50 protein-coding genes and 5 pseudogenes (1 of these 55 running past the window's edge) are annotated in these 55,270 nt (G+C 72.0%); 23 read left to right on the top strand and 32 right to left on the bottom strand.

Going from position 1 to position 55,270, the window contains the following annotated elements; genetic code table 11:
- Positions 1-1,474, bottom strand: partial view of an SdrD B-like domain-containing protein gene (locus ACIRFL_RS00980; RefSeq protein WP_404022848.1) — the 5' portion only. It extends 1,214 nt beyond the left edge of the window; 1,474 of the gene's 2,688 nt are visible here — the first part of the coding sequence; the start codon lies at positions 1,472-1,474; the stop codon falls past the left edge of the window.
- 320 nt (positions 1,475-1,794) lie between these two features.
- On the opposite strand from ACIRFL_RS00980, the gene ACIRFL_RS00975 reads away from it, so the two are divergent.
- Positions 1,795-2,694, top strand: coding sequence for an RNA polymerase sigma-70 factor (locus tag ACIRFL_RS00975; protein ID WP_404022847.1), 900 nt, complete (start codon positions 1,795-1,797; stop codon positions 2,692-2,694).
- 219 nt (positions 2,695-2,913) lie between these two features.
- On the opposite strand, the gene ACIRFL_RS00970 is transcribed toward ACIRFL_RS00975, so the two are convergent.
- Together ACIRFL_RS00970 and ACIRFL_RS00965 are read right to left on the bottom strand one after the other, a co-directional pair.
- Positions 2,914-3,768, bottom strand: a complete 855-nt coding sequence (locus tag ACIRFL_RS00970; RefSeq protein ID WP_404022846.1) for an RNA polymerase subunit sigma — start codon at positions 3,766-3,768, stop codon at positions 2,914-2,916.
- 188 nt (positions 3,769-3,956) lie between these two features.
- On the bottom strand, positions 3,957-5,852 hold the full coding sequence (locus ACIRFL_RS00965; protein WP_404022844.1) for an N-acetylmuramoyl-L-alanine amidase: 1,896 nt from the start codon (positions 5,850-5,852) through the stop codon (positions 3,957-3,959).
- 367 nt (positions 5,853-6,219) lie between these two features.
- On the opposite strand from ACIRFL_RS00965, the gene ACIRFL_RS00960 reads away from it, so the two are divergent.
- Positions 6,220-6,756, top strand: coding sequence for a hypothetical protein (locus ACIRFL_RS00960; protein WP_404022843.1), 537 nt, complete (start codon positions 6,220-6,222; stop codon positions 6,754-6,756).
- A gap of 91 nt (positions 6,757-6,847) precedes the next feature.
- On the opposite strand, the gene ACIRFL_RS00955 is transcribed toward ACIRFL_RS00960, so the two are convergent.
- Together ACIRFL_RS00955 and ACIRFL_RS00950 are read right to left on the bottom strand one after the other, a co-directional pair.
- Positions 6,848-7,903 carry a tartrate dehydrogenase gene (locus tag ACIRFL_RS00955; protein WP_404022842.1) on the bottom strand — a complete coding sequence of 352 codons (1,056 nt, stop codon included), beginning with the start codon at positions 7,901-7,903 and terminating at the stop codon, positions 6,848-6,850.
- Positions 7,904-7,972: 69 nt separating this feature from the next.
- A complete protein-coding gene (locus tag ACIRFL_RS00950) occupies positions 7,973-8,866 on the bottom strand; it encodes a LysR family transcriptional regulator (RefSeq protein ID WP_404022840.1) in 894 nt (297 codons plus the stop codon).
- 99 nt (positions 8,867-8,965) lie between these two features.
- Between ACIRFL_RS00950 and ACIRFL_RS00945 the strand changes: the two genes are divergently transcribed.
- A complete protein-coding gene (locus ACIRFL_RS00945) occupies positions 8,966-9,862 on the top strand; it encodes an alpha/beta fold hydrolase (protein WP_404022838.1) in 897 nt (298 codons plus the stop codon).
- Between the two features lie 41 nt (positions 9,863-9,903).
- Here ACIRFL_RS00945 and ACIRFL_RS00940 read toward each other — a convergent pair whose 3' ends face one another.
- The 3 genes from ACIRFL_RS00940 to ACIRFL_RS00930 form a co-directional block, all read right to left on the bottom strand.
- Positions 9,904-10,134 (bottom strand): hypothetical protein, encoded by a 231-nt coding sequence (locus ACIRFL_RS00940; RefSeq protein ID WP_404022836.1) that lies wholly within the window; start codon positions 10,132-10,134, stop codon positions 9,904-9,906.
- Positions 10,135-10,459: 325 nt separating this feature from the next.
- A complete protein-coding gene (locus tag ACIRFL_RS00935) occupies positions 10,460-11,866 on the bottom strand; it encodes an APC family permease (RefSeq protein WP_404022835.1) in 1,407 nt (468 codons plus the stop codon).
- Positions 11,867-11,956: 90 nt separating this feature from the next.
- On the bottom strand, positions 11,957-13,585 hold the full coding sequence (locus ACIRFL_RS00930) for an amidohydrolase (RefSeq protein ID WP_404022833.1): 1,629 nt from the start codon (positions 13,583-13,585) through the stop codon (positions 11,957-11,959).
- An 87-nt stretch (positions 13,586-13,672) separates the two neighbouring features.
- On the opposite strand from ACIRFL_RS00930, the gene ACIRFL_RS00925 reads away from it, so the two are divergent.
- Entirely contained in the window at positions 13,673-14,374 is a 702-nt protein-coding gene (locus ACIRFL_RS00925) for a TetR/AcrR family transcriptional regulator (RefSeq protein WP_404022832.1), read from the top strand.
- Between the two features lie 123 nt (positions 14,375-14,497).
- Here the strand turns inward: ACIRFL_RS00925 and ACIRFL_RS00920 are convergent, their stop codons facing one another.
- Together ACIRFL_RS00920 and ACIRFL_RS00915 are read right to left on the bottom strand one after the other, a co-directional pair.
- Entirely contained in the window at positions 14,498-15,532 is a 1,035-nt protein-coding gene (locus ACIRFL_RS00920) for a DUF6745 domain-containing protein (protein ID WP_404022830.1), read from the bottom strand.
- 26 nt (positions 15,533-15,558) lie between these two features.
- Complete coding sequence (locus ACIRFL_RS00915) at positions 15,559-15,885, bottom strand: hypothetical protein (protein WP_404022828.1); 327 nt, start codon at positions 15,883-15,885, stop codon at positions 15,559-15,561.
- Positions 15,886-16,061: 176 nt separating this feature from the next.
- Here ACIRFL_RS00915 and ACIRFL_RS00910 point away from each other — a divergent pair, with 176 nt between their 5' ends.
- The 7 genes from ACIRFL_RS00910 (at position 16,062) to ACIRFL_RS00880 (ending at position 22,504) form a co-directional block, all read left to right on the top strand.
- Entirely contained in the window at positions 16,062-17,018 is a 957-nt protein-coding gene (locus ACIRFL_RS00910; RefSeq protein WP_404022827.1) for an STM4015 family protein, read from the top strand.
- 7 nt (positions 17,019-17,025) lie between these two features.
- The gene (locus tag ACIRFL_RS00905; protein ID WP_404022825.1) at positions 17,026-17,985 is read left to right on the top strand and encodes an STM4015 family protein; all 960 of its coding nucleotides are present in this window, start codon (positions 17,026-17,028) and stop codon (positions 17,983-17,985) included.
- Positions 17,966-19,123, top strand: a complete 1,158-nt coding sequence (locus tag ACIRFL_RS00900) for an STM4014 family protein (protein WP_404022824.1) — start codon at positions 17,966-17,968, stop codon at positions 19,121-19,123. The genes ACIRFL_RS00905 and ACIRFL_RS00900 overlap by 20 nt, the downstream gene beginning before the upstream one ends.
- A 1-nt stretch (position 19,124) precedes the next feature.
- Positions 19,125-19,931 carry an STM4013/SEN3800 family hydrolase gene (locus tag ACIRFL_RS00895; RefSeq protein WP_404023161.1) on the top strand — a complete coding sequence of 269 codons (807 nt, stop codon included), beginning with the start codon at positions 19,125-19,127 and terminating at the stop codon, positions 19,929-19,931.
- Complete coding sequence (locus ACIRFL_RS00890; protein ID WP_404022823.1) at positions 19,928-21,283, top strand: STM4012 family radical SAM protein; 1,356 nt, start codon at positions 19,928-19,930, stop codon at positions 21,281-21,283. The genes ACIRFL_RS00895 and ACIRFL_RS00890 overlap by 4 nt, the downstream gene beginning before the upstream one ends.
- Positions 21,284-21,293: 10 nt before the next feature.
- Entirely contained in the window at positions 21,294-22,157 is an 864-nt protein-coding gene (locus ACIRFL_RS00885; protein ID WP_404022821.1) for an STM4011 family radical SAM protein, read from the top strand.
- 134 nt (positions 22,158-22,291) lie between these two features.
- A complete protein-coding gene (locus tag ACIRFL_RS00880; protein ID WP_404022820.1) occupies positions 22,292-22,504 on the top strand; it encodes a hypothetical protein in 213 nt (70 codons plus the stop codon).
- Positions 22,505-22,573: 69 nt separating this feature from the next.
- Here the strand turns inward: ACIRFL_RS00880 and ACIRFL_RS00875 are convergent.
- From ACIRFL_RS00875 to ACIRFL_RS00840, 8 genes and pseudogenes are all read right to left on the bottom strand, one after another.
- A pseudogene (locus ACIRFL_RS00875) lies at positions 22,574-22,916 on the bottom strand (DUF5713 family protein).
- A gap of 65 nt (positions 22,917-22,981) precedes the next feature.
- Positions 22,982-23,593, bottom strand: a complete 612-nt coding sequence (locus ACIRFL_RS00870; RefSeq protein WP_404022819.1) for a hypothetical protein — start codon at positions 23,591-23,593, stop codon at positions 22,982-22,984.
- Positions 23,594-23,599: 6 nt separating this feature from the next.
- Positions 23,600-24,436, bottom strand: a complete 837-nt coding sequence (locus ACIRFL_RS00865) for a carbohydrate ABC transporter permease (RefSeq protein ID WP_404022817.1) — start codon at positions 24,434-24,436, stop codon at positions 23,600-23,602.
- Positions 24,433-25,401 carry a carbohydrate ABC transporter permease gene (locus tag ACIRFL_RS00860; protein ID WP_404022815.1) on the bottom strand — a complete coding sequence of 323 codons (969 nt, stop codon included), beginning with the start codon at positions 25,399-25,401 and terminating at the stop codon, positions 24,433-24,435. Before ACIRFL_RS00860 ends, ACIRFL_RS00865 begins: the two co-directional genes overlap by 4 nt.
- The gene (locus ACIRFL_RS00855) at positions 25,398-26,738 is read right to left on the bottom strand and encodes an ABC transporter substrate-binding protein (RefSeq protein WP_404022814.1); all 1,341 of its coding nucleotides are present in this window, start codon (positions 26,736-26,738) and stop codon (positions 25,398-25,400) included. The genes ACIRFL_RS00860 and ACIRFL_RS00855 overlap by 4 nt, the downstream gene beginning before the upstream one ends.
- A 125-nt stretch (positions 26,739-26,863) precedes the next feature.
- A complete protein-coding gene (locus ACIRFL_RS00850; RefSeq protein ID WP_404022813.1) occupies positions 26,864-27,637 on the bottom strand; it encodes a cupin domain-containing protein in 774 nt (257 codons plus the stop codon).
- Positions 27,631-28,554, bottom strand: a complete 924-nt coding sequence (locus ACIRFL_RS00845) for a PmoA family protein (protein WP_404022812.1) — start codon at positions 28,552-28,554, stop codon at positions 27,631-27,633. Before ACIRFL_RS00845 ends, ACIRFL_RS00850 begins: the two co-directional genes overlap by 7 nt.
- Complete coding sequence (locus ACIRFL_RS00840) at positions 28,551-29,699, bottom strand: Gfo/Idh/MocA family protein (RefSeq protein ID WP_404022811.1); 1,149 nt, start codon at positions 29,697-29,699, stop codon at positions 28,551-28,553. Before ACIRFL_RS00840 ends, ACIRFL_RS00845 begins: the two co-directional genes overlap by 4 nt.
- A gap of 299 nt (positions 29,700-29,998) precedes the next feature.
- Between ACIRFL_RS00840 and ACIRFL_RS00835 the strand changes: the two genes are divergently transcribed.
- A complete protein-coding gene (locus ACIRFL_RS00835) occupies positions 29,999-31,117 on the top strand; it encodes a LacI family DNA-binding transcriptional regulator (protein WP_404022810.1) in 1,119 nt (372 codons plus the stop codon).
- 153 nt (positions 31,118-31,270) lie between these two features.
- Here ACIRFL_RS00835 and ACIRFL_RS00830 read toward each other — a convergent pair whose 3' ends face one another.
- Positions 31,271-32,479, bottom strand: coding sequence for a PP2C family protein-serine/threonine phosphatase (locus ACIRFL_RS00830; protein WP_404022809.1), 1,209 nt, complete (start codon positions 32,477-32,479; stop codon positions 31,271-31,273).
- Between the two features lie 97 nt (positions 32,480-32,576).
- Positions 32,577-32,900, bottom strand: coding sequence for a hypothetical protein (locus tag ACIRFL_RS00825; RefSeq protein ID WP_404022807.1), 324 nt, complete (start codon positions 32,898-32,900; stop codon positions 32,577-32,579).
- A gap of 466 nt (positions 32,901-33,366) precedes the next feature.
- Between ACIRFL_RS00825 and ACIRFL_RS00820 the strand changes: the two genes are divergently transcribed.
- Complete coding sequence (locus ACIRFL_RS00820; RefSeq protein ID WP_404022805.1) at positions 33,367-34,245, top strand: aldo/keto reductase; 879 nt, start codon at positions 33,367-33,369, stop codon at positions 34,243-34,245.
- A gap of 87 nt (positions 34,246-34,332) precedes the next feature.
- Here ACIRFL_RS00820 and ACIRFL_RS00815 read toward each other — a convergent pair.
- Positions 34,333-35,055 (bottom strand): annotated as a pseudogene (locus ACIRFL_RS00815) (polysaccharide pyruvyl transferase family protein); the annotation flags it as partial.
- On the opposite strand from ACIRFL_RS00815, the pseudogene ACIRFL_RS00810 reads away from it, so the two are divergent.
- Positions 35,050-35,205 (top strand): annotated as a pseudogene (locus ACIRFL_RS00810) (SDR family oxidoreductase); the annotation flags it as partial. The pseudogenes ACIRFL_RS00815 and ACIRFL_RS00810 sit on opposite strands and share 6 nt — an antisense overlap.
- Positions 35,206-35,386: 181 nt before the next feature.
- On the opposite strand, the gene ACIRFL_RS00805 reads toward ACIRFL_RS00810, so the two are convergent.
- The gene (locus ACIRFL_RS00805; protein WP_404022804.1) at positions 35,387-36,070 is read right to left on the bottom strand and encodes a dienelactone hydrolase family protein; all 684 of its coding nucleotides are present in this window, start codon (positions 36,068-36,070) and stop codon (positions 35,387-35,389) included.
- 308 nt (positions 36,071-36,378) lie between these two features.
- On the opposite strand from ACIRFL_RS00805, the gene ACIRFL_RS00800 reads away from it, so the two are divergent.
- Entirely contained in the window at positions 36,379-37,098 is a 720-nt protein-coding gene (locus ACIRFL_RS00800; protein ID WP_404022802.1) for an SDR family oxidoreductase, read from the top strand.
- Positions 37,099-37,203: 105 nt separating this feature from the next.
- Here the strand turns inward: ACIRFL_RS00800 and ACIRFL_RS00795 are convergent, their stop codons facing one another.
- Together ACIRFL_RS00795 and ACIRFL_RS00790 are read right to left on the bottom strand one after the other, a co-directional pair.
- Positions 37,204-38,448 (bottom strand): MFS transporter, encoded by a 1,245-nt coding sequence (locus ACIRFL_RS00795; protein ID WP_404022801.1) that lies wholly within the window; start codon positions 38,446-38,448, stop codon positions 37,204-37,206.
- A 193-nt stretch (positions 38,449-38,641) separates the two neighbouring features.
- The gene (locus tag ACIRFL_RS00790; RefSeq protein WP_404022799.1) at positions 38,642-39,799 is read right to left on the bottom strand and encodes a permease; all 1,158 of its coding nucleotides are present in this window, start codon (positions 39,797-39,799) and stop codon (positions 38,642-38,644) included.
- A 114-nt stretch (positions 39,800-39,913) separates the two neighbouring features.
- Here ACIRFL_RS00790 and ACIRFL_RS00785 point away from each other — a divergent pair, with 114 nt between their 5' ends.
- A complete protein-coding gene (locus tag ACIRFL_RS00785; protein WP_404022798.1) occupies positions 39,914-40,252 on the top strand; it encodes a hypothetical protein in 339 nt (112 codons plus the stop codon).
- 628 nt (positions 40,253-40,880) lie between these two features.
- Here ACIRFL_RS00785 and ACIRFL_RS00780 read toward each other — a convergent pair.
- The 3 genes and pseudogenes from ACIRFL_RS00780 to ACIRFL_RS00770 all read right to left on the bottom strand — a co-directional run.
- Entirely contained in the window at positions 40,881-41,345 is a 465-nt protein-coding gene (locus ACIRFL_RS00780) for a CAP domain-containing protein (protein WP_404022797.1), read from the bottom strand.
- Positions 41,346-41,564: 219 nt separating this feature from the next.
- Entirely contained in the window at positions 41,565-42,152 is a 588-nt protein-coding gene (locus ACIRFL_RS00775; protein ID WP_404022796.1) for a hypothetical protein, read from the bottom strand.
- Between the two features lie 253 nt (positions 42,153-42,405).
- Positions 42,406-42,801, bottom strand: a pseudogene (locus tag ACIRFL_RS00770) (helix-turn-helix transcriptional regulator); the annotation flags it as partial.
- Between the two features lie 51 nt (positions 42,802-42,852).
- Between ACIRFL_RS00770 and ACIRFL_RS00765 the strand changes: the two are divergent.
- From ACIRFL_RS00765 to ACIRFL_RS00755, 3 genes and pseudogenes are all read left to right on the top strand, one after another.
- A pseudogene (locus tag ACIRFL_RS00765) lies at positions 42,853-43,430 on the top strand (aldo/keto reductase).
- 113 nt (positions 43,431-43,543) lie between these two features.
- Positions 43,544-45,241 carry a stealth family protein gene (locus ACIRFL_RS00760; RefSeq protein ID WP_404022795.1) on the top strand — a complete coding sequence of 566 codons (1,698 nt, stop codon included), beginning with the start codon at positions 43,544-43,546 and terminating at the stop codon, positions 45,239-45,241.
- A gap of 12 nt (positions 45,242-45,253) precedes the next feature.
- On the top strand, positions 45,254-47,065 hold the full coding sequence (locus ACIRFL_RS00755) for a stealth conserved region 3 domain-containing protein (RefSeq protein WP_404022793.1): 1,812 nt from the start codon (positions 45,254-45,256) through the stop codon (positions 47,063-47,065).
- A 64-nt stretch (positions 47,066-47,129) separates the two neighbouring features.
- Here ACIRFL_RS00755 and ACIRFL_RS00750 read toward each other — a convergent pair whose 3' ends face one another.
- The 3 genes from ACIRFL_RS00750 to nsrR all read right to left on the bottom strand — a co-directional run bounded on the left by ACIRFL_RS00750 (position 47,130) and on the right by nsrR (position 49,373).
- A complete protein-coding gene (locus tag ACIRFL_RS00750) occupies positions 47,130-47,558 on the bottom strand; it encodes a hypothetical protein (protein WP_404022791.1) in 429 nt (142 codons plus the stop codon).
- An 82-nt stretch (positions 47,559-47,640) separates the two neighbouring features.
- Complete coding sequence (locus ACIRFL_RS00745) at positions 47,641-48,837, bottom strand: globin domain-containing protein (RefSeq protein ID WP_404023160.1); 1,197 nt, start codon at positions 48,835-48,837, stop codon at positions 47,641-47,643.
- Between the two features lie 92 nt (positions 48,838-48,929).
- Positions 48,930-49,373, bottom strand: coding sequence for a nitric oxide-sensing transcriptional repressor NsrR (nsrR, locus tag ACIRFL_RS00740; protein ID WP_404022789.1), 444 nt, complete (start codon positions 49,371-49,373; stop codon positions 48,930-48,932).
- Positions 49,374-49,515: 142 nt separating this feature from the next.
- Here nsrR and ACIRFL_RS00735 point away from each other — a divergent pair, with 142 nt between their 5' ends.
- From ACIRFL_RS00735 to ACIRFL_RS00725, 3 genes are all read left to right on the top strand, one after another.
- Positions 49,516-49,941 (top strand): cupin domain-containing protein, encoded by a 426-nt coding sequence (locus tag ACIRFL_RS00735; RefSeq protein ID WP_404022787.1) that lies wholly within the window; start codon positions 49,516-49,518, stop codon positions 49,939-49,941.
- 182 nt (positions 49,942-50,123) lie between these two features.
- A complete protein-coding gene (locus ACIRFL_RS00730; protein WP_404022785.1) occupies positions 50,124-51,149 on the top strand; it encodes a 6-phosphofructokinase in 1,026 nt (341 codons plus the stop codon).
- A gap of 248 nt (positions 51,150-51,397) precedes the next feature.
- Positions 51,398-52,048 carry a CBS domain-containing protein gene (locus tag ACIRFL_RS00725; protein ID WP_404022783.1) on the top strand — a complete coding sequence of 217 codons (651 nt, stop codon included), beginning with the start codon at positions 51,398-51,400 and terminating at the stop codon, positions 52,046-52,048.
- Between the two features lie 99 nt (positions 52,049-52,147).
- Here ACIRFL_RS00725 and ACIRFL_RS00720 read toward each other — a convergent pair whose 3' ends face one another.
- Together ACIRFL_RS00720 and ACIRFL_RS00715 are read right to left on the bottom strand one after the other, a co-directional pair.
- A complete protein-coding gene (locus tag ACIRFL_RS00720) occupies positions 52,148-52,828 on the bottom strand; it encodes a helix-turn-helix domain-containing protein (RefSeq protein ID WP_404022782.1) in 681 nt (226 codons plus the stop codon).
- Positions 52,825-53,916 (bottom strand): zinc-dependent alcohol dehydrogenase family protein, encoded by a 1,092-nt coding sequence (locus ACIRFL_RS00715; protein WP_404022780.1) that lies wholly within the window; start codon positions 53,914-53,916, stop codon positions 52,825-52,827. Before ACIRFL_RS00715 ends, ACIRFL_RS00720 begins: the two co-directional genes overlap by 4 nt.
- A 351-nt stretch (positions 53,917-54,267) precedes the next feature.
- Between ACIRFL_RS00715 and ACIRFL_RS00710 the strand changes: the two genes are divergently transcribed.
- Positions 54,268-54,831 (top strand): hypothetical protein, encoded by a 564-nt coding sequence (locus ACIRFL_RS00710; protein WP_404022778.1) that lies wholly within the window; start codon positions 54,268-54,270, stop codon positions 54,829-54,831.
- The last annotated feature ends 439 nt before the right edge of the window (positions 54,832-55,270 follow it).

Below are 55,270 nucleotides of genomic sequence, written 5' to 3'. Positions count from 1 at the left end.
GGACGAACATGTGGTTCCCGCCACGGCAGGCCCGGTTGATGTCACCGCCGTTGACCGCGGTGGTCGCCGGCCAGGTGCCGGAGGTCTCCGGCAGGTTCCAGCCGGCGCGGTCGGCGAAACGGTCGGCGAAGCCGACGACCATGTCACCGTTGATCTCGAAGCTGATGTCGGTGAGCTCGGGCTCCGGGTTCTGGATCACGTCACCCGTGCATGCCTTGCCGTCCTGGGTCAGGGGCCGGGTGTCGGTCCACGGGTACCAGCTCGGGCCGCCGCACGCGTTGGCGCCCGTCCACCCGCCGCGCGGGAAGTTCAGCGGCTGGTCCATGACCGTGCCGGTGAACTGGCCCGTGACCGGGTCGAAGACCTGCACGACGGCCCGCATGTCGGCCTTGTTGCCGGTGGACTGCGCCGAACACACGCCGCCGACGTACACCTTGCCCTCGTGGAGGCCCAGGCCGAAGGGGCGCCAGTCCCCGGGCGCAGCACAGCCCGGGTCCTTGATCGGGTAGGACGCCTTCTGCGTGGCGGCGGTGGGCTGTGTGGCGTCGTAGCGGTAGAGCCTGCGGTCGTGCAGGTTGACGACGTACAGGTCCTTGCCGTCCGCGCTGACGTCCAGGTCGCCCAGCGACTCCTTGCCGACCACAGGACCGAACGCCTGGTCCATCCCGGCATTCATGTTGTGCTGGGTGCCGCCGGGGTTGGGGACCTTGGTGAACACCACGGTCTGCTTGGTGGCCGGGTCGGTCCGGTAGATCGCACCCGCTTCGCCGGGGCCGTACTTGGCCCCTCGTTTGGCATAGGCCGCGGAGAAGACCTGCTTGGTCACCCGGTTGACGCCGACACCCCAGACCGTGCCCGTCTGCCCGTTGTTCGCCAGGTCAGAGACAAGGCCGGGGTCCGCGACGGCATCGCCGCGCGTGCCGAACGGGAACGACGTCAACGTGCGCTTGCTGTCCGGGGACGCGCTACCGGGCGGAATGGAGGCGTTCTGGCAGGCCGTCACCAAGGTGGCGTTCTTCTGGCAGTAGTCCTCCGGGGACCAGAACGAGGTGGTGATCTCCACGTTCTTGCCACCCGACAGATCCACGAACTCCACGTTCGACGACAGCACCGTCGGATCGATCAGGTTGGGCCGCGCCGAGGCGAACCCGGGGAACAGCACACCCTCGTCGGGGTTCTTCACCTCGACCCGGTACTTGCCGCCACCCAGGCTGTTGCCCGGCGTGAGCTTCACCGTGCCGTCCGCCTGCGTGATCCCGGTGACCGACCGCCCGGCGTCGTCGGTCAGTACGACCGTGACCCCGGCCATGCCCGGTTCCAGCGCCTGGTCCCACTTGCCGTTCGCGTTCACCTCGCGCACGACCCGGATGGTCGCGTCACCGTCCCCGGAGTCGGCCGCCGCCGGGGACACCGCCGAGACCACCCCCGTCGCCGCGAGCGAAGCCGATAACGCGGCCGACAGGGCCAAGGACATACCGCCGGACCATCGCCGGCGCTGCCACTGATCCACTACCGATTCCTTCCTCCGTCTACGAATGTGCATCGGAAGCGAGCGTGCTCGCTCACATAAAGATCTTCACGGCCGCCTTGTGTGACGACCGGATAAGCCGAACGAGCGAGTCGGGGCGTGGAGGACCGCACCCGGGTGGTGGGGCCGGGCATGTGCCGATCCACGCGGCACACATGAGTGCAACCGTGTGATCACAGCGTTGACTCGGGTGCGCCCGTCCACCGCCGCGAGCGCACACTGTGGCAGCTTGTAGCATGGTGGTCTCGGCGCCGGAAGGGACAACGATGCACGCTGGGAACGATCACAATGGGGCCGTTGACCAGGCGACGAAGGACTTCCTTGCGGCGCGCCCCCGGCTCTTCGGCATCGCGTACCGGATCCTCGGCAGCTCGGTGGAGGCCGAGGACATCGTCCAGGAGACATGGCTGCGGTGGCACAACGAGGACCGCACGAACGTCGTGGAGCCGACGGCCTTCCTGACCACGGTCACCGCGCGACTGGCCATCAACCTCGCCCAGTCCGCCAGGGTGCGACGGGAGTCGTACATCGGACCGTGGCTTCCCGAACCCGTCGACACCACGGTGGACCCGCAGGTGGGCGCGGAACGGGCCGAGGCGCTGGAACTGGCGGTTCTCTTCCTCATGGAGAAGCTGAACCCGGTGGAACGCACGGCCTACGTCCTCAGAGAGGCGTTCGACTACCCCTACCACCGGATCGCGGACATCCTGGAGACCAGTGAGGCCAATGCCCGCCAGTTGGTGAGCCGTGCCCGCAAGCACCTCGCCGCCGAACGCAGGAAGCGGGTGAGCCCGGCCGAGCACCGACGGTTGCTTGAGGTGTTCCTCGCCGCGGCCCGGACGGGCGATCTGTCCGTACTGGAGAACCTTCTCGCCGAGGACGTCGTCAGCTACTCCGACGGCGGCGGGACGCGCGGCGCGTCGAAGGTCCCAGTCATCGGGCGTCTGCGCGTGGCCAGGTACCTCGCGGCCTTCGCGCCCCGGTTCTGGCCCGAGGCGGACATCCGGTGGGTCGAGGCCAACGGGCGGCCGTCCGTTCTCGTCTCGGCCGGCGGGAACGCCGTGGCGCTGCTGTGCATCGACGCGTCCGCCGACGGGATCGACCGGATCATGTGGGTCATGAATCCCTCCAAGCTGTTGCCCTATGTGGCCTCCCTGAGCGGCTGATCGTCTCCCCCGGCGGTCGTCTGCGGGTGTTCGTGTGCCGTGAGGGTGTGCGCCCGTTCCCGGCTGAGCGGTTCGTGCGCCTCGACGAACTCGCCGTGAGGCAGAGGTTCGTGAACTGCTGTCCTCCCTATGACCGGCCACGCCATGACGATGTGACACACGGCGTGGCGACCGCACTGCGCACACCCGGCGGCGATGCGGCGCCTCGCGTGGGGTGCGTCAGTGGCCGGAGGGGTCGAGGTTGTTCCAGGTGCGGAGTTTGTCGGGGTTGAGGACGGCCCAGATCTGGACGACATGACGGCCGGCGATGTCGAGGCTGATGACGGCGGCGACCAGCCGGTCGTGGCGCACGACGAGGCCGGTGCGCCCGTTGACGGACTGGGTGTGCAGGGCGGTGCGCGGGTGGCGGGGCAGCAGCGTGAGCAGGCTGCGGGCGACCTGTGTGCTGCCGCGGACCGGTTCGACCAGGGCCCGGATCTTGCCGCCGCCGTCGAAGAAGGCCGTGACATCGGGTGCGAGGACGGATGTCAGGAGGGCTTCGTCCTGCGTCGCACAGGCCGTCCGCACGGTGTGGACGGCCGCGTCGTGCTGCCGTGGCGTGGTGTGCCGCGCGCCTTGTGCCCGGAGACTGCGGCGGGCGTCGTCGGCCGGCTCGGAACGCTCCGGTCCCGGCTGCCGCACGATGTCGACGACCGTGCGCGGCGCCCCGCACACGTCGTTGAGCACGAACGACGCACGTTGTGCCGGGGAGAGGGAATCCAGCGCGTCGAACAGCGTTCCGCTGCTCTCCTCCTCGGGCGTCCCGCGCGGCTCGGCTCCCGAGCAGGAAGGGGCGCTGTCGGGCGGGGTCAGCCGGGCCAGGCAGATGCCGCCGGTGACCTCGACCAGCCATGCACGCGGCGAGGTGATCCGTGCCCGAGCCGGTTGGGGCAGCGCGTACCACCGTCGATACGTTTCGTCCACGACGCTCTCCGCCGCGCTGCCGTCGCCCAGCATCCAGTGGGCGACGTCGAGCAGATGACGCCGCTCGTCGAGCAGCTCCGCGATCGGCACCGCGTCATCGGCACGGCCCATACGACATCCTCCCTCTCGCACGGCCCACGCACCACAGCCACCGCGGCAGTCGTCCCGATGTCCTCGACCGGCCGGTGCGGATCTTGTGACGTGCCTGCGCGCCGGCCCGCACCCTGGTGCACACCTCCTGCCCGGTCGCACCGTGTCCGAACGCCGCCCTGGCGGGCGGTTCCGTCAGGGTTGCGCGGTCATCGGCCTGCCGCCACGTCCGCCTCGTACACGAGGGCCAGACGGTGGTTGTACTGAATGGTGTACATCTTCTTGCCGCCGGTCACGACGGTGCCGCTGGAGGGGAAGTAGTCGTCGGTGGCGGCTGGTTCCCCGGTGGCCACGTACGCCTGGCCGGCGGGAATGTCGTAGAAGCTCAGCGGCGCCTGGGTGGAGGGCGAGAGCCCGGCGGGATATTCGTCCGCGTCCGGGTAGCTGCTGCCGTACACGGCGGCGGGCGCGGCCTGGGCGGCCTTGATCACGGTCGCCCCGTGGGCGGGGGTCGTGTTGCGCCCGCCGGGGTTGTGGCACCACACCTTGCTGCCGCTGTACCAGATGGCCGTCCACGCGCCCTGCTGATCGGCCACGACGAACTGCTGGCCCGCCTGCGCGGTGCTGCCCCAGTCGTTGATCCTGCGGGTGCCGGCGCCCTCGGGGTGGATGGCCTGGTCACCGAAGAGCGGTGCGCTGCCGCTGGGTGCGGTGTGCAGGGGGACGAAGTCGGCCGGCTGGCGCCGTTCGGTGCATTCGGGCGTGGCGCCCGTCGGATCGTCGGAGGGGCAGACCTGCACCGTCTGCCGGTTCTTGGCGAAACCAGGTGTGATGGTGACCGCCGAGCCGACCCGTGCGGTGCCGTGTGCCGCGTCGACGGGGGCGCCGAGGAGGCGCATGTAGCGCTCCCAGTCCCAGGACGGGCCCGGGTCCCAGTGCATGCCGGAGACGAGGGAGGAGTTCGGTCCCGGGACGTTGTCGTGCCCGATGATGTGCTGCCGGTCCAGCGGGATGCCGAACCGGTCGGCCAGGTACCTGACGAGTTCGGCGCTTGCCTCGTACTGGGCCTGGGTGTACCACGTCCCGTTGGCGGCGGCGTAGCCCTCGTGCTCGACGCCGATCGAGTGCATGTTCGTCGAGTAGTTGCCGGCCTGGAAGGACAGGTCCTTGGTGGGCACCATCTGGGTCACCGCACCGTCCGAGGAACGGATCACGTAGTGGGCCGAGCCGCCACCGGGTGTCTGGAAGCTGTTGATGGCCGACTCGTAGGACGACTCGGTGTCATGGATGACGATGGAGTCGATCCGGATGCCATTGGCAGGCCGGTCGGACACCTGCCCGTTCGCGGCGGCGGCGGGGATGAACGTGCAGTCGAGTGTCACCGGGCACTCGGTCTGTGCCGCGTCCGTCGCCTTCAGACGAAGGCCGGCGAGCTGGTCCGTCGCGGGCCGCACGTCGGTGACGGGGGCAAGCCGGACCCGCTGACCGTCCTCCGTCGTCTCGCTGACGCCCTTTTTGACGGAGGCGAAGACCCGGTCGGCGAACGCCTTCGCGCCGCGCTCCTGCGGCGAGCCGCTGTAGCGGGCCACGGCGGCGTACCACTGGCCCACGTCCTGCGGTACGCCTCCGGTGGTGGCCTTGGCGTAGGAGGCCAGCAGGGCGGCGCCGCCGCGGATGTTGGCGGCCTCGTCGTCGCGCAGCTTCCCGGCGGGCAGCCCGGTCAGTTCCGCCGCCGCCCGCAGGGTGTGCAACGAGGGGTCGGCGGCCATCTCCTTCAGATCCGCACGCCCGGCGGCTCCCGCGTCGCCGCCGGCCATCATCGCGGGCGTCACATCCGTCAGATGCATCGGACCGTAGCCGCCGCTGGTGCTGGGTTCGCCCGGATGCGGTTCCCAGGCCGACTCGTGGTAGGCGACGCCGAGCAGCACCGGCAGCGGAACGTGGAACTCGGCCGCGGCCCGCTCGAACGCCTGCTGCCGGCCGGCCGGTTGCGGGTCGGAGCCCGAAGCCTGGGCCAGCAGCGGAACACCGGTGACGCCGGCCGCCGCGAGGGCGCCGGACGTGATCAGAAGTGGCAGCCGCCATCGCGGCTTGCGCTTGTGCACTGCGATACCTTGCCTTCACGTGGTGATTGCGCCCGCCGTGAACAGCGGAGCTGACACTATCTCACACGTTGGTGTGATGAAATCGTGAGCATCGCTGCGCTGTGCACGCCGTCGCCACGGCGGCACGACAAGCACCCCGATCCGGCCGCCGTCGGCGTGTTCCCGGCGACGGAGGCCGCACTGCTTGGGGCAGGACCGTCAGCTCGTCCACCACGGTGTGTTTCGCGCCGCCGCGTCGGACACACACAGTGGCACTGGTCGAGGTACCGCTGCGTATGATGAGGGTGACACTCGTCTGCGTGCCCGGGCCCTGCGACACCGCAGGTGAGCCCGGCGCGGCAGAAAGGGTTGAGGATGAGAGGAACACATGGTCTCCGGAACCCATGCGGCGCATGACATCGAGGTCACCGCTGAGAGCCTTCAGGCCGAACTGGAACGCCTGCAGATCCAGAAACAGTCGCTGGAAAGGGAACTGGCCGCGGTCGTGGCACACCTCGGCTCCGTACAGCGGGCCCTCAGCACCCTTGAGACCCTGATGCTGCCCCCCTCCGGTGAGGCGGCCTCGGCGGATCCGGCCGCCGGAACCGCTGCCGCGGAACGCGACGAGGCCGCGGTGCCCGGCGCGCGGCGCTCCCGTCCCGCCTCCCCCGAACCGGCGGACGCGCCCACGCCGGCCGGTGCCAACGCCGGCGGGCCGAAGCAGTACGGCAAGCTCACCGAGCAGATCATGGAGTACTTCGCCGCCGTCGGCGATGCCGACGTCCGCGCCCGCGATGTCGCGGCGGCCCTGGGGCGCGACTCCGACAGCGGAAGCATCAACGGGGTCCGCAGCACACTCGACCGCCTCGTCGGTGCGTCGCGCATCCGCCGAACCGGCCGGGGCCTGTACCGCGCCAAGGGCTAGGCCCGGGCAGACCCGCGGTGGTGCGCGAGCGGTCCGGTACGGCGCGGTGGCCTGGCTGACACGTCCCGGCCACCACAACCCGCCGTGCGGATCAGAGCAGTTCGAGCAGTTTCTCGGTGAACTCCTCGGTACCGGCGGTGCCACCGAGGTCGGGGGTGCGCACGGAGGTCGTGGCGAGCACGGCGGCGATCGCGTCCGTGATGTCGGTGGCCGCGGCCGGCTGGCCCAGATGGTCGAGCATCATGGCGGCGGACCAGATGGCGCCGAGCGGGTTGGCGATGCCGCGCCCCGCGATGTCCGGTGCGGAGCCGTGCACCGGCTCGAACATGGAGGGGTATGCGCGCTCGGGGTTGAGGTTGGCGGCGGGGGCGATGCCGATGCCGCCCGCGACCGCGGCGGCAAGGTCGCTGAGGATGTCGCCGAACAAGTTCGATGCGACGACGACGTCGTAACGTGCGGGCTGGAGGACGAACTTCGCGGCCAGCGCGTCGATGTGCTCCTGGTCCCAGGCGACATGCGGGTGGTGCCGGGAGCGTTCGTTCACCAGCTCGTCCCAGAAGGGCAGTGTGTGCACGATGCCGTTGGACTTGGTGGCCGACGTCAGCCGGCCGCCCCGCCGTGCGGCCAGCTCGAAGGCGTAGTCGAGCACCCGGCTGACCCCGGCGCGGGTGAACACGGCCTCCTGGACGGCCATCTCCTCGGGGAAGCCGCGGTTCAGACGGCCGCCGATCTCGCTGTACTCGCCCTCCACGTTCTCCCGTACGACCACGAAGTCCACCTCGCCGGGCTCGGCGGTGCGCAGGGGACTCGCCACGCCCTCGAAGACGCGGATCGGCCGCAGGTTGACGTACTGGCGAAAGCCACGGCGGATGGGGATCAGCAGGCCCCACAGGGAGACGTGGTCCGGGACGCCGGGGTGTCCGACAGCGCCCAGGAGGATCGCGTCATGGCCCCGCAGCTGATCCAGGCCGTCGTCGGGCATCATCGCGCCCTCGCGCAGATAGCGCTCGCACGACCAGTCGAACGCGTCGTAGGAGAAGGCGATGCCGTGTCGGGCGGCGACGGCGTCCAGGACGCGCCGGGCGGCGGGCAGCACCTCGGTGCCGATCCCGTCACCGGGGATGAGGGCGATGCGGTAGGTCGTCATGTGTGGATTGCAGCAACCAGCGCACCGGCGCGTCCAAGACGGGCCGTCCATGTGTCTTATAGGACGCGCCTATCCGGCCTGGCGGCCGGCGCCCTCTGTCGCACTGGCCAGGAACGCCCGGGCAGCCGGGGTCAGCCCCGTCTTCCTGCTGAGCAGCGCGACGTGCAGCGTGGTCGCCGGTTCGATGTCCAGCACGAGCGCCCCGGCCCGTTCGGCGAAGTCCCGCCAGGAATCGGTCACCACGGCCAGTCCGACGCCGCCGAGCACGAGCGGCACCAGCGCGATGCGGTGCTCGCTCTGCACGGCGAGGGTCCACTCGACTCCCGCCGCCCGGAGGTCATCGACGTACTGACGCATCCCCGTGCCCTGCTGGCCGACGATCAGACGCTGTCCGGCAAGCTGCTCGCGCCGTACCGGCGCTCCGGGCGGGAAGGGCCCGTCGGGCGGGGTGAGCAGGACGAACTTCTGCTCCATGACCGGATAGGGCCGCACGTCGGTCGCCGGGAACGGCGCGGGGCTCGCCACCAGCCCCAGCTCTGCTTTCCCGGTGCGCACCGTCTCGGTGACATCCTTCGGGGTGAAGGCCGCCTGGACGGCCACGCAGACCTGCGGGTGTCGCTCGGCGAAGCGCCGGATCATGCCGGTGAGCGGCTCGATGGACTGGGAGGGCATCGCCGCGATGTCGACCCGCCCGCTGCGCAGGCCGTGCACGGATTCCACCGTTGCCCGTGCCATCTCCAGACTGCGCACGGCCGCGCGGGCCGGTTCGATCAGGGCGGTTCCGGCCTCGGTCAGCACGGCCTTGCGCCCGATGCGGTGGAACAGCTCGCTGCCCAGGTCGCGCTCCAGTGCCCGGATCGCCTGCGACAGCGAGGGCTGGGCCAGGTAGAGCGCCGAGGCCGCGCGGTTGAAGCCGCCGTGGTCGACGACGGCGAGGAAGTACTCAAGCTGTCTGACGTCCATCGCCGCGCCTCCGCCCCATGGCTCTCATAGGGTGACCCTATAAGGATGGCCGTGAAACGGTCTTGGACCGGCGCTGCCGCGTGCTGCTGTGATCAGGGGATGACCGACCTGCTGCCTGCCGAGTTCGCCCCTCGTCTCGTGGACGCCGAGGGCGTGCGCATCCATACCCGGGTCGGCGGAGACGGCCCTCCGGTGCTGCTGCTGCACGGCTACCCGCAGACGCATCTGATCTGGCACCGTGTGGCTCCGCTGCTGGCCGCCCGGCACACCGTCGTCCTGACCGATCTGCGCGGCTACGGCGACAGCGACAAGCCGCGCTCAGGCCCCGACCACGGCGCCTACGCCAAGCGCCGGATGGCACATGATCAGCTGCTGGTGATGCGGGAACTGGGCTTCGACCGCTTCGCGGTCGTCGGCCACGACCGCGGCGGCCGGGTCGGACACCGCCTCGCCCTGGACCACCCGGACGCCGTGACGGCGCTGGCCGTCCTGGACATCGTGCCCACCCGTCACGCCTTCCGGCACGCCGACGCCGGCTTCGGGCTCGGCTACTACCACTGGTACTTCCTCGCCGCCGGCGACGGCATCCCGGAACACCTCATCGGCGCCGACCCCGGCTTCTGGGTCCGCACCCGCATGGGCGCCCGCCACCACGGCGGAACCCCCTTCGACCCTCGTGCGCAGAACGAGTACGTGCGCTGCTTCTCCGACCCGGCGGCCATCCACGCCTCCTGCGAGGACTACCGCGCCGCCGCGAGCATCGACCTCGTACACGATGACGAGGACGCCGCCGCGGGCCGCCGCGTCACCTGTCCCCTGCTGGCCCTGTGGGGCGCACACAGCTTCGTGGGCCGCACCTACGACGTCCTCGATGTCTGGCGCGCCTACGCCACGGACGTACGGGGCCAGGCGCTGCCCTGCGACCACTACGTGCCCGAAGAGGCCCCCGGCCAGACCGCGCGGCTGCTGGACGTCTTCCTTGAGGGCCGGCCGTGACCGGCCCCGGCACACACGGCTGACGGGCTCTCGGTGCCCGCTCAGCGGTGCCGGTGACGGCGGTGGTAGACGTCGCTCGACGTGGGCGCGGCGTTGTCGACCGAGCGGGCGTTGAACGAGACCCGGTCCATCTCCGCCTGGAGTCGTGCCTCGCGCTCGATCAGCAGACCGTCGGCCGTCTGTGTACGGCTGCTGTTCCTGCGCAGCAGGACGACGACCAGGAGCACGACGAGTGCGCCGAGCACGCCGAACAACACGAGCACCGAGGTCATCTCGTGCTTCCCCCCTCTTCTCAGGACACCGTTGCACCCACTCATCGGGACAGCGGCCCGAGTACGGCCGGCTCCGGGAGCGTGGTCGTGGGGTGCGCCGGCGTCAGGCTTGCCGTCCTGCGGCACCATTGTGGCGCCGCGTCCCGGTCGTGTCATTGCCGGGGACCGGCAGTCTCGATGCGTTCATCGTGCCGGTGAACGGGCGCCCGCCCTGATCCCGCCGTGCCGCCGTCGCCGTCGGGACGCCGTCGGCGGCGGGAGGTACGCCGTCGCCGTCGGGGCGTCGTCGCCGTCGGGCGGAGGACCGGGGCGGACGCCATGCCGTTCAGCGCGGCACCGCGCCCCGCGCTTCCGCCGCGGACCCGTCACGGGGAGCCGCCACGGCCTCCGCCGGGTTCTCGCTGAAGCTCATCACCGGAGGCTTCCGGCTGAACATACGGGTCAGGAACAGCAGATACAGGAACCCGGCCAGCATCCAGCAGAGCCCCACCTCGAAGGTGATGCCCTCCAGGCTGGTCCACAGCCAGAGGGTCAGGGCGAAGCCGACGACCGGCAGCAGTCCGTAGGACAGCAGATCACGGCCGCTGCGGCGGCCCTTGTCGACCAGGTAGTGCTTGACCACGCTCAGATTGACCACCGAGAAGGCGATCAGGGCGCCGAAGTTGACCATCACCACGGCGTTGTCGAGGCTGATGAACAGCGCGACCAGCGAGACGGCGGACACCAGAGCGGTCGCGGTCGCCGGGGTACGCAAGCGCGGGTGGAGCCGGCCGAACACCCGCCTGGGGAGCACCCCGTCGCGTCCCATCGAGTAGAGGATCCGGGACACACTGGCCTGCGTGGCGACCCCGGAGCCGAAGGCGCCCGCGACATAGACGGCGACGAAGAACGAGGTGAACGCGGAGCCGCCGAGCGTGCGCATGATGTCCAGGCCCGCGCTGTCGGGGTCGGTGAAGGTGGAACCCGGGTGCACCAGCGCGCCCATCCAGGACACCACGATGAACAGCACGCCACCGAGGACGGTGGTCAGCACGATGGCGCGGGGAATGGTGCGCCGCGGGTCCTTGGCCTCCTCCGACATGGTGGAGACCGCGTCGAAGCCGAGGAAGCTCAGCGCGAGGATCGCCGCCCCGGAGAACGCCGCCGAGGTCCCCGAACCGCCCGGCAGGAACGAGGCGAACGGCGCGGAGACACCGTGGTCGAGCGTGCGATGGACGGACAGGGCGACGAAGACCACCACGAGCACCCCCGCGAGGCCCACCACCAGGGTGCTGAGCCGGCTGATGAGGTTCACGCCGAGCACATTGACGAGCAGCGAGAGCAGCAGCGCGGCGAGCACGAACACCTGCGCGGGCACCGACGGGAACTCGCTGTGCAGATAGATGCCGATCAGCAGGAAGTTGATCATCGGCAGGAAGAGGTAGTCCAGCATCAGGGTCCAGCCGACCATGAAGCCGACGTGCCCGCCGAAGGACTGCTGGGTGTAGGTGTAGGCGGAGCCTGCGGCCGGGAACGCCCGTACCATCCGCCCGTAGCTGACGGCCGTGAAGAGCATCACCACCAGGGCGATCACATAGGCGGCCGGCAGATGTCCGTCGGTCACGCCGGTGACCGCCCCGTAGGTGGTGAACACGGTCACCGGAGCGAGATAGGTGAGACCGAAGAGGGTGAGTCCGGGCAGTCCGAGGACCCGCTTGAGCCCGGATCCCGCGGGGGTGTCTGTCGCCGTCATGAGCCGTTCCTTCCGCAGAGAGAATGACGGGTTGCCGGGCGATCCGGCAACGGGCGGTGGCGGGGCGTGCGGCGGCGCCCCGCCGTACGGTCACCCGTGGGCGTGGTGGGTGCGCTCGCCGGCCAGCCAGGTGCCGCGCACGGTGATGCGGGGCACGTCGTGCGGGTCGCAGTCGCGGGGGTCCCGGTCGAGCCAGACGAGGTCGGCGCCGCGGCCCGGGGCCAGGACACCACGGTCGTCGGCCATCGCCTGGTGGGCGACGCCGGCCGTGTAACAGGACATCGCGGTCTCGATGTCGATCCGTTCCCCGGGCAGCCAGCCGCCCTCGGGACGGCGCTGCGGGGTCTGCCGGGTCACCGCGACCGGAAGGCCGGCCAGCGGCCGGTGGTCGGTGACCGGCCAGTCGCTGCCGAAGGAGACCCGGGCGCCGCTGCGCAGCAGCGATCCCAGCGGGTACTGCCGGCGGGATCGTGCCTCGCCCAGGCGGGGCATGGTCAGGTCGGTCATCACCGGGTCGGGTCGCAGCCACAGCGGCTCGATGTTGGCGATCACGCCCAGTTCGGCGAAGCGCGGCAGGTCCTCGGGGTCGACCATCTGCACATGGGCGATCACCGGGCGGCGGTCCCGGGGGCCGCGTACCTCGGTGAGGTGGGCGAGGGCGTCCAGGGCGGTACGGATACCGGCGTCCCCGATCGCGTGCAGATGCGGCTGCAGTCCCAGCCGGTCGAACTCCAGCAGTGCCTCGCGCAGTTCGGCGGCGGCCCACAGCGGCATGCCCCGGGTGCAGGGGTCGTCGGCGTACGGTTCGAGCAGCGCCGCGGTGCGGTTCTCGATGATGCCGTCGACGAAGAACTTGACGGTGCGCAGGGTCAGCCGGTCAAGGCCCGCCGCCTCGATCCGGTCGCGGTCGGCCGCGAACTCGGCCAGCTGTTCGCGCCAGCGCGACGGATCGGCGCGCAGGGCGAGGTTCACCCGCGTGGCCAGTACGCCCTGCCGGGCCGCCGCCAGATAGGCGTCGACGGCCTCGTGCTCCACCCAGGCGTCCTGGATCCAGGTGACACCGGCCGCGGCGTAGGTGCGGGTGGCGATGGCCAGGGCCCGTACCCGTTCGTCCCGGCTCCATGCGGGTGCCGCGCCGAGGACCGCGTCGACGGCGTCCCACTCGACCAGGGTGCCCATCAGGCTGCCGTCGGGACGGCGGGGGAACCGCCCCCGCTCGCTGTCCTTCACCGAGTCGTCGAGTCCGGCCCGGCGCATGGCCTCGGTGTTGCACCACAGTGTGTGGTAGTCCCAGGCGCGCAGGGCGACCGGGCGGTCGGGCACGGCGGCGTCCAGCCAGCGGGCGTCGAAGAGGCCGTCGGGGGCGAGCGTGGCGTCATAGCTGCCGCCCAGGATCCAGTCGGCCTCCGGGTGCTCGGCGGCGTACCGGGCGACCTCCGCGACCAGCTCGTCGACGCTGGTACACGGCCTGATCCGGGGGCCGAGCGCCTCGAATCCCGCCTGGTCTGGGTGGCAGTGGCCGTCTGCGAACGCGGGCATGAGCAGGCCACCGTCGAGATCCAGCACCTCGTCGGCGGCGCCGGCCAGCGCCTCGGCCGCGGCGCCGACGGCCGCCACCCGGCCGTCCCGCACGGCCAGCGCGGCCGGTGGCCGCCCGGTGTCGGACGGCGTGGGCAGACCGGTCCACACGGTGGCGTGCCGGAAGACGGTGAGGGGCATGCGCGCTCCTAAAGCGAAAGCCATTCGTTTTAGTGCACGCAGGCTAGACTCACGCGACGACGCTTGGGAAGAGGGGCGGCACATCGGATGAGCGCCGGGACGCGCAGGACGGGACGGCCGAGCACACCCGTACTGGATCGCGAGGTGATCATGCGCGGCGCGCTCGACCTCATCGACGAGGTGGGCGCCAAGGGGTTCTCCGTCGCCCTGCTGGCCCGGCGGCTGCGGGTGCGGCCCTCGTCGCTGTACAACCACGTCAGGGGCAGGGACGACATCCTGGCCGGCGTGCGCGAGCTGGTGGCCGACCCGATCGACGCGGGCGTCTTTGACACCCTTCCCTGGGACGAGGCCCTGGTCAGCTGGGCCAGGCTCTACCGGGCGGCCTTCGCGGCGCATCCGCAGACCATCTCGTTGCTGGCCACCATCCCGGTGTGGGGTGCGCACCGCACCCTGCGGATGTACGAGTCGGTGGTGGCCGGGCTGGAGCGCGGCGGATGGCCGACCGCGTCGGTCATCCCCGTCATGGTCGGCGTGGAGTCGTTCGTGCTGGGTTCGGCGCTGGACCTGGTGGCACCGCCCGCGATGTTCGACCCGGGGCCGGACTCGCCCCAGGTGCCCAGGTTCTCCGCCGCGGTGCACGCCCGCGACGAGGCATCGGCCGCGCAGCGACGGCCGGCCGCCGACCTGGCCTTCGAGATCGCCCTCGGGGCGCTGGTCGACGGCCTGCGCACCCGCCTGGCCACGGAACTCGCCACGCAGACCAGGAGGACTGACGCCGCGTCAGACTGACACTGCGTCAGGCCGGTGTCACACCACCGCGTACGCAGGGGTACGGAAGACCGCAGGGCCTGGGTCTTCTCCGGTCCTCAACGGCGCCCTCGCCGGCCCCCGGTCCTTCGCCGGAGCGGCGGCTCATGTCTGCCGCTGCGGTGCGTACTCGGCCTCCTCGAGTCCGAAGGTCCAGGCGACGCCTTCCCTCGCGGTCCGGGTGCGGGGTGGCACCCGCAGCCAGTAGGTGCGGTGGGTGCCGTCGGGCTCCGGGGTGGAGTTGACCACCTCGATCATCACCAGCGGCTCGTCACCCTCCAGTTCGATCCGCCAGAGCACTCCCGCCTCGTCCCGTTGCACGGGTTCGGCACCGGACTCCTCCAGATACCGGTCGTAGCCGTAGTACTCAAGCATCACGCGGCGCAGTTCGGCGTTCTCCTCCTCGCGTATGCGCCGCGGGGTGAGCCCGGCGAGTTCGCCGAGGAACGCGGCCGGCACCGGCATGCCGCGCCAGGCGTGCAGGGCGAATCCGTCGGGGAAGGCGAGCGCCGGCCCGTCCCCGCGGTCGAGCCTGCCCGCCTCGTCACGGTGCAGTTCCACGGGGCGTTCACAGACGATCACGGTCTTCTCGTAGGGCCACCACCAGCCCGCGGCGCGGGCGACCGCGGCGATCCCGGCAAGCGCCTCACCGCCGTCCTGGCCGTCGAAGGCGGCCAGCCAGGCCGCGTCGTGCTGGCCCAGAACCGCGTCGAGCAGCGCGAGCCGGACCGCCTGCTCGCCGCCTGCCGCACCGGCCGAGTCCTCGACCACGCCGGTGCGTATGCGCTCGGTCAGTATGACCGTGCCGTCCCAGAGCGGGGCGCTCGTCAGGGCCCAGTGCTCGGCCCAGCCGGCCGGCCCGAGCCGGCCGAGGACACGCTCCCGGGCGACGGCCCACGGCCGGGTACGCACCGCGTCGCGGACACAACGGCCGGCCGTCTTCTCCGCCATGAGTCGCGTGGCCAGCACGGCGCCCTCGCGGGGCGATCCCACCCACACGATCCGCTCCGGCCCGGGCAGGCCCGCCAACCGGTAGGCCAGCCGCAGGCCCTCCTCGGCGGCCGCCCGGTCGGCGGGCCCGGTCGCCGCCGCCACCTCGCGCCACGTGTCCGTCGCGTCCGCCCGCGCCTGCATCGCCATCGTCACCGCTTCGTTCTCCCGCCGTCTCAGTCCGCCACGACGCGGACCGCGCCGGGCACGTACTCACGCTGCCGCACCACGCGGTACCAGCCCTTGGGCAGCGGTATCGCCGCGTGCTCCTCGTGCACCACCCTGCCGCCGTCCGGGAGATGGAGGTAGGAGGCCGCGAACGGCCCGGCCTCGCGGACCAGCGTCCCGGGCCCGACCACCGCGTGGGCGTGTCCGGTGACCTCACCGAGAGCCAGCACGAGCCTCCCCCGCGCGTCCCGCGGCTGCCGCGGCAGCCGGTCCGTGCCCGGCGGCACGGCCGCCTCCTCCACGGGCACGATCAGGACGTCCCCCTGCCGGTACATACGTGTCTCCCTTCCCCGTCGGCGCTCGCCGATCGATGTCCACGACGCTACGCCGGGGGTCTGACAACGCCCCTCGGACCGGGCGGTGCACGGCCCGTTGCCGCCGATGTCAGTGCGGCTTGGTACAACTCTTCGCGATCACTGCTTCACGTCCGGGTCCCAGGAGGCCAGCGCTCATGTCCCATGTCGAGCATCTGAAGGAACTGCACGGCCTGCCGGCCTTCGACTTCCCCGCTCCCGGGGAGCGAGGGGAGCTGCCGGCGGCGGGCGCCGTGGCCTGGCGGCTGGCCCTCGACCCGTACGGGGACTCCGTGCAGGAGAACTTCGGTGAACTGTGGGCCCGCTTCCTCGCAACCGTGGATCCCGCCGGTGTCCGCGCGATCGTCGTGGGCCCGTGGGGCGAGGTGTACGACCACGACTCCAGCGTCGTCGTACGGTCCCTGGTGGACGCCCGTGACCGACTGACCGCGCTCCGGGCGGTGTTCATCGGCGACCTTGAGATGGAGGAGGCGGAGATCTCCTGGATCGAGCAGAGCGATGTCACACCGGTCCTCGGCGCCTATCCGCTGCTGGAGGAGTTCGGGATCCGCGGCGGCACCGGACTGCGCTTCCCGGCGGTCCATCACCAGCACCTGCGCACGCTGCGTTTCCAGGCCGGCGGCCTGCCCGGCGAGGTCGTGCGCGGTGTCGCCGCCGCCGAACTGCCCGCGCTGGAACACCTCGACATGTGGCTCGGCGTCGAGGAGTACAGCGGCGACGCGACGGTGGCCGACCTCGCGCCGATCCTCGCCCAGGGACGTTTTCCGGCACTGCGCCATCTCGGCCTGCGCAACAGCGAGATCCAGGACGAGATCGCCGCGGCCGTCGCCGCGGCCCCGGTCGTCGCCCAACTGACCTCGCTCGACCTGTCGCTCGGCGTGCTCACCGACCAGGGCGCGGCGGCGCTGCTCGACGGCCAGCCCCTCACCCACCTCAGCCGGCTCGACCTCCACCACAACTTCGTCACCGAGCCGATGGCCCAGCGGATGCGTGCGGCACTGGAGCCGTCCGGCGTCGACGTCGACCTGTCCGAGCCCGGCGACAGCTGGGAGAACGACGGCGTCGTCCACCGCTTCACCGCCGTCGCGGAATGAGACCGTCATGACCTTCGCCGCTCATTTCGACACCTTCCACGGGCTGCCCGTCCACACCTTCACCGAGCCGTGTGAGCGCGAGTTGGTGGCCGCGGGCGACGTGGCCTGGCGGCTGGACTGCTCCTGGGAGACGCCGTTCGCCGACCTGTGGCAGTCCTTTGTGGACCGGGTGCCGAGCACGCAAGTACGGGCCCTGGTCATCGGGCCCTGGTGGCACGACGAGTACAGCGAACTGCGTCCGGCGCTGGAGCCGATCCTGGCCGACGCGGAACGCTTCCCCGCGCTGCGCGCCCTGTTCCTCGCCGACGTCACCGGCGAGGAGTGCGAGATCTCCTGGCTGCGGCTGACCGATGTGACCCCCGTCCTGGAGCGCTTCCCGCTGTTGGAGGAGCTGGGCGTGCGCGGCGGCGGCTCGCACGGACTCGGCGAGGAACCCCTGTCGCTGCGCCCGGTGCGGCACGGCGCGCTGCGCGTGCTGCGGTTCGAGTCGGGCGGCCTGCCCGGCGAAGTGGTGCGGGCCGTCGGCGCATGCGAACTGCCCGCCCTGGAGCGTCTGGAGCTGTGGCTCGGCGTGTCCCGTTACGGCGGCGACGCGACCGTGGCCGACCTCGCGCCGATCCTCGACCAGGGACGCTTCGGGGCACTGCGCCATCTCGGCCTGCAGGACAGCGAGTTGCAGGACGAGATCGCGGCGGCCCTCGCCTCGGCGCCGGTCGTGGCGCAGCTGGAGTCGCTGAGCCTGTCCATGGGCACGCTCACCGACACCGGAGCCGAAGCCCTGCTGCGGGGCCAGCCGTTGACCCATCTCAGCCGGCTCGACCTGCACCATCACTTCCTGAGCGAGTCCATGGCCGAACGGATCCGTACGGCGTTCGGGTCCGCCGGGACCGAGGTGGATCTGTCGGACCGTCAGGAGCCGCACCGGTGGCGGGACGAGGAGTGGCGTTATGTCGCCGTCTCCGAATAGCCCGGCGCCCGGCGCGGGTCTGCGGTTCGCCGTGATCGGCAATCCCGAGAACCGGCGCACGACGATGTTCGCCGCTGCCGTCGGCGCGGCCGGCCACCCGGCGCCTCGGGTGCTCGCGTGGCGGGACGTGCTGCGCGGGCGGTACGCCTTCGCTCCGGGCGAGTTCGTGCGGATCGACTCCCCCGGTGAGAACGCCGAGGTGGACCGGCTGCTGCGGGGCACCGACGATCCCGCCCGGGTCGAGGGAACGGCCCTGTGGTACCGCCGTTTCACCGCCGCGGTCCGGGAACTGGCCGGCGCGGCGCACCGCGCGGGCGCCGTGACGTCCGCCGAGGCGGAGGATGTCGCGGTCCTGTTCGACAAGCGCCGCTGCCATGCCCGGCTCGCCGCCGCAGGCGTCCCCGTACCCCCGGCCCTGGCGGGCCCGATCGGCGGCTGGGACGGGCTCAGGGAGCAGCTGAAGGCCGCCCGGATCTCAAGGGCGTTCGTGAAACCGGCGCACGGCTCGTCGGCCTCCGGTGTCGTGGCCCTGTCGATGGCGGGCCCCGGCCGGATCAAGGCGACGACGTCCGTGGAGACCACTTCCGACGGCCGCCTGTACAACTCCCTGCGGATACGCCACTACACCTCGGAGACCGAGGTCGCCGCCCTCGTCGACGCCCTGGCCCCGGACGGGCTCCACGTCGAACGGTGGCTGCCCAAGGCGGCGCAGGGCGGCCGGGCCGCCGATCTGCGGGTGGTCGTGGTCGCGGGGCGCGCCACGCATGCCGTGGTGCGGACCAGCCGGCACCCCATGACGAACCTGCACCTCGGTGGCGCCCGCGGCGATCTGGAGGCGGCACGCGCGGCGATCGGCGCCGCGGGCGGCCGGTTCACGGACGTGCTGGAGGTGGCCGAGCGGGCGGCAGCGTGTTTCCCGGGCACGTTGTGCGTCGGAGTCGACGTCCTGCCGTCGAACGGGTGGCGCCGCTTCACGGTCGGTGAGGTGAACGCCTTCGGGGATCTGCTGCCCCGGCTGACCGGCCTGCCCGGCAGCGGCGCCGAGGGCCTGGACACCTACGCCGCGCAGGTCGCCGCGGCATCGGCCGCCGTACGGCGGGCGGAACACGAGGAGCAGCGCCATGACACCACCGCTTGACATGAACGAGATCGTGGGCAGCCACGATCTCCTGATGGTCACGCTCGACACCCTCCGCCTCGACGTGGCACAGGAGTTGGCGGCGGCCGGCCGCATCCCGAACCTGGCGAGGCAGCTGCCCGGCGGTGCCTGGGAGCGCCGGCACGCACCCGGCAGCTTCACCTACGCCTCCCACCAGGCGATGTTCGCGGGTTTCCTGCCGACGCCGGCCGCGCCGGGTCCGCATCCGCGGCTGTTCGCCGCCCGTTTCGCGGGCAGTGAGACCACGGCGAACGGCACGTTCGTCTACGACACACCCGACCTGGTCTCGGGACTGGCCGCCGTGGGCTACCGCACGGTCTGCATCGGCGGCGTCGGCTTCTTCAACAAGCGGGGGCCGCTCGGCTCGGTGCTGCCCGGGATGTTCCAGGAGAGCCACTGGGAACCGGAGTTCGGGGTGGCGTCCCCCACGTCGTTCGAGGCGCAGGTGGCCTGCGCCGAGAAGGTCGTGGCCGGGCTCGCGCCCGAGCAGCGGCTGTTCCTCTTCGTGAACGTGTCGGCGCTGCACCAGCCCAACTGGTTCCACCTCGACGGGGCCACCCGCGAGGCGGGCGACACGCGGGCCACCCACGCCGCGGCGCTCGAGTACGTGGACCGGCACATGGGGCGGCTCCTGGCAGCCGCCGCCGGCCGCGGCCCGTGTTTCGCCATCGTCTGCTCCGACCACGGCACGGCGTACGGCGAGGACGGCTACAGCGGCCACCGCATCGGCCATGAGGCCGTCTGGACCGTTCCCTATGCCCACTTCTTCGTCGACGAGGCCCGATGACCATCACCGAAGCGGCGTCCGCGTCCGCCGTCCGCCCGTACCAGCAGTACGTCTACGCCTATCCGCACAAGACCGCCTACCGGCCGCTGCCCCGACAGCGCGCGTCCTTGCGCGAGCTGTGGGCGGACGAGCCGAAGGACGCCCTGTCCCTCTATGTCCACATCCCCTTCTGCGAAGTGCGCTGCGGCTTCTGCAACCTGTTCACCCGGATCGGGGCGCCGGACGGCCTGGCCGCCGCCTACCTGGACGCGCTGGAGCGTCAGGCCGCCGCGGTCCGCGAGGCGCTGGGCGGCACGGCACGGTTCGCCAACGCGGCCTTCGGCGGCGGCACTCCGACGTTTCTGGAGGCGGCGGAGCTGGAGCGGCTGTGCGATCTGGCCGAGGGCCTGGGCGCCGATCTGAGAGCCGTCCCGTTGTCGGTGGAGGCCTCGCCCGCGACGGCGACCGCCGACCGGCTGGCCGTGCTCGCCGCCCGCGGCGCCACCCGGCTGAGCCTGGGCGTGCAGAGCTTCGTCGACGCCGAGGCGCGCAGGGCCGTACGCCCGCAGCGCCGGGCGGACGTGGAAGCGGCACTCGCCCGGATCCGCGACGCCGGCATCCCCGTCCTCAACATCGACCTGATCTACGGCATCGACGGCCAGACCGAGGCGTCCTGGCGCCGCTCCCTGGACGCCGCCCTGGCCTGGCAGCCGGAGGAGCTGTACCTGTATCCGCTCTATGTGCGCCCGCTGACCGGGCTCGGCCGGCAGCACGGCGGGGCGCACGGCGAGGCGGCGTGGGACGAACAGCGGCTGCGGCTGTACCGCCACGGCCGCGACCACCTGCTCGCGCGCGGCTACCAGCAGGTGTCGATGCGCATGTTCCGCCGTACGGGCGCCCCCATGACGGGCGGAGAGGACTATGCGTGCCAGACCGACGGCATGGTCGGGCTCGGCTGCGGCGCCCGCTCCTACACGTCCACGCTGCACTATTCCTTCGACTACGCGGTGGACATGCACCGCATACGCGGGATCATCGACGACTACGCCGCCCGCTCGGCCGACGACTTCCGGCACGCCGACTACGGCTGGGAGATGACCGCGGACGAGGCCCAGCGCCGCCATCTGCTGCAGTCGCTGCTCCAGGCCGAGGGCATGCCCGTCGCCGGCTACCGGGCCCGTTTCGGCAGCGCGCCCGGCGACGACTTCGCCGCCGAACTGGACCGGTTCCACGCCCGGGGCTGGCTGGACGACTCGGCCGGCCCACGGCTGCTGCGGCTTTCCCCTGAGGGACTGGCCCACTCCGACGCGCTGGGTCCCGAGTTGTTCTCCGCCGCCGTGCGCGAGCGCATGGCCGCCTATGAACCGAAGTGACGGAGCCCGCATGGACCTGACCATCCTCTACCGTGGCCCGCTGGCGTCGTGCGACTACGACTGCCCATACTGCCCGTTCGCCAAGCGCCGGGACACCCGCACCCAACTCGCCGCGGACCGGGCGGCGCTGGAGCGCTTCGCCGCCTGGGCGGCGGCCCGGCAAGGCGACCGGCTCTCCGTGCTGTTCACACCGTGGGGCGAGGGCCTGGTGCGCTCCTGGTACCGGCGTACGCTCGTGGAACTGAGCCGGCTGCCGCACATCCGCCGGGTGGCGATACAGACCAATCTGAGCTGCCGTACGGACTGGCTCGCCGAAGCCGACCTGGACACCCTCGCCCTGTGGTGCACCTTCCACCCCGGACAGACACCGTACGACCGCTTCCTCGCCAAGTGCGCGGACCTGGCCGGCCGCGGGGTACGGCACAGTGTCGGCGTCGTCGGCCTCCCCGAGCACCTGGAGCAGGCGCGCCGGCTGCGGGCCGACCTGCCCGCCCATGTGTATCTGTGGGTCAACGCCGCCGAGGGACACACCTACACCGATGCCGAGGCCGGCCGGTGGACCGCCCTCGACCCGCTCTTCCCGTACAGCCGCCACCCACACCGCAGCGCGGGTCTGCCCTGCCGTACGGGAGAGTCCGTCATCTCGGTGGACGGCGACGGCACGGTGCGGCGCTGCCACTTCGTCCCCTCCGAGCTGGGCAACCTGTACGACGGCTCCTACCGGCGGGCACTGCGCCCCCGCGTGTGCCCGCTGGCCGTCTGCGACTGCCACATCGGCTACGTCCATCTGGAGACCCTGCCCCTGTACGACGTGTTCGCCGGCGGTGTCCTGGAGCGGATCCCCGCCGTGCCACCCCCGGTCCGCGCGGGGTAGGCGGGCGCGGGGCGCCGCCTGGGTGTGCCCGCACCCGGGCGGCACGCGCCCCGCCCGGCACCCGGGTGACCTGCTCATTCCCGGTGGAGTGCCGTGTCCTGCCGGAGCGCGGCGCCGGACGTAGATTCGGACATATGGAGCAGGCGCCGGAGCGCATCGATCCCTCGACGGACCGGGTGGCCGCCGCGATCCTGCTCGGCTGTGCGCCGCACGAGGTCGGATACTGCCCGCGCTGCCAGGGACTCACCCACCGCTACGGCCACAACGCGCAGGTCCTGTGCCCCGCCTGCACCGCCCCATCCGGCGGGCAGCGGCCGGCCGATGGCGCGGGGCGCCGGGACGGCTGACCGGTGCGCCGCATGCGGCGGCCACCGCGGTCACCCGGGGGACATCGGCTCCCTGCCGGACGTGTGCCGTCACCATTCCCGGGTGGCTATCAGTTCCTCGACGTCCGCGTCGGGGAATTCCGTAGGCCGACGCGACGAACCAGAAGTCCTCGGCGATCTCCTCCCGCGCCACCGTCTCGATCTCGCTTCCGGCCGCCTCGAACTCCGCCTCCAGCAGGTTGAACTCCTCCGTGGCGGCCTGGGTGAGCACGGCCAGGGCCGCCACGTCCGACGGCTGCTCGGCCTCGATCCGTTCACACAGCCGCACCAGGATCGCCCTGCCCCGGTCGACGACGTGGTCGGGAAAGTACGCGTCCGCGTACAGCTGCCGCAAGAACGCGTGCTCTGCCACCTGCTGGTTGGTGATCGACATGGTGTGTTGTCCTCCCCTTCGACGACGGACGCGCCGATCATGCACCACACCACTGACAGGACGCCTCAGCGCTGTGGCCCGTGCGTCGGGGCGCGCAGGTCCACCGCGGTGGCGGCGAACGCCACCGGGCCGGGCAGCAGCGGTGTCAGCAAGGGCATGGACCAGGCGAGGAGCGCGGCCAGGAGCACGGCGCCGCCCAGCAGGAGCGTGCCGCGCGGGTCGGCGGCCGAGCGCAGCAGCCCCTCACGTGCCGACAGCCGGTGCGGGGCCGTGAGCGCGCTCGCGCGCAGGCCCACGGTCGCGCTGCCCAGGGTGAGCAGCGCCAGCGCGGGCGCCATGGCGGCGGCTCCGGGCAGTGCGCCGCGCACCAGCGCGGAATCGACGAGCAGGACCACGGCGAGCAGCGGCACGAGCAGACCGGCGGCCAGCGAGCCCGCGGACAGGTGTGCGCGCAGTTGGCCGGCGTACGCGCCGATCCGGATCTGGGTGCCGGTGCCGACGGTCTCCCTGAGGGTCGCCGAGGCCGCGGCGAGGGCGGCCGGGACGGTGACGACCGGGAGACAGGCGAGGCTGGTGAGCAGGCCCACGAGGAGCATGTCGGCGAACAGGGCGAAGCCCGGGCTGAAGATCTCTCCCGCCTCGCGGCGGTCACGGGGCGGTGCGGGTGCGCGGCTCATGGTGGTTCAGCCCTTCAGTCCGGTGGTGGCCATGCCCTGCACGAGGTAGCGCTGGAAGACGAAGAAGAACAGCACGATCGGCAGCACGGAGATCACCGACATGGCGAACATGGGGCCGTAGGCGGAGGTGCTGGACTGGTCGACGAAGCTGCGCAGGGCGAGGGTGATGGTGAACTTCTCCGGCGCGAACAGATAGATCATCTGGGTGAAGAAGTCGTTCCACGTCCAGATGAACGTGAAGATGGCCGTCGTGATCAGCGCGGGCCGGCTCAGCGGCAGCGTGATCGACCAGTAGGTGCGGAAGGCGCCGCAGCCGTCGATGCGGGCGGACTCCTCCAGTTCGCGGGGCAGCCCGCGCATGAACTGGACGATGAGGAAGACGAAGAACGCGTCGGTGGCGAGGAACTTGGGCAGGACCAGCGGCCAGTAGGTGTCCACCATGCCGAGCCGGTTGAAGATGATGTACTGCGGGATCAGCACCACGTGGTGCGGCAGCATCAGGGTCGCGACCATGAAGGCGAACATCGCCCTGCGCAGACGGAAGCGCAGCCGGGCGAAGGCGTAGGCGGCCAGGGAGCAGGACAGGACGTTGCCGACGACGGCGCCCGCCGCGATCAGCAGGGTGTTGGACAGCAGGCGGGTGACGGAGACGCCCGACACTCCGTCCAGGGCGGTCGTGTAGTTGGACCACTCCAGGTGGCTGGGCCACAGGTCGAGGCTGGTCACCACCTCGTTCGCCGGCTTCAGCGAGGTCGCAAGCAGCCAGGCCAGCGGGTAGAGCAGAACGAGCAGGCACACCGCCGCGACCGTGTGCGGCAGCCACCGCTTCGTGGCGATGTTCATCGCGTCTCCTCGTCCGCGTAGAAGACCCAGGACCGTGAGGTGCGGAACAGGATCAGGGTGATGACGCCGATGGCGATCAGCAGCAGCCAGGCCATGGCCGCCGCGTAGCCCATGTGCGAGGCGGTGAATCCGCGCTCGTACAGGTACAGCGTGTAGAACATGGTCGAGTCGGCGGGTCCGCCGTCGCCGCCGCTGATGGCGAAGGCCGGGGTGAAGACCTGGAAGGAGTTGATGATCTCCAGCACCAGATTGAAGAAGACGACCGGGGACAGCATCGGCACGGTGATGGAGACGAACTGCCGCCGGCGGCCGGCGCCGTCGAGGGCCGCCGCCTCGTAGAGGTCGGGTGGGATCTGCTGCAGTCCCGCCAGGAAGATCACCATGGGTGCCCCGAACTGCCACACCGTCAGCAGGACGACCGCGTACACCGCGAGGCCGGGGTTGCCGACCCAGCTGCCGGTGTGGATGCCGAACGTGCCCAGGACGTCGGGGACGGAGCCGCCGTCGTTGAACAGGGCCCGCCACACCAGGGCGACGGACATGCTGGCCCCGAGCAGGGACGGCGCGTAGAACGCGGAGCGGTAGAAGGCGCGGCCCCGGGCGAGGTTCTTCAGCAGCATCGCCACGCCGAGCGCGAGGCCGAGTTTCAGCGGGACGGCCACCACTACATAGAGCAGGGTGGTGCCGACCGACCGCCAGTAGCGTGGGTCCTCGGTGAGCATGTCGGTGTAGTTGCGCAGGCCCACCCAGCGCGGCGGATCGAACAGGTTGTAGTCCGTGAACGACAGGTACAGCGACACGGCCATCGGCACCAGGGTCAGCACGGCCGCGCCGATCATCCACGGTGAGAGGAACACATAGGCGGGCCACTGCCGTTCGCGAACCGGGCGGCGTCGCTCCGCCGCAGGCCGCCGGTCGGTCGTCCGGCCGGCGCGCGCGGGCGCCCTGGTCGACACTGTGCTCATGACCTCAGCTCCCGCCTGGCCTCTTCGATGAGTTCGCGCGCCGCCTGCCGTGGTGTGGCGAGGTTGAACAGCACGCGCTGATAGGTGCGGTTGAAGGCCTTGTTGATCGCGACGTCGCCCGGCGGCGGTGCGGTGGGCGGGGCATCGAGGCCGTACTTCTCCATCGTCCGCGCGTACTGGTAGATCTCCCGCTCCGGGCCTTTGAGCGTCTTGGCGACGCGGGCGGCGATCACACGGTTGGGCGGGGTGGACCGGGTGAAGCCCAGGATGTCGCCCGCCCGCCGGTCGTTGAGGAGGAAGTCGACCAGTTCGGCGGCCTCTTCGGGGTGTGCGCTGTGGGCTCCGATGCCCAGGAGCATGCTGGGTTTGAAGTACGAGCCCTGCCGGCCGTCGGTCGACGGCGTGGGCGCGAAGTGGACCGCGTCACCGAGGAGCGCCGGGTAGCCGGGGAACGGCGCGTCCCAGGTGAAGTCGGCGGCGGCGAGGCGGCGGCCCATGGGGCTGGTCTCGGTGCTGTGGGCCTGTACGGTGTCCTCGGCCGCCGCGACGGCGCCTTCCTCGCGCAGTGTGTCGCAGAACGTCCAGAACGCGGTGAGGTCGTCCTCGGTGAATCCGAGCCGCCTCTGGCCGGCGTAGAGCTGCTTGCCCCGGCTGCGCAGCCAGGTCTCGAACACGTCCTGGTTGCCGCCGCCGTCGTTGGCGCCGGTGACCGGGCGGCCGTCGGGGGACCTCAGGCCGAGGGCGGCGAGCCTCCTGTTGGCGCTCGCCCAGTCCTGCCAGGTCCAGCTCGGCCGCGGGGCGGGGATGCCGGCCTTGCGGTAGAGGGCGGAGTCGTAGGCGTATCCGGTGATGCCGCGGCCCATGGGCAGTGCGTACTGTCCGCCCTTGTAGGTGCCCGTCCGCAGGAACTGCCGGTCCATCTCCGAGGTGCGGATCGTGCCGTTGCCGATGTCCTGGTCGAGCGGTCGCAGCGTGCCGCCGGCCGCGTACTGGGAGATCTGCCGGTAGTCGAGCTGGACCACATCGGGTACGCCGCCTCCCGCGGCCTGCGTGGCCAGCTTCTGCAGGTAGGCGCCGAACTCGCCGTTCGACGTACGGACGGTGACACCCGGGTGTTCCTTCTCGAAGAGCCGTACGGCCTGCTCGGTGCGCGCGGCACGGTCGTCGTTGCCCCACCAGGAGAACCTGAGGGTGATTCCTTCGGACGAGGAGCCGGCGCCGGCGGTGGAGCACGCGGTGAGCACGGCCGTCAGGGCGGTGCTGAGGCCGACGGCCGCCGCGGCCAGCACGGCCCGGCGGCGCCGGAGCCGGCGCCGGCCGCTTCGGGGCTCGGACATGGTGGCCCTCCAGACGGTAACGGGACAGGGAGGTGAGGAGCGGGCCGGCACACCGGCGGACGGCGCCGCACGCGTGGCGGGCCGGGTCCGCGGCCGGGGCCCGCGCGGTCGTACGGGCGGCGCGGTCAGATGCCGGGGTAGACGTCCAGGCGGCCGCACATGCCGAAGCGTCCGCGTGCCGTGGGACCGGTCGCGGCGACCCGGGCCGCGGCGAGATACGCCCCGTTCTCGGCGTTCTCGGTGTTCTCGGGGTTCTCGGTGTTCTCGGGGTTCTCGGCGCGCAGCGCCTGGAGCTGGGCTTCGGTCGCCGTCGCGGCGGCGTGGGCGCCGGAGCGCCAGCGCTGTTCCCAGGCGTCCAGTCGGGGCCGCACCAGTTGCGCGGCTGCCCGGTGAAAGGCCGCAAGCGGCTCCGGATCGCCGCTCTCGGTGGCCTTCCGCAGCTCCTGGAAACGGCGCGTCGCCAGGTCGCGGCGGGCTCGCGCGACCTCGGCCTGCTCGGTCTCGGCGGCGTCGGCGGGGATACGGACCGCGTGCGCGTAGGTGTCGGTGTCGGTGAGCAGGTCAGGGGGCAGGGTGAGCACGGCGTCGCCCGCCTCGGGCAGGCCGCTGTTCTGCATCACGACGGTGATCTGCAGGCCGCCGTCGTTGATCAGCCGGTGGATCGTGCCGGGCGTGAACCAGGCCACCGTGCCCGGCTCCAGGGGCGTCTCCTCGTAGCCGGAGGCGGTGAGGGTCTGCACCGCGCCCCGGCCGGCCGTCACCACGTATCCCTCGCTGCACGTCAGATGCATATGCGGCGTGCCTCCGCCGGGCCGGCCGTCCGGGGTGGGCCAGTCGTACACGCTCAGCCGGGACACGCCGACCGCCGCGGGGAATCCGTCGTACGTCGCGCTCACCACGGCCGCCCCCGCCGATGCGCGGCGACCCGCTCGCGGTCCCAGGCGCCGTCGGCGACGGTCACCCGGTAGCCGCGGGCCAGGGTGTCGCCGGGGGCGAGGACCAGTTCCTCGTGGAACGCCCAGGAGGGCGCGACCGCGGCGAACGGGTCGGTGCGCACGAACCAGTGGGCCGGATGCGTCCCCTTGTCGCCCGCGTGGTCGTTGGCCGGCGCGTGCTCGAAGACGACCGTGGCGTGGCCGTCGCGCCCGTCGTGCTCACCGACGTAGGCCAGCCAGGGTGCCTGACTCCCCATCAGGTCGCCGCCGGCCGCGTCGGCCGTGAAGACCTGGCCGTCGCGGAAGGCGCGCGGGCCGCGCCAGAACAGCCCGGTGTAGCCGGCGGCCGGACGGCCGTGGGTGGTGGGGCTGCCGAAACGCAGGGGTTCGGCACGGCGGTTGGTCACGGCCGAACTCCAGGTGAACGACCAGCTGCCGGCGTCCGGGTCGACCTCGCACACCTCGATCCGGCGCTCTTCCTCGGCCCACAGCTCACCGTCGTACGGGTGCCAGGTCAGGCGTTCGGCGATGACGACGTGGTCGCCTTCGGCCGCCACCTCGGCGAAGGCGACATGGGCCATGGAGCCCACCTTCTCGGGCAGCGCGAGGTATCCCTGCCCGTGCACATAGGTGTTGCCGCCCCACAGGTTCTGACCCGACAGATGAGAGGCGGTCAGCTGGAGTCCTTTGTGCCACCGGTGGTCGTTGGGCCGGTAGTCGGTGACGAGCGCGCCGGTGAGGGTCCGGATCGGGTGGAGGTAGGGCTTGGGCGCCTCCCACGCGGCCTCGGGCCGGTACACGTAGGCGAACAGCTCGGTCCCGGTGGCCTCGTGGGTCACGGTGATCCGGTCGCCGTGGGCGTGAGTGAGTGCGAGCGTCATGCGGGGGCTGCCTCCTTGCGTGCGGCGGCCGGCGCCCAGCCCTGGGCGCCGCCGTGCAGTGCGGTGTAGTAGGGGTCGCCGGGGCCGATGTCCCCGGCGCGGACGGGGGCGTCGGTGAACGCGGACTTGTACAGGGCGGTGATGAACTCAAGCGTGCGCCGGCCGCCGGTGCCGCTCGTGGAGTGGCGCCGGCCGGCCTTGATGTCGGCGACGAGGACGCGTAGTTGGGCCAGGTGCGAACTGGGTTCGTCGGCGCCGAAGTCGCGCCAGGCCGCCGCGGTCTCCTCGGGGACACCGGGCGCGGGGGTGATGCGCCAGTCGGCGTTGCGGTGTCCGTACAGGTGGGTCAGTTCGATCGTGGCGCGTTCGCAGTCGATGCGGATCCGGCTGACCTCGTCCGGGCTGAGCACGCTGTTGACGAGGGTGCCGACGGCGCCGTTCGCGAAGCGCACCAGCGCCGTGGAGACGTCCTCGGTCTCCACGGCGTGCACGAGCCGTGCCGCCATCCCCCGCACCTCGCTCCAGGGCTCCATCAGGTCCAGCAGCAGGTCCGTCTGGTGGATCCCGTGCCCCATCGCCGGGCCGCCACCTTCGGTGGCCCACCGGCCGCGCCAGGGCACCGCGTAGTAGGCGGCGTCCCGGTACCAGGTGGTCTGGCAGTGGGCCAGCAGCGGACGGCCGAACTCACCGGCCTGGAGCAGCCGGCGGACATGGCGGGCGCCGGAGCCGAAGCGGTGCTGGAAGACGATGGACGCGTACGCTCCCGTGCCGCCGGCCCGCCCGGCCGCCTCGATGGCGTCGAAGTCCGCCAGCGACGGGCACGGCGGTTTCTCGCACCACACCCAGGCTCCGGCCCGGAGCGCGGCCACGGACTGCTCCCGGTGCACGGCCGGAGGTGTGCACAGCACCACCAGATCGGGGCGCACCTCGGCCAGCATCGCGTCGAGGTCCGTGGAGGCGTACAGGATCCGGGCCTCGGCGGCGAACGCACGCGCCGCACGCTCGTCGACGTCGACCGCGGCGACGACGTCCACCTCGCCCTCGCCGGCCAGCGTGCGCAGCGCGGGCAGATGGCCGGCGCGTGCGATGCCCCCGGTGCCGACCACGGCCGTGCGCAGCGGGGTGCGGGAACGATTCGGAGACATACGGGTCCTCTCGTGCGGCGGACGGGCGGGCCACTGCGCGGAGCATGGGTTCGGGATGGCGGCGTCGGCGCGGGCCCGCGAGCGGCGCCGTCTCGTCGGGGCGGGCTCGGCCGCCCGGGTGGGGCGGCCGTCCGAGCTGCCGCCGACGCGGCCGTCGGCGTGCGGTTCCAACGTTGTAACCGTGGGGCGTCGCCAGGGTCAACCCCCTGTCAGAAAGGGATTTCTACGCGGTCATGAGGGCTGACGCTCGTGGTGCGCTCGTGCATAATCCGGGGAAACCACGGTGAAGGGGCTGGTCGGTGACAGCGGTGACGCTCAAGGACGTCGCGGAGCGGGCAGGGGTGTCCATCAAGACCGTCTCCAACGTTGTACGTCATGCTCCACGGGTGTCCGAGGCGACACGGCAGCGGGTGATGCAGGCCGTGCACGAGCTGGGCTACCGGCCGAACCCGTCGGCACGCCGGCTGCGCACGGGGCACAGCGGTCTGATCGCGCTGGCCGTCCCGGAACTGACCATGCCCTACTTCGCGGAGCTGGCCCATCATGTGCGGGCCCAGGCCGCGGCGCTGGGCCTCACCGTCCTCATCGAGGAGACCCTGGGGGACGCGACGGAGGAACTGCGCCTCGCGACCGGCATCGGCGCGTCCCTGCTGGACGGCGTGATCCTGTCGCCGTTGCGTGTCGCGCCCGACGAACTGGCCGCCGTCGCCAACGAGTTCCCGCTCGTTCTGCTCGGCGAGCGCAGCTACGAGCGCGAGCAGGTCGGGGCCGACCACGTCCTGATCGACAACGTCGCGGCGGCACGCGACGCCACCGCACACCTGGTCGGGCTCGGCCGCACCCGGATCGCCGCGATCGGCGTGGACCACAAGACCTCGGAGACCAGCCGCCAGCGCCTGGAGGGCTTCCAACTCGCCCTGCACGAGGCCGGGCTGACCTATGACCCGCGACTCGCGCCACGCGTGCGGGAGTTCAACCGGCACAACGGACTGCTGGCGATGCGCACCCTCACGGCGCTGCCCGCCGGCGTACGCCCCGACGCGGTCTTCTGCTTCAGCGACATGTTGGCCCTCGGCGCGCAACGCGCCCTGTACGAAGCGGGCTTGAGGATTCCCGAGGACGTGGCCGTGGTGGGCGTCGACGGCTCGGAGGAAGCGCTCTACAGCACTCCGTCGCTGACGTCCGTCGTCCCCGACAAGGCCGCGATCGCCTCACTGGCCGTGAAGTGCCTGGCGACCCGTATCCGCACGACACAGCCCCTCCCGTTCGAGGTCCACCTGGCCCCCCACCGCCTGGACACACGGGAGTCCACGCTCGGGGCGCGACGCCCGTTGCCCGGGTCGCCCCCAAGGGGCGCGGGGAACTGCGCGACCAGCCACGACGGTGCCGCGGACGACCGACGGCACTTGGCGCCCTGAAGGGGCGCGGGGAACTGAGCAACAAACCACGACGGTGCCGCACACAACCCACGACGCCAGCCACCCCAAAGGGGCGCGGGGAACTGCGCGACCAGCCACAACGCCGCCGCACACGACCCACGGCACACAGCGGTACTTCCAGCGGAGCGCCCCTCAGACGGCCTGTTCATGCCGTGCGCGAGCCCGTCCGTGACGGCTGGCGCCGTGCAGAAGATCGCTCAGGTGGAGATCGCTGAGGTGGAGCCCGCTCAGCGGGGTGGGCGTGCGCTGGATGGCGAGGATGGCCGCGTCGTCGCCGAGGGCACCGTCGGTGTGGGCGAGGAGGTCCTGCCGTACATGGTGGACGAGCGTCGGGGGGCTGCATTTCGCGCACAGGGCGACCCGCTCCTCCAGCGGGTAGAAGACCCGGCCCGGATCGCGGGCCTCGACGACGCCGTCGGTGTAGAGGAGCAGGGTGTCACCGGCGAGGAACGAGAACGCGTGCATGGTGCGGCTGTCCGGCCCCAGCTCCCACGTGCCGAGGGGCGGCGCCGTGTACGGGCTGGCGATGGACGTCACCCGGCCGTGCCGCAGCAGCAGGGGCGGCGGGTGCCCGCACACCGTCATACGGGCCACGGGGCTGTGGTCGGGGATCTCCAGCAGCAGTGCGGTGATGAAGTGCTCCTGGGCCTCCTCGTCGGCTTCGGGGAACTGTGTCAGGTAGCGGTGGACGCTGCGGTCGAGGGCGTCGGCCAGGACGTGCAGGGTGGCGTGCTGGTGGGCGGCCTCCTGGAAGGCGCCCAGCAGCATGGCCGCCTCCCCGATCGCGGAGAGACCTTTGCCCCTGACGTCGCCGATGAGCACGCGGGTTCGTTCGGCGGTGCGTGCCACCGCGTACAGGTCGCCACCGATGTGGGCCTCCTTCTCCGCGGCCAGGTAGGAGGATGCGATGTGCAAGGGGCCGAGTCGGTCGGGCAGCGGGCGCAGCAGGGCCCGTTGCGCGGCCTCGGAGACCGACCGCACCCGGGCCAGCTGCTCCTTGTGCCGGTCACGCACCCAGCACACCAGCACGGAGAAGACCGACAGGGCGGCGAGTCCGGCCAGCTGGGCGATGTTGTTGGAGGTGGCCACTCCGCCGCTGTGTGTGGTCAGGAACGCCTGGGCGCCCAGGGCCAGCGCTCCGACCAGTCCGGTCAGCCGGGGACCGGCGAAGGACGTGGTGATGGCGGGGGCCGCGACGAGCAGCGGACCGAGATGAACACGGGCCGGGGACTGGAGGTCGGCCAGCATGATCGCCACGATCAGGATAAGCGGGAGCGCGACCAGCGCATGACTGGAATGCCACCGCTGCCACACACGGACGAGGTACTGCCCGACGTCCATATCTCCAATGTGCACGATCATCCGGCCACGATCCACCGGGGAGGTCCGCCGGTTTCCCCGGCCGGCCGGGGCGGATCACCGGTGCGGGAGCGACGGGTCACGTGTGCGTGCACAGCCACCTGATCTGGTCCGAGATCCAGCGGATGCGGGCGGCGTCACCCGTGTGCCCCTGCTGATCGGTGCGGGGGACGACCTTGACCCCGCCGAGCCGGTTCACCTGCTTGCAGATCTCCGCCCAGTGCTCGGGGCCGGGGGTACGGTCGGTGTGCCCGGGGCGGTCGGTGTGGGAGACGGCCGTGGCTGAGTCGCCGGGCGCGGCCGTCGCCGCCGAGGCAGGGCCCCCGGTGACGAGCAGGGCGGGCACGGCGACGGCCGCGGAGGCGAGTGCGAGCGAGGCCCGGCGGGCGATGCTGCTGGTCATGGCTCTTCCTTCGTGCTGGTCCCCGGCCGGTGCCGGGTTGTCCGGGTGTCGGACGGGCGGCGCGGCCGGAGTACGGCGTGCGGACGTCAAGGGGTCGGCCGGCCGCGATCGCCCGAGCGAGATCATCGGTTCGGGTGAGGGTGTCGGCGTCATTGGGCCAGTCCAGCGACTCATCGGCGCCGTCGCAACCGGAGCCGGGTGAGGACGGTGCGCGCCGGGCGTGGCGCATCGGAGCCGTCCGGCAGGTGATCACGCGTGCAGGGGGCCGCCGTGGCGGGGGAACGCCGCCGCGGGGTGCGGCGCGGCGGCCGGCGGACCAGGATGGGGGGAGGGAATCGCCCGGCGGGAGTCTCCTCGCGCCCGCGGTGCGCGCAGCGCCGGTGGGGTGCCACCGTCCGGGTGTGACCGGCCGAGTACGGGGAAGACCCTCGGCGCCCTCGCCGTCCCCTCATCCGAAGGACACCACATGACCACTGCTTCCGTTTCCCGTCCTGCCGAAGCCTCCGGCACCTTCTCGCTCGGTGGCGATCTGCCCGTGCACCGGCTCGGCTTCGGGGCCATGCAGCTGACCGGCCCCGGCATATGGGGCCCGCCCGCGGACCCCGACGAGGCCGTGCGCGTGTTGCGGCGCGCCGTGGAGCTGGGGGTCGACCTCATCGACACCGCGGACTCCTACGGGCCCTTCGTCAGCGAGCAGTTGATCCACAAGGCGCTCCACCCCTACCCGGACGGCCTCGTCATCGCCACCAAGGCCGGTCTGACCCGCTCCGGTCCGGACGACTGGCGTCCGGTGGGCCGGCCCGAATACCTGCGCCAGCAGTGTGAACTGAGCCTGCGTCATCTCGGTCTTGAGCGCATCGACCTCTTCCAGCTGCACCGCATCGACCCGAAGGTGCCGCTGGCCGAACAGCTCGGCGAACTGGTGCTCCTCCAGCAGGAGGGCAAGATCCGGCACATCGGACTGTCCGAGGTGACCGTCGAGCAGATCGGCCAGGCGCGCGAGATCGCGGACATCGTCTCCGTACAGAACCTGTACAACCTCGCCGACCGGCGCGCCGAGGACGTCCTGGCCTACGCGGAGCGCGAGAACCTGGGCTTCATCCCGTGGTTCCCCATGGCCACGGGCGAACTCGCCCGTCCGGGCGGGCCGTTGGACAGCGCGGCCAAGAAGCACCAGGTGAGCCCGGCACAGCTCGCGCTCGCCTGGCTGCTGAGCCGTTCCCCGGTGATGCTTCCCATCCCCGGCACCTCGCGCGTCGCCCACCTCGAGCAGAACGTCGCGGCGGCCCTGGTCACCCTGACCGACGAGGAGTTCGCCGCGCTGGCCGACAGTGTCGGCGCCTGAGGTGCCGGCGCCGCCGGCGCCATGAGGTGACGCCGGCGGCCCACGTGTCATCTCGCCGACGCAGCGGTCGGGGCTACGGGCTGCGGGCTACGGGGCCAAAATCCGGAGCAGGGCGTCCGCGGTGTCCTGCGCGGCGCCCGACCGGAACCGGGAGCCGATCTGCCCGGCGAGCCCCCGCCCGGCCGTCGTGCACCACTGCCACCAGTGATCCAGCGCCGCGGCGTCGACCTGCTCGGCGGGCAGCAGCGCGGGCCAGCCACAGGCACGCGCCTGCGCGGTGACCTTGGCGCCGCCCGCGACGGGGTCGACGGCCAGTGCGGGAACGCCCGCGCGCAGTGCGAGCACCAGCCCGTGCAGGCGGTCGGTGACGACCACGTCGCAGCGGGACACCACCGTTTCCAGCTGGGCCGGTGTGGTGCTCAGCCGCCAGTCGCGCGGGTCGAGCCGGGTCTCCAGCTCAAGGCGGGCGCAGTCCCGGCCGGACAGCCACCGTGTCACCTCCCGGGCGACCCGGCCGTGCCGCCTGCGCGGTCCGTACTCTCCCTGGCCGTGCGTGAGGATCACCGCGGCCAGCGGGAGGGCGTGCACGGACGGTGCCCGGGCCGCCAGGTCGAGCGTCGGAACCCTGCCGGGCGCGTCTCTCGCCAGTACATGGTGGAAGCCGTCCAGGGCCGGGCTGCCGGCGTCGAGGACCGAGGTGCCCACGGCGATGCGGACACAGTGCGCAAAGCGCAGGTGCAGCCGCTCGATCTGCGGCCCGTACAGGGGTCCGCAGACGAAGACCAGATGCGCGTAGGCATCGGGCCGTACGCCCGTGAAGTCGCCGCGGTGATCGCCTTCCTCGCGAGTCCGGGCGCCTCCTACGTGACGGGTGCCTCCTGGGTGGTGGACGGCGGGATGCTGCGGATGGGGCCGCAGGCCGGCAGCCACCTGCCCGACGATCGCTGGCAGAGCCCCTGAACCCGTTCGGATCGGCGGGCACGGGCGCGAGACGGGCGAGAGGGCGGCCGACGTGACGTGCCGTCGGGCGTCCGCGGCGGCGTCGTGGCCGGTCGCGCCCGCGCGGCGGAGCCACATATGGATACAGGCCCCGCGCCCCTTCGGTGCGCTGTCGCTCTGTGACGGGCTTCGCGGGACCTGCTCAGCTCTCGGTCTGCGCCGCACCGGAGGGGCCTTGCCCGGAGCGCAGCCGGTCCTCGCACCACTGCCTGGCGGCCACGGCGACCTGCTCCAGGGCGCCGGGTTCTTCGAACAGGTGGGTCGCGCCCGGAACAACGCGCAGGGAATGCGGGGTCACGAGCCGGCGGGCCGCTTCCTTGTTGAGTTCCAGTACCACCTGGTCCTGGCCGCCGACGATGAGCAGGACCGGTGCCCGCACCCGCTCCAGGGCGTCGCCCGCGAGGTCGGGCCGGCCGCCCCGCGACACCACGGTCAGCACCCGGTCCGGCCGCTCGGCCGCGGCCACCAGGGCGGCGGCCGCGCCCGTACTGGCGCCGAACAACACGACGGGCAGGCCGCGGGTGTCGGGCTGCTCCCGCAGCCAGTCGATCGCGGCCACGACCCGCCGCCCCAGGAGCCCGATGTCGAAGCGGTGCTCGGCGGTCAGCGCGTCGTGCCGCTCCTCCCGTTCGCTGAGCAGATCCATCAGCAGCGTGCCCAAGTGCGCGGTACGCAACTCGGCGGCCACCCTCCGGTTGCGCGAGCTGTGCCGGGAACTGCCGCTGCCGTGTGCGAAGAGCACCACGGCCCGTGCCGGTGTCGGCACGACGAGGTCGCCGGGGAGCACGGCGTCACTGGTGGGCAGCATGACCATCTCGGAGATCATCGCGTCACCTTCTTCCCTTGTGCCGCCTGCGGGTCGCTACGACGTGGGTGTCCTGCACCGCGTACCCCGGCATGTCCCCGGCCTACCTCGCAGGCGGCCGGTCGTTCATCGCCGCGCGGCGCGGGGAACCGGACAGCGCCCTGAAGGGGCGCGAGGAACCGGACAGCGCCCTGAAGGGACGCGGGGAACTGCGCGACCGGCCACGACGGCGCCGCAGACGCCCGACGGCACGTCACTAAACCGATCCGCAGGCGCGGGGAACTACCGTCCGCGCGGATGACCGCCCACCCGAGAACAGGACATCGCCCATGAGCATCCTCAGCCCCCTGGCCGGCCGGCACGTGGTCGTCATCGGCGGCACCTCCGGCATCGGCCTCGCGATCGCCGAGCACGCCCTGGCCGCCGGGGCCCGGGTCACCGCGGCCAGCCGCAGCCCCGAGCGGGCCGCGGGCACCGTGCCCAGCGGCATCGCAACCGAGCGGGCCGACATCACCTCGGCGGACTCGGTCGCGTCGTTGCTGGACCGCGTCGGGGCCTTCGACCACCTGGCGATCTCGGCGGGTGTCACCGCCCTCGGCACCGTGCGGGAACTCGACTCCCGCGCCGCACGGGCGTACATGGACACCAAGTTCTGGGGCGCCTACGAGGGGGTGCGGGCCGCGGCCGACCGCATCGCGAAGGACGGTTCGATCGTCCTGATCGGGGGCATCGCGAGCCGCAAGCACGGTCCCGGCCGGCCGACGATGGCCGCGATCAACGCCGCCCTGGAGGCATTCGGCAAGGCCAACGCGGTCGACCTGGCGCCGGTGCGGGTCAACGTCATCGCCCCCGGTCTGGTCGAGACTCCCGCCTTCGCGGACGTCCCGCAGGAGGTGCGGCGGCGCCTGATGAGCGAGTACGAGGCGAGCGTGCCCGTCGCACGCGTCGGCCTGCCCGAGGACATCGCCTCGGCCGCGGTGTTCCTGATGACCAACGGCTACGCCACCGGCTCGGTGCTCGACGTCGACGGCGGCGTGCAGCTGACCTGATCCGCGCGGTCGCCGCCGCCGCGCCGCGACCAGAACGCCCGGTCCGTGGCGCGGCCACGGCGGTACGGGGCCGACGGCGGCGAACGCCGCGGGGTTCGCCGCGTGTCATGGCAGGCTCACGGCCGGTTCCCCGCCGGTGCGGCGGGCGTCCGCGCGGCGCGGGAGCAGCAGCGGGGTGGCCAGCAGGAGGATGCCGGCGGCCGCGATCGCCGTGCGGGGGCCGGTGAGGGCGGCCAGCAGACCCCACACGGCGGTCAGGGCCGCGATGGCGGCGCTGGTGCTGACCGACCACGCGGAGAGCGTGCGGGCCACCCGGTCCGCCGGCGTGTGGTCGAGCCGGTAGGTGGCCAGCACCGGGTTGAACAGCCCGCAGCAGGTCACCAGGCCGAACTGGACGACGATGATCAGCACGATCCCGGGGACACCGGGCCGGACGAACGCCAGTCCGAGGGGCCAGCAGGCGCGCAGCACCCCGGACGTGAGCAGCACCTTGCGCTGCCCGAACCGTGCCACGAGCCGGCGCGCCAGCCGAGCGCCGACGAGGCCACCGACGCACGGAGCCGCGAACGCGAGACCGTACTGCCAGGGCGCGAACCCGAGCGGGCCCAGCAGGAGTACGGCGAGCAGCGGCTCCGACGCCAGGATCAGCCCGTTGACCACCATCGCGTTGAACAACAGCGGGCGCAGCCCGGGGTGGGTGAGGATGTGGCGCCAGCCCTCCAGCAGATCGCCCGCCCGCAGCCGCGGTGCACCGGCCGGCCCAGGGCGTGGCTCCTTCCCGCCGATGGCGCGGATGCCCAGTGCCGACAGCAGGTAGCTGAAGGCGTCGGCCAGCACGGTCGTCATCGGCCCGAACAGCCCGATCGCCGCGCCGCCGAGCGGTGGTCCGACGGTCGTCGCGCTCCAAGTCGTGGACTCGAACCGGGCGTTGGCGACGAGCAGGTCCTCCGGCGGCAGCAGCGCCTTCAGGAACGCCCCGCCGGCCGCGTTGAAGGCGATGTTGGCCGCGGCGACGACGACGCAGACGAGGAGGAGTTGGGCGAAGCTGAGCCGGCCGAGCGCGAACGCGGCCGGGACGCTCGCCAACGCCGCGAACCGGGTCAGGTCCATCGCGATCATGACGGGCCGCTTGCTGCGGAACTCCACCCATGGTCCCAGCGGCATCGCGACCAAGGCCCCCACCGCCCGTCCCGCGGCGGGCAGCGCCGCCACCTGGGCCGGCCCGGAGTGCAGCACGAGGACCGCGATCAGGGCGAACGCGCCGAACCCGAACCCCGTGCCGTACGCGCTGACCGCGTAGGCCGCCCACAACCAGCCGAACCGCCGCCCCAGCGCCCGCCCACCCGGCATGCCGCACACACCTCTCGCCGACCCGAACACCCTCCGCTGTCCGCCCGCATCAAAGCGAGGACCATGCCGTCGGATCAAACAACCGGGCATCCGGCAAGCCACAACCAGGCGTTGTGCCGCCTGCCGCCGGGCCGCCGCGGTGCCGTGCTCAGCGGGGTCCGTCGGGGGCGTCGCCCGCGCAGGGCCCGTGCCGTCACCGGTCGGCTTCGGCATGGCCGGTTCCGGGTGAACCGCCCATCATCCGGAGCATGGTGGGGCCGCCGGTCCGCACGAACCGCGCCACGAGCAGGGCGGCCAGGGCGAGGAAGACGATGTTGAGCCACGTGGTGTAGTTCCATCGGACGCCTTCCGTGGGGACCTTCGCGTTCGCCTGGTCCGGAACGAGGCCGAGGCCGCCGAAGGCGAACTCCACGACGTATCCCGCGATGACCGTCGCGAGGTAGAAGGTGCCCAGGAGGAAGGCGGCCGTCCGCGCGCCGTAGTACTTCCGGTAGATGCTGAGGATCGGCAGGATCAGCAGGTCGGCGAAGACGAACGCGACCACGCCGCCGAAGCTGATCCCCGCCTTCCACAGCACCACCGCCAGCGGCACATTGCCGATGGAGCACACGAACGAGGCCATCGCCACCAGCGGGCCGACGACGGGTCCCCACAGCTTGGCGGCGAGCGGGTGGCCGTCGAAGAAGAAGGCGCGCCAGAACGAGTCCGGGACCCAGGCGGCGATGGCGCCGGCGATGAGCAGGCCGACGACCAGATCGCGCAGGATCGCCGCCCATTCCATGACGAACACATGGCTGGTGGCGGTGAATCCCTCGCGGGAGAGCAGGCGGTGGGTGAAGGAGCCCGCGCGCCGGACGGACATGTCCATCCCGGCATGGCCCTCCATCGATCCGGCGAGCCCCCGGTTCGCCTGCCGTCGGGTCCGGCGCAGCAGTTCTGCGCGCAGGAACAGCCGGAACAGCACGGCCAGCACGAGGATCATCACGGCGCCGCCGACGAACTCGGCGACGGTGAACTGCCAGCCCATCAGCAGCGCGAGGAGGACGCCGAGTTCCACGACGAGGTTGGTGGAGGCGATCTGGAAGGCCATCGCGGCGGTGAAGTCCGCTCCCTTGCGGAACAACGCGCGGGCCAGCGCCACCGCGGCGTAGGAACAGGACGAGGACGCCATGCCCAGGCCCGCCGCGACGGCGAGGGTGCGGGGCCGGTCGTCACCGAGCAGCAGGACGACGGCGGACTTGCGGACCACGGCCTGGACGACGGCGGACAGGGCGAAGCCGAGGATCAGCGCCCAGGTGATCTCCCAGGTCATGGACCCGGTGATCGACAGTGCGTGCAGTACGGCGTGCATGCGTGAAGCCTCCCTTGCGGGATCGGCGACTCGCCGGGGGTCGGCGGGCGGGTGCGCGGGCTTCACTCGTCCGATGGAATGCGCATACAGTAGCGAGCCGATTACGCTGCGTACGTGATCGGTTGGGGTGGCGGAGCGCATCGCGCGGCCGCGCGGAGAGCCGTCCTGGTGCTGGCCTCCGTGCTGCTCGCGCTGTGTGCCGCGCTCATGGCCGAGCACACCGACGAGGTCGAAGTGGCGGAGAGTGTCGCCTGCGTGCTCGACACGAGGAAGCCGCTCGCCGTCGACGGCGTGGAACGCCCCGGCCGCAAGGCCCAGAAGCTCGCCGCGCTCTGCCCGTCCTTCCCCGCCGCGCGCCCCGGGGACGCACAACAGGTCTCCCACGCCCGGGCACTGCCCGGGCGGGCGATCCCCGCGACCGCCGGCGCCTCGTGCGTCGTCCTGCGCTGCTGAGAGGAACCACGGTGTCAGATCCGGTGCCGGTGCGGCACCGACGGCACCGCTCGCACATCCCTCTTCGCTCACGAACGCAGCAGGAGCAGTCATGCCGGCCGACCCTGGTCGCGCGCTGGAAGGATATCTGCGCGCCCTGAGTTACCGTACGCCTCCCCGAGAACCCGAACCCGCCCCGATCCTCGAAGGCACCATCGGGGCGGTGCCCGCCGAGGAGCCGGTGACACGGGCAGAGCCCGACGCCGCCGCCTCTCCTCGGCCGTCTCCGGCCGACGGCCCTCGCCATCCGGGCCTGTTCGCGAGGCTTCGTGCACTGTGCGGGCGGCGGCTGGGGCCGCCCCAGCGCGCACGCTCGTAACCCGTCACGGACGCATCAGCCGGTCACGGGCGGGGATCGGGTGTCCGACCGGTCCCCGCCGCTCCCGTCCGGTCCATGACCGCGGCCGCCGAGGCGGTGCGGCCGGAGAACCCGGACGCACCCCTTCGGCGGTCGGCGCCGCACCAGGCCGCTCGAAGCGATCGTGGCGGCCGGCACCCACGACTCGCCCGCCCGCACAGGCCCCGCCGCCCGCCCGTCGGCCCTCTCGCCCCGCTCGAACAGCAGCTCGCCCGTGCGGCGGGCCGGGTGTCATCGGGCGGCGAAGTCCTGGACCCACATGCGGTGGCCGGGCGGCCCCACGACGGCGATGCCGGTGTCCCGGTAGGCGCAGTTGAGGATGTTGGCCCGGTGTTCCGGGCTGCGCAGCCATCCCCGGGCGGCCTCCTGGGCGTCGTGCGGGCCGAGGAAGATGTTCTCGCCGGCCCGGTGCCAGCGGTAGCCGGCCGACCGAATGCGCTCCCCCGGGTCGGATCCGTCCGAGCCGGTATGGGAGTAGCGCTCGTGCCGGACCAGGTCACGGGCGTGCCGGCGGGCCGCGCGGCCGACCGCCGGACTCAACCGGAGCGGGCCGCACCCGGCCTTCGCGCGCGCGTCGTTGGTGAGCTTCAGAATGCGGGTCGCCGCGTCGTCGGCGTGCGGACGCGCGGTCGCGGAGTGCCCGTCGGTGAGCAAGGAAGTCAGCACCAGGAGGAGAACAGCGGCCGTCCGTCGCATAGAGGCTCCTTTCAAGGATGGGCCCGGAACACCACCGGCCACATCAGCACCCTCAGACTCACGACTATCGAAAGTAACGTCAACGCTACTCTTCGTAGCTAACAGGGGATTGGGGAGCTCGCAGCGTCACGGGAACGTCGGAGGGACGCATTTCACTCCGAGATCGCAACTGCACGCCCCCGGCCGAATGGCCGAGCGGCTTGGCCTCGTGCCCGCGGTCTACAGGGGCCAGTGGTATCCCAGGGCGAAGTTGACGGCGGCCGCGTAGGCGAGGTACATCAGCCAGGCACCGGTGGCGATATGGAAGAAGCCCAGTGCGCGTTCGCCCAGTTCGATCCCGATCGCGGCGAAGAAGTCGCAGAAGTAGATCGCGAACAGGCCGAGGAAGAGCAGGCCCACCGGCCAGTCGCCGACCGCGAAGAACACCGTCGCACCCATCGCGGAGATCACCATGTAGGCGATGCACATCCCCGCATTGGTATGCGCGTCATTGCCGCGGTAGCGGTTCCAGCCGATCGCGAACCAGTGAATGCCGTATGCGGAGAAGGCCAGCGCGGCCATGTACAGGGGCGGCTGTTTGGTGAACACCTGGAACCAGGTCAGCCCGACGAAGAGGATGACTCCGGAGATGAGCTGGCACAGGCCGGGCATCCACACGCCCCAGACGCCGAGAGCCCGGTCCGTCGCATCGGTCTTCTTCGGATACCCGAACAGTTCGTGCGGACCGTAGATCAGATATCCCGTACCGAGACCGAAGAACCCGAGCGCCAGGGGCGGAAAGGCCGAGGCGGTGAACGTCAGGTCCATGTTCTCCTCCTTCGAAGAAGAACGGACGGATGACGATGGGGGCCGACGCCGGGTTGCCCGCTGCGGTCCTCAGCGACTCATATGTCACTACAAATCCTAGCAAAATACCGATAATCGGGCGAGTGAAGGGCGTTCCGGAGCACCGTTACGCAAGGCAAGGACCCCGAAAACAGGAGGACGGGAGGGACGGGAGGCCGACGCTGCGGCTCAGCTTCGGGTGAGGTCCTGGAGCCCGACCACCCGCAGCAGTTCGAGGGTCGGTGAAGTAGCGCCAGATGATGTTGCGTTCGGCCTCCGGGCGGGCGGACGCGTCGCCCGAGAGCGCCCAGGCCATCGCGTTCTGCGCGAGGATGTCACCACGGTCGGTCACGACCTGGGCCGGGGTGTCGGTCAGCCGGTCGAGGACGAGGAGCAGGCCGGGGCGTACGTGCTCCGCGCTCTGGCCGGTCCCGCGGCGGCTCCTCGCCCGCCAGGTGGAAGAGATGGTCACGCTCGTCGCCGGTCAGCCGCAGCGCGCGGGCCACGGCAGCGAGCATCTGGCGGGACGGCCGCGAGCCCCTGGCCCGCTCCAGCCGCGTGTAGTGGTCGGTGGACATGCCCGCCGGCTGCGCCACCTACGTCTCTCCCGCCCCGGCCCGCGCCGCCTCACGGGCCGCCCCTTCGGCGTGCGTCCCGCCGGGGCGACGCGCTGGGCACGTTGATGTTCGCCACGTCCGTCGGCAACCCCGACCCCGACGACTCGATCCGCATCGTCCACAGGACGCCGGACGCGGGGATCAACCTCATCGACCTCCACCAGCTGCACCGGCCGGGCCCGGCACGGACATCGAGGAAACGCTCTCCGCACTCTCCGACCTGATCCACAGCGGCCTGGCCCGGTTCCGCACGGACCAACCGCCCTACTCACTGCTCAACCGCGGCATCGAACGCGAGGTGCTGCCGGTCGCACAGCGCCACGGGATGGGCACGCTCGTATGGGCACCGCTCGCGCAGGGTCTGCTCACCGGCCGGGTCCGCAAGGGCGAGCGGAACGGTCTGCGCCGCGCGGGCCTGCTCCGGCACCTCGCCGACGAGCGCCGGCTCGATGCCGTCGAGCGCCTCGTCGCGCTCACCGACGACGTCCTCGACCGGATCGACGAGATCGTCCCGCCCGGCACCGATGTCGGCGCCCTCGACCAGACGTACCTGCCCCCGGCCCTCGTGCGTCCGGGCCTGCGGCGGCGGCCCGTCGGCGAACGGGCCGCCGCCCGACCGCGGCCGTACCACCCCCGGTCATGAGCCGGCTTCGGACAGAGTTAATTCTCGGAGAAATCTCATACAACCTTTCGCCACGTCCGTCCGTCTGGTTTACGCAGGACCTGTGCAGAGATTGACGAAGAGGAGCTCAGAACGTGACCGTGCGTTCCTTTGCCCGGCGGATACGCCCGCGAGTCGAGCGGAAGGCCGCCGAGAGGGTGTGGCAGCTGCGTACCATGCGGCGGCGCCGAAGGGCGGCGGTCACAGACCCTGTGCTGCGCCCGGTGGCGGTGCGCGGCCAGCAGTTGTACGGACGGGTCGTGACCCGGTTCAGCGCGGCCGAGGCGGCGGCGGCCAACCTCGGCCTGGTCGTGGCCGCGCTGGAGCGGGAAGGCATCCCCTACTTCCTGGTGCCGGCCTCCCGTACCCGCCACACGGTCGGCGTGAACGCCGTCGACCGGGAGCGTTTCCTGACCGCTCTGGAGGAGCAGAACGCCGGCAAGGCGGTGTTCATCGGCAGGCCGCTGCCCGGCGGCAAGCTCAACCATCCCGCGCTGTTCCTGGACGGGGTGCTGCCGGCCGCGCTGCGCACCTCCCCCACGCTGCGGATCGGCGAGAACCACCTCGGTCCCGCGGGCCAGTTGCTCGCCGGACCCGAACTCGCCTGCGACGTCGAGTTCTGGGAGGACGGCGCACAGCTCCTCGCCTCCCCCGACGGGCCCCGGCGACTGGCCAAGGTGCAGCCGCAGGCGTCGGAGGACATCTTCGCCGAGTCCCTGATCGCGCCGCGGAACAACGGCATCACGGACGTGCTGCCGGCCGACGAGCAGCGGCCGGCCACGGTGCGCGTCGGCGACCGGGAACTGCCGAGCTTCGTCCCGTTCACCCGGCCCACCGTGAACGACGTCACGTTCCCCGTCGACGTCGTCTACACCTGGGTGGACGGCGAGGAGCCCGCGATGCGGGCCAAGCGGGCCCGGTACCAGGATCGCGGCACCGCCGAGATCCTGGACAAGGAGACCAACGCCTCCCGGTACACCAGCCATGACGAGCTGAAGTACTCGCTGCGTTCGCTGGCGATGTACGCCGACTTCGTCCGGCACATCTACCTCGTCACCGACGGCCAGAAGCCGCACTGGCTCGACGACCGGGCCCCGGGGATCACGGTCGTCGACCACCGCGACATCTTCCCGCCGGACGTGCTGCCGGTGTTCAACTCGCATGCGATCGAGACCCGGCTGCACCACATTCCGGGCCTGTCGGAGCACTACCTGTACTTCAACGACGACGTGTTCGTCGGCCGCCGGGTCACCGCCGAGCACTTCTTCCACGGCAGCGGCCTCATGAAGGTCCCGGTGTCCCCGCTCAAGATCGGTGTCGGCAAGCCGCACGCCGAGGAGACGGCCACCAACTCCGCCAGCAAGAACGTCCGGCAGCTGCTGCTGGAGAAGTTCGGGCGGATGACGACGAACAACTTCATGCACACTCCGCTGCCGCAGCAGCGCGCGGCGCTCACGGCCATCGAGGAACTGTTCCCGCAGGACGTGCGCCGCACCACGGCGTCCCGGTTCCGCTCGCCGCAGGACATCGCCATGACGGCCCCCCTGCTGTACCAGTACGCGCTGATGACCGGACTCGGGGTGCCGGGCAGGTTCAGCTTCCGGTATGTGAACATCAGCCGCCCGGACGCCGAGGCGCGCCTGGCCGATCTGCGCAGAAACCGCCGTTTCGACTTCTTCTGCCTCAACGACGTCGACGTGCCGCCCGAGGAGCGGGAGCAGGTCAGCATCCGCATGGGCGAGTTCCTGGAGGACTACTTCCCGTTCCCGAGCCCCTTCGAGAAGCAGAGCTGAGCGGGAACACGCATGGACCTACACCATCGCTCCCCGGCGCCCGCGGGCATGCGGGCCGCCCGGGACCTGTTCGTGTACCTCCGGCTCCGGCAGTCCGCCCGGCTCTGGACGCTGCGTACGGGCCTCGCGCGCCGGCGGCTGCGCGCCGCCGTCCCCGGGCTGCACCCGATCACCTGCGGACCGGTGCGGCTGTACGGGCGCACGGTCACCGACTACATCGCCGCGGACGCGGCCGAAGCCGACCGGGAACGGGTCTGCACGTTGCTGGAGGCGATCGGCGTCCCCTACTTCGTCGTCCCCGCCGACCACGGATTCGGCGCGCCCCGGTCGGTGATCGGTGTCGAGGAGGAGTACCGCGCCACCGTGCTCGACCGGGCCGCGCAGCGGTTCGCCCGCACTGCCGGGTACGTCGGCGCCGTCGGCCCGGACGGCGCCGTGACGAGCGCCGTGCTGTGGGCCGACGGGAGGCTGCCGCGGGCGCTGCGGCGGGCCGCCGTGCTGCGTACCGGCGTGGTGCGCCTCGGCCCCGCGGGACAGGTGCTCAGCGGCCTTGAGACGGGCTGCGACATCGAGTTCTGGTGCCGCGGGCGGGACCTGGGGGCCGGCCCGGACCCCTCCTGGCTCACCGTGCCCGGCAGTCGGCTTGAGGACGTCTTCGGCACGGCGCTCGTCGCCCCGCGCCGCAACCCGGTCTCGGAGGTGCTTCCGGCGGCGGCGCTGCGGCCGGCCACGGTGGCGGGCCGCGGCGGCAGCGTGCCGACGTTCGCGCCGTTCGCCGAGCCGGGCATCGACGAGGTGCGCTTTCCCGTGGACGCCGTGTACACCTGGGTCGACGGGGACGACCCGGCGATGGCCGAGAAGCGCCGTGCCCATCAGGCGCTCTCCGACAACCCCATCGCCCCGCGCGAGACCGGCGCCTCCCGCTACACCAGCCATGACGAACTGAAGTACGCGCTGCGCTCGTTGGAGATGTACGCCGGGTTCATCCGGCATGTCTACCTCGTGACCGACTCCCAGATCCCCGACTGGCTGGATCCGGACGCGGCGGGCCTGACCGTGGTCGATCACCGGGACATCCTCCCGGCCGACGCGCTGCCGGTCTTCAACTCGCACGCGATCGAGAGCCGGCTGCACCACATTCCGGGGCTGTCGGAGCACTACCTCTATTTCAACGACGACGTCTTCGTCAACCGCCCGGTGGGGGCCGAGCACTTCTTCCACGGGAACGGCATCGCCCGCATCCCGCTGTCCCCGTTGAAGCTCGGTGTCGGCGCCCCGCATCCGCTGGAGCCGGCGCCGAACTCCGCCGGGAAGAACGCCCGCGAGGTGATCCGGCGGTTCCACGGCAGATACGTCACGCACAAGTCGCTGCACACCCCGCATCCGCAACTGCTGTCCGTGATGCGTGAGATGGAGGGCCTGGCGATCGAGGAGCTGCAGCAGACCTCGTACTCGCGCTTCCGCTCCGTCAGCGACGTCGCTCCGGCGTCCACCCTGCACCATCACTGGGCGATCGCGACCGGCCGGGCCGTCCCGGCCGACTACCGCTTCCGCTACATACAGCTGGGCACCCCGGACATGCGGCGCCGTCTGGACCGTCTTGCGGCCGGGGAGGACATCGACTTCTTCTGCCTCAACGACGTGGAGACGCCTCCCGAGGCCAGGGCCGCCGCCAGGGCGACCATCCGCGCCTTCCTGGAACGCAAGTTCCCCTTCCCCAGCCGCTTCGAGCGTGCGTCACGGCCCCTCGCACGGGTGATCGGGCCCCCCGCCGTGCCCCGCCCGCAGCGGGCGAGACTGGAGGACGCGCAGCGCCACGAGTGAACTGTCCGTGCCCTGAGACGCGGCGCTCCCCGCCGGCTGGTGAGCCGGCGGGGAGCGCCGCGTCTCAGGCCGCGAACGCGCTGACGCCGAGGACGATCAGCGCCGCCACCTTGGCCACCTCAAGGGCCACGTAGACCAGATGGGCGCGGGAGCGCGGAAGGGTCTCTCCGGCGAGCACCCGGTCGGACCGGCGGTTGAGAACGGGCCGCACGGCGGCGAGTTGCAGCACCAGCAGGAGCACGGCGGCGGCGGCCGGTACGACCACCGGCGTGGGCGGGCCCGAGGCGGCGAGCGCCGCCACGACGACGACGGCCAGCGCGGCTTCGACGGTGTTGAGCGCCCGGAAGACGATACGGCCGATACCGAGTCCGACCGGGACGCTCACTCCAGGGGCGCGGAACTTCAGCGGGGCCTCCAGGAAGGAGATCGCCAGCACCATGCCGAGCCAGACGAAGGTGGCTGCCGCGACGACGGCGGCCGAGGCGTCGCTCATGTCAGTTGCCTGTCCTTGGCGTTGACGGATTCTGCCGCGTCGGGGGTTCCGGGCCCGGTGGGGCCCGGAACCGCCGGGTCCGCTACGCGTCGGCGAGCCAGAGGTCCGGCCCGAACACCTCGTAGTGGATGTCCCGGGCCGCAACGCCGCGGCGCAGCAGGTCACCGCGCACGGACCGCATGAACGGCAGCGGGCCGCACAGGTAGGCGGTGACGGCCTCCGGCAGTTCGACGGCGTCGAGGTCGGCCAGGCCGGTGGCCGCTTCGGGCTCCTGGCCGTCGTGCTCCTCGTACCACAGGTGCAGCCTGGCGTCGGGCAGCGCCCGGACCAGTTGCTTCAACTCCTCGCGGTGGGCGTGGTCGTCCGGGGTGCGATCGGCGTGCACGACGGTGACGGACGCGGGCGAGCCGGCGGCCGCCAGGTGGTTCAGCATGGACAGTACGGGGGTGACGCCGATGCCCGCGGACGCCAGCAGCAGCGGTCCGTCGCCGGGGCGCAGCGTCAGGTCCCCGAACGGGGGCGAGACGGTGAGCGTGTCGCCGGCGCGCGCGTTCTCGTGCAGCCAGGACGAGACCTCGCCGTCGGGCTGTTCGGCACCGCTGACGCGCTTGACGCTGATCCGCCACTGCTCGCGGCCTGGGGCGCCGGAGAGGCTGTACTGGCGGATCTGCCGTGCGCCGTCCGGCAGTTCGACCTGCACGCTGACGTACTGGCCCGGCCGGAAGGACGCGCAGGGCCGGCCGTCGGCGGGCCGCAGGGTGAAGGAGACCACATCGGCGGACTCCTCGTGCCGCTCGACGATCGTCATCTGCTGCCATGTCCCGCCCTCGGCCGTACCGGCCTCGGCGTAGAGCCGGCTCTCGACGGCGATCAGGGCGTTGGCCATCAGCCAGTAGACCTCGTCCCAGGCATCGGCCACCTCCGTGGTGACGGCGTCGCCCAGTACCTCGCCTATCGCCGTGAACAGGTACTTGTGGACGATCTTGTACTGGTCGGAGGTGATGCCGAGGGAGGCGTGCTTGTTCGCGATGCGGGCGAGCATGGCGTCGGGGCGGACATCGGGGTTGGCCAGGAGCAGTTCGGCGAAGGCCGCGATGGAGCCGGCCAGCGCCTTTCTCTGCTCGCCGTTGGCCTGGTTGCCGCGGTTGAACAGATCGGACAGCAGTTCGGGATGGGCGTCGAACAGCCTGGTGTAGAAGACTTCGGCGATCTCACCGATGGCGGCGCCGACGACCGGCAGGGTCGCGCGGACGACGGGCGTGGACTGCTCGGAGAGCACCGGTACCTCCATGAATTTGCATACTAGATTCCAATTTTTGGGCGCGGGTACCCACGGTTTGCGGGCGCGGGTGCCCACGGATCACAGCCCGGTCACTCCGGGCGGGCGCCTACGAGTCCCACCAGCACCGGACCCGTGGGCGAGGCCACCAGGTCGGAGACGGTCAGCGGGTCGAGAGCGGCGTAGAACGCCTCCTGTGCGGCGCTCAGGGCGCGACGCAGACGGCAGGCGCCGCGCAGCGGGCAGGGCGGATCGCCCTCGCAGGCGACGACCTCGCCCTCCCCCTCCAGTTCGCGGACCAGCCGGCCGACCGAGGCCACACGCCCGCGTTCGGTCAGCGCGAGGCCGCCCCCGCGCCCGCGGCGGGCCTCGACCACACCGAGATGCTGCAGCCGGGCGATCGCCTTCGCCATGTGCGCGTACGGTACGTTCACCACCTCGGCGACCTCACGGGTGGTCAGGGCGTCACCCCGCGGGGAGACGGCCAGACGCATGACCGCGCGCAGCGCCAGGTCCGTGAACTTCGTCAATCGCACACCGGCACGCTAACAAATGCGCATGTTAGATTCCAATTAAAGGGCGGGGGTTGGCCCTGTGGCATCCGCCACGTGCCAGGAACCCGCGCCCGCCACCACCCGGCCCCGAGCGGGCACACACGTAACCGGACGCTGACGACACATGGCTGAGCCCCACCAGGAACCCTCCCGCCCCACGCCGAGCACCGCCCCGGTTCCGCGGCTGCTCCACGACACCAGGACCCTCGCCGGCCTCGACTCCGCACGGACCGGAGCGCTGTGGCGGCTGGCCGAGCCCGGACGGCAGCTCGACGCCAATCTCGTCCACCTCCCGCCGCACGGTGCCATCGACCGCCATGTCGAGCCCGACCTCGACGTCCTGCTCCTCGTCGTCTCCGGGGACGGCACGCTGACCACCGCTCAGGAGCGCCAGCCGCTCACCGAAGGCTGTCTGGCCTGGCTCCCCCGCGGCTCCGGCCGCAGCCTGGCCGCGGGCGCGGACGGCATGACCTACCTCACCGTGCACCGCCGCCGCCCCGGCATGCGGATCCTCGGCCCCGCCGCACCGGGCGCCGCTCCCCCGTCCTGACCGGCGGGGCGGGTGGCCGTCGCCCGCTCGGCGGGGCGGGCGTGTGCCCCGCCGGCCGCGCACTGGTCACGCCCAGCCAGTGGGGGGACGCTGAAAAGGGAGGAGCCAACCGGCACCGGCAGCGTTCGTGCCCACCGGGACGCCGCGGCCGGACGGGGACGACCGACGCGAGGGAGACGGCCATGAAGGTCGGCATACTGACCGGTGGCGGAGACTGTCCCGGCCTGAACGCGGTGATCCGCAGCATCGTCCGCAAAGGCGTGCAGAAGTACGCCTTCGAGTTCGTCGGACTGCGCGACGGCTGGCTCGGAGCGCTCCAGAACAACGTCGCACCGCTCGACATCTCCAGCGTGCGCGGGATCCTGCCGCGCGGCGGGACCATCCTCGGCTCCTCCCGCACCAATCCGTTCCAGCACGAGGACGGGGTGCGCCGCGTGCGGGACACCCTCGCCGCACAGGACGTGGACGCGCTCATCGTGATCGGCGGCGAGGACACCCTCAGCGTGGCCGCCGAGTTGAGCCGGCAGGGGATCAGACTGGTCGGCGTGCCGAAGACCATCGACAACGACGTGTCCGGCACCGACTACACCTTCGGCTTCGACACCGCCGTCGGCATAGCGACCGAGGCCATCGACCGTCTGCACACCACCGCCGAGTCGCACATGCGGACCCTCGTGGTGGAGGTGATGGGGCGGCACTCCGGGTGGATCGCCCTGCACGCCGGCATCGCGGGCGGCGCCAACGTGATCCTCGTCCCGGAGCGGCCGTTCGACATCGACGAGGTGTGCGGCTGGGTGCGGAGCCGGTTCAGGATCAACTACGCGCCCATCGTCGTGGCGGCCGAAGGCGCGGTCCCCAAGGAGGGGCAGATGATCCTCAAGGACCACACGGTGGACGAGTTCGGCCATGTGCGGCTGTCCGGAGTGGGCGAGTGGCTCGCCCGGGAGATCTCGCGGCGCACCGGCACGGACGCCCGTACCACCGTCCTCGGCCATGTCCAGCGGGGCGGCACGCCGAGCGCGTTCGACCGCTGGCTGGCCACGCGGTTCGGGCTGCACGCCGTGGACGCGGTCCAGGACGGCGACTTCGGTGTGATGGTGGCGCTGGACGGCACCGGGATCGTCCGCGTTCCGCTGGCCCAGGTCACGGGCCGTACGAAGCAGGTCGATCCGTCGCTGTACGAGGAGTTCGAGGTGTTCTTCGGCTGACCGCACGAGGCCGACGACCACCTGGGCGGCACCGGGCGCCGCGAAAGGGGGCCGGTCGGCACTCGTCGGCGGGCCGTTTCCGTGGTGTGCTGGAGGTGACGGGAAGGAGCGTTGGCGACGCGGGGAAGCGGCTCGCGGCCGTGCACCGCGCAATCCGGATCCGCGAGAAGCGGGTGGCCCTTCCCGTCCCTTCATGCCGGCTCACCCGGCGATGTGCGCCGCGAACCGAGAACCACGAGGAGGAGAGCATGGAGGGCAGCCCGCACCGGGTGGGTGACGTGATGACGCGCGCCGTCGTCGCCGTGGGACGCGAGGCCCGGTTCAAGGACATCGTGGCACGCATGGAGCAGTGGCAGATCAGTGCTCTTCCCGTGGTGGAGGGCGACGGCCGGGTGATCGGCGTGGTCTCCGAGGCGGATCTGCTGCCCAAGGAGGAGTTCCGGGACGACGACCCGGACCGGTGCACCCAGCAGAGCCGCCTCCCCGACCTGGCCAAGGCCGGGGCGCTGACGGCCGAGCAGCTGATGAGCACGCCGGCCGTCACCGTCCGCGCCGACGCCACGCTCGCCGAGGCCGCACGCATCATGGCGCTGCGGCGGGTGAAACGGCTGCCCGTGGTGACCGCCGAGGGCCTGCTGGACGGCGTGGTCAGCCGCGGGGACCTGCTGAAGGTCTTCCTGCGTCCGGACCACGACCTCGCCGACGAGATACGGCGCGATGTCCTCGACCCGCTGTTCCCGGCACCCGTCGAGCCCGTGCACATCACGGTCACCGACGGCGTCGCGACACTGACCGGACGCGTTCCGGACAGCAGCCGGATTCCGCTGGCCGTCCGTCTCGTACGCGGCGTCGAGGGCGTGGTGCGAGTGGACTGCCGGCTCACCGCGGCCGACGCCTGAGCGCTCCGCTGGGAATGCCGCTCTATGCCGTCGGTCGTCTGCGGCGCCGTTGTGGCTGGTCGCGCAGTTCCCCGCGCCCCTTCGAGGCGCTGTCGGGGCTCAGACGGTGATCCGGCGTCCGGAGACGGTGAAGGGCCGGATGCGCACCCAAAGATTGCGGGAGCCGCCCGCCCAGGGCGCGCTGTACGCACGCTGCGTCAGCCGGCGCTGCTCCCGCGGGTCCGTCACCACACGTGCGGTCCCGCGGGCGAGCACGCTCCAGCCCTGGCTGAACGCCTCGTCGATGTGGTCGACCTCGAAACCGACCTGGCAGCCGTCGCCCAGCGCCGGTGTCGCACCGCGCGCGGTGCGGAAGACGATCGCCTCGTCCACGACGCTGTAGTTGACCGGTACGATCACCGGCCCCGACGAGGTGGGGACCGCGATCCGTCCCACGCCGTGCGACGCGAGCAGGGCCCGGCACTCCCCCGGGCGCAGTGTGGTGAACTCCGGGGACCGTCCGGCGCGTCCGGTCCCGGCCGGCAGGTCGACGGCGCCGCCGCTCAGGTCGGTGACGGTGGTCCCAAGCGCCTCGGCCAGCCGCAGCAGCGCGCCGGTGCTCGGCGTGGCGCCGGGATGGTCCTCCAGGTGGCCGAGGTAGCTGGTGGCCATGCCCGCGCGCGCGGCGGCTTCCCGCCGGCTGAGGCCGGCCTGTGTCCGCCGCGCGGTCAGACGCCGGCCCAGATCGCCCTGCGGCTTCGCGGGCGCCGTGCCCGTGCCCGAACCCGTCCGTTCGCTCATGTTCCCTCCAGCCCCTCGGGCCGTGCCGTGGGAACGGCGAGTTCGTGCTGCTCCCCGCCCAGCACCACCTTGAGCGCGCCCGTGTCGGCCGCCCGGGAGAAGACGTCGTATGCCTCCTCCATGTGGTCCAGCGGGAAGGTGTGGGTGACCAACTGACCGGTGGGCAGCCGGCCGGCCGCGGCCATCCGCAGCAGCGTGGGCGTCGAGTAGGTGTCCACCAGCCCGGTCGTGATGGTCACGTTCTTGCTCCAGAGCTCTTCCAGGTGCAGTGTGGCCGGCCTGCCGTGCACCCCGACGTTGGCCACATGCCCGCCGGGGCGGACCATGCGGGTGCACAGTTCGAAGCTGTCCGGCACGCCGACCGCCTCGATCACCACGTCCGCCCCGAGCCCGTCGGTCAGGTCGGCGACCAGCTGGGCGGGGTCCTCACGGCCGTCGGCGACCGCGTCGGCGCCGAACCGGCGTGCCGCCTCCAGCCGGGACGGGGCCAGGTCCACCGCGATGATCCGCTCCGGTGCGAACAGGCGGGCCGTGACGATCGCGGCGAGCCCGATGGGACCGGCGCCCACGACGGCCACGGTGTCGCCGGGACGCACACGCCCGTTGAGCACGCCCACTTCGTAGGAGGTCGGGAAGATGTCCGCGAGCAGCACGGCGTCCTCGCTACGGACGGCGCCCGGCAGCGCGTGCACGGACAGGTCGGCGTAGGGCACGCGCACGTACTCGGCCTGAGTGCCGTCGACGAGATGACCGAGGATCCAGCCGCCGCCACCGAGGCACTGGCCGTAGCCGCCCTCCCGACAGAACCGGCACCGGCCGCACGAGGTGATGCAGGAGACGAGCACCCGGTCCCCCGGCCGGACGGTGCGCACGTCGCTGCCGACCTCGACGATCTCGCCGACGGCCTCATGGCCGAGCACCGTCCCGGAGTGCACCTCGGGCACGTCCCCCTTGAGGATGTGCAGGTCGGTCCCGCAGATCGTGACGGCACCGACCTTCACGATCGCGTCGGTCGGTTCCTTGATGTCCGGATCCGGGACGTCCTGCCAGGACGCCTGTCCGGGGCCGTGGAAGACGAAGCCTTTCATGACGCTCCTCACCTCTTCGGGGCCGGTCGCGGGAGGCGCGTCCCGGCAGACCCGGCCGAGGACCCTGGTGCGGACCGGGCACGGTGCCGGGGCCGCCCCGCAGATCTCAGCTTGTGCGGTGCGCTGGGGCCCGCGCTTGGGCCGACCGGCCCTGGCCCGCCGCCGGTCCGCCCATCGGCCGCCCCGCGCGGCCGTACGCCGGGACCCATGGCCCCCTTGCCGGCGCCGGAAGTGGGCCGTCCGCCTGCCGGCGGTGGCTCCATCGGCCCTGGCAGCGGCGACCGCGTCGGGCGCACCGTCGAGGCAGCACCGCGACGAGACGACGGGCGATGAGGAGTGAGGTGTTCCGCGATGAGCGCGACACGGCGGCTGTGGCGGTGGCGAAGCAATCCGCTGCGGCGGCGCGAAGACGTCGTCGAGGCATGGATCGTCCTGGCCGTCTGGGTCGTGTTGGTGGTCGGCGGGGCGGTCGCCGGGGCGGTGAGTGCCCATGCCGCCGCGGACATGCTGGCGCGGCAGCGCGCCCACCGGCACCCCGTCAGGGCCGTCCTGCTCGCCGACGCTCCGGCGGTGACCGCCTGGACGGCGAGCGGCCGGGTCCGCGACTCCGTGCGCTGGGCCGCACCGGACGGCACCTCGCGTACGGGGTCGACGCTGGTCGAAGCGGGGCTGAAGAGCGGCGCCCGGGTGGTGGTCTGGCAGGACGACCGGGGCCGGCTGACCACGCAGCCGCCGGGCCGCGCCATGGCGGCCGTCGAAGCCGGGCTCTACGGCACCGCGGCAGCGTGCTTCGTGGCGGCCCCGGCGCTGGCCGCGGGAGCCGTCGCGCGCGCACGGCTCGAGAGGCGTCGCATGGCCCGCTGGGACCGGGAGTGGGAGCTGCTGGGCCGACACCGGGGACCGAGGACGGCCTGACCGGTCAGGCCCACCGGCTCTGCCACCCGGCCCGACTGGCCCGCCCCGCGGACTCTGCCACCCGGCCCGACGAATCTATCCCGCGGGCTTCTGCCACCCGGCCCGAACGGTCCGTCCTGCCGGCTCTGCCACCCGGCCCGACGGCCCGTCCCGTGGACTCTGCCGCTCGACCCGATCGGTCCGGGCTGCCGGCTGCTGCCGCCTGACGGGTCCGTTCCGCAGCGGGCACTGCCACCCGGCCTGACGGGCCCCAGCTCTGCCACCCGGCTCGACGGGTCTATCCCGCGGGCTTCTGCCACCCGGCCCGGACGGTCCGTCCTGCCGGCTCTGCCACCTGCCTGACCGGCCCGTCCCGTGGACTCTGCCGCTCGACCCGATCGGTCCGGGCTGCCGGCTGCTGCCGCCTGACGGGTCCGTTCCGCAGCGGGCACTGCCACCC

It is taken from the genome of Streptomyces sp. NPDC102462, from assembly GCF_044765425.1.
Classification (GTDB): Bacteria; Actinomycetota; Actinomycetes; order Streptomycetales; family Streptomycetaceae; genus Streptomyces.
Note: the sequence above shows the minus strand (reverse complement) of the source record. Positions and strands in the feature narration are given on the sequence as shown.

Bases quoted from the DNA above. Each gene is read 5' to 3' on its own strand.
- ACIRFL_RS00975 (WP_404022847.1), top strand. From the start codon at position 1,795: ATGCACGCTGGGAACGATCACAATGGGGCCGTTGACCAGGCGACGAAG.
- ACIRFL_RS00970 (WP_404022846.1), bottom strand. From the start codon at position 3,768: ATGGGCCGTGCCGATGACGCGGTGCCGATCGCGGAGCTGCTCGACGAG.
- ACIRFL_RS00960 (WP_404022843.1), top strand. From the start codon at position 6,220: ATGGTCTCCGGAACCCATGCGGCGCATGACATCGAGGTCACCGCTGAG.
- ACIRFL_RS00955 (WP_404022842.1), bottom strand. From the start codon at position 7,903: ATGACGACCTACCGCATCGCCCTCATCCCCGGTGACGGGATCGGCACC.
- ACIRFL_RS00950 (WP_404022840.1), bottom strand. From the start codon at position 8,866: ATGGACGTCAGACAGCTTGAGTACTTCCTCGCCGTCGTCGACCACGGC.
- ACIRFL_RS00945 (WP_404022838.1), top strand. From the start codon at position 8,966: ATGACCGACCTGCTGCCTGCCGAGTTCGCCCCTCGTCTCGTGGACGCC.
- ACIRFL_RS00940 (WP_404022836.1), bottom strand. From the start codon at position 10,134: ATGACCTCGGTGCTCGTGTTGTTCGGCGTGCTCGGCGCACTCGTCGTG.
- ACIRFL_RS00935 (WP_404022835.1), bottom strand. From the start codon at position 11,866: ATGACGGCGACAGACACCCCCGCGGGATCCGGGCTCAAGCGGGTCCTC.
- ACIRFL_RS00930 (WP_404022833.1), bottom strand. From the start codon at position 13,585: ATGCCCCTCACCGTCTTCCGGCACGCCACCGTGTGGACCGGTCTGCCC.
- ACIRFL_RS00925 (WP_404022832.1), top strand. From the start codon at position 13,673: ATGAGCGCCGGGACGCGCAGGACGGGACGGCCGAGCACACCCGTACTG.
- ACIRFL_RS00920 (WP_404022830.1), bottom strand. From the start codon at position 15,532: ATGGCGATGCAGGCGCGGGCGGACGCGACGGACACGTGGCGCGAGGTG.
- ACIRFL_RS00915 (WP_404022828.1), bottom strand. From the start codon at position 15,885: ATGTACCGGCAGGGGGACGTCCTGATCGTGCCCGTGGAGGAGGCGGCC.
- ACIRFL_RS00910 (WP_404022827.1), top strand. From the start codon at position 16,062: ATGTCCCATGTCGAGCATCTGAAGGAACTGCACGGCCTGCCGGCCTTC.
- ACIRFL_RS00905 (WP_404022825.1), top strand. From the start codon at position 17,026: ATGACCTTCGCCGCTCATTTCGACACCTTCCACGGGCTGCCCGTCCAC.
- ACIRFL_RS00900 (WP_404022824.1), top strand. From the start codon at position 17,966: ATGTCGCCGTCTCCGAATAGCCCGGCGCCCGGCGCGGGTCTGCGGTTC.
- ACIRFL_RS00895 (WP_404023161.1), top strand. From the start codon at position 19,125: ATGAACGAGATCGTGGGCAGCCACGATCTCCTGATGGTCACGCTCGAC.
- ACIRFL_RS00890 (WP_404022823.1), top strand. From the start codon at position 19,928: ATGACCATCACCGAAGCGGCGTCCGCGTCCGCCGTCCGCCCGTACCAG.
- ACIRFL_RS00885 (WP_404022821.1), top strand. From the start codon at position 21,294: ATGGACCTGACCATCCTCTACCGTGGCCCGCTGGCGTCGTGCGACTAC.
- ACIRFL_RS00880 (WP_404022820.1), top strand. From the start codon at position 22,292: ATGGAGCAGGCGCCGGAGCGCATCGATCCCTCGACGGACCGGGTGGCC.
- ACIRFL_RS00870 (WP_404022819.1), bottom strand. From the start codon at position 23,593: ATGAGCCGCGCACCCGCACCGCCCCGTGACCGCCGCGAGGCGGGAGAG.
- ACIRFL_RS00865 (WP_404022817.1), bottom strand. From the start codon at position 24,436: ATGAACATCGCCACGAAGCGGTGGCTGCCGCACACGGTCGCGGCGGTG.
- ACIRFL_RS00860 (WP_404022815.1), bottom strand. From the start codon at position 25,401: ATGAGCACAGTGTCGACCAGGGCGCCCGCGCGCGCCGGCCGGACGACC.
- ACIRFL_RS00855 (WP_404022814.1), bottom strand. From the start codon at position 26,738: ATGTCCGAGCCCCGAAGCGGCCGGCGCCGGCTCCGGCGCCGCCGGGCC.
- ACIRFL_RS00845 (WP_404022812.1), bottom strand. From the start codon at position 28,554: ATGACGCTCGCACTCACTCACGCCCACGGCGACCGGATCACCGTGACC.
- ACIRFL_RS00840 (WP_404022811.1), bottom strand. From the start codon at position 29,699: ATGTCTCCGAATCGTTCCCGCACCCCGCTGCGCACGGCCGTGGTCGGC.
- ACIRFL_RS00830 (WP_404022809.1), bottom strand. From the start codon at position 32,479: ATGGACGTCGGGCAGTACCTCGTCCGTGTGTGGCAGCGGTGGCATTCC.
- ACIRFL_RS00825 (WP_404022807.1), bottom strand. From the start codon at position 32,900: ATGACCAGCAGCATCGCCCGCCGGGCCTCGCTCGCACTCGCCTCCGCG.
- ACIRFL_RS00820 (WP_404022805.1), top strand. From the start codon at position 33,367: ATGACCACTGCTTCCGTTTCCCGTCCTGCCGAAGCCTCCGGCACCTTC.
- ACIRFL_RS00805 (WP_404022804.1), bottom strand. From the start codon at position 36,070: ATGATCTCCGAGATGGTCATGCTGCCCACCAGTGACGCCGTGCTCCCC.
- ACIRFL_RS00800 (WP_404022802.1), top strand. From the start codon at position 36,379: ATGAGCATCCTCAGCCCCCTGGCCGGCCGGCACGTGGTCGTCATCGGC.
- ACIRFL_RS00795 (WP_404022801.1), bottom strand. From the start codon at position 38,448: ATGCCGGGTGGGCGGGCGCTGGGGCGGCGGTTCGGCTGGTTGTGGGCG.
- ACIRFL_RS00790 (WP_404022799.1), bottom strand. From the start codon at position 39,799: ATGCACGCCGTACTGCACGCACTGTCGATCACCGGGTCCATGACCTGG.
- ACIRFL_RS00780 (WP_404022797.1), bottom strand. From the start codon at position 41,345: ATGCGACGGACGGCCGCTGTTCTCCTCCTGGTGCTGACTTCCTTGCTC.
- ACIRFL_RS00775 (WP_404022796.1), bottom strand. From the start codon at position 42,152: ATGGACCTGACGTTCACCGCCTCGGCCTTTCCGCCCCTGGCGCTCGGG.
- ACIRFL_RS00755 (WP_404022793.1), top strand. From the start codon at position 45,254: ATGGACCTACACCATCGCTCCCCGGCGCCCGCGGGCATGCGGGCCGCC.
- ACIRFL_RS00750 (WP_404022791.1), bottom strand. From the start codon at position 47,558: ATGAGCGACGCCTCGGCCGCCGTCGTCGCGGCAGCCACCTTCGTCTGG.
- ACIRFL_RS00735 (WP_404022787.1), top strand. From the start codon at position 49,516: ATGGCTGAGCCCCACCAGGAACCCTCCCGCCCCACGCCGAGCACCGCC.
- ACIRFL_RS00730 (WP_404022785.1), top strand. From the start codon at position 50,124: ATGAAGGTCGGCATACTGACCGGTGGCGGAGACTGTCCCGGCCTGAAC.
- ACIRFL_RS00725 (WP_404022783.1), top strand. From the start codon at position 51,398: ATGGAGGGCAGCCCGCACCGGGTGGGTGACGTGATGACGCGCGCCGTC.
- ACIRFL_RS00720 (WP_404022782.1), bottom strand. From the start codon at position 52,828: ATGAGCGAACGGACGGGTTCGGGCACGGGCACGGCGCCCGCGAAGCCG.
- ACIRFL_RS00715 (WP_404022780.1), bottom strand. From the start codon at position 53,916: ATGAAAGGCTTCGTCTTCCACGGCCCCGGACAGGCGTCCTGGCAGGAC.
- ACIRFL_RS00710 (WP_404022778.1), top strand. From the start codon at position 54,268: ATGAGCGCGACACGGCGGCTGTGGCGGTGGCGAAGCAATCCGCTGCGG.